Origin of the sequence: Amycolatopsis sp. NPDC001319, assembly GCF_042896185.1 — a bacterium.
GTDB lineage: Bacteria > Actinomycetota > Actinomycetes > Mycobacteriales > Pseudonocardiaceae > Amycolatopsis.
The window spans coordinates 1-54717 of the sequence record NZ_JBIAWY010000007.1 but is presented as its reverse complement, the minus strand read 5'-3'; the positions used below and the strand labels follow the sequence as shown (position 1 = coordinate 54717).

General features: G+C 70.7%; 59 protein-coding genes and 1 tRNA gene (1 of these 60 only partly in view). 32 read left to right on the top strand and 28 right to left on the bottom strand.

The annotated features are described in order from the left end of the window. Nucleotides 1-423 carry the 5' portion of an alpha/beta hydrolase gene (locus tag ACFY1H_RS26625; protein ID WP_386950653.1) on the bottom strand. Its footprint begins 183 nt before the window's first position, so 423 of the gene's 606 nt are visible here — the first part of the coding sequence; its start codon is at nt 421-423; its stop codon lies beyond the left edge, outside the window. After that, a complete protein-coding gene (locus ACFY1H_RS26620) occupies nt 420-1385 on the bottom strand; it encodes a ring-cleaving dioxygenase (protein WP_366582416.1) in 966 nt (321 codons plus the stop codon). The genes ACFY1H_RS26625 and ACFY1H_RS26620 overlap by 4 nt, the downstream gene beginning before the upstream one ends. A gap of 94 nt (nt 1386-1479) precedes the next feature. Here ACFY1H_RS26620 and ACFY1H_RS26615 point away from each other — a divergent pair, with 94 nt between their 5' ends. After that, the gene (locus ACFY1H_RS26615) at nt 1480-1932 is read left to right on the top strand and encodes a MarR family transcriptional regulator (RefSeq protein ID WP_366582415.1); all 453 of its coding nucleotides are present in this window, start codon (nt 1480-1482) and stop codon (nt 1930-1932) included. A gap of 47 nt (nt 1933-1979) precedes the next feature. Beyond that, nucleotides 1980-2360, top strand: a complete 381-nt coding sequence (locus ACFY1H_RS26610; protein ID WP_366582414.1) for a VOC family protein — start codon at nt 1980-1982, stop codon at nt 2358-2360. 14 nt (nt 2361-2374) lie between these two features. Here the strand turns inward: ACFY1H_RS26610 and ACFY1H_RS26605 are convergent, their stop codons facing one another. Continuing rightward, nucleotides 2375-2875 carry a sigma-70 family RNA polymerase sigma factor gene (locus ACFY1H_RS26605; RefSeq protein WP_366582413.1) on the bottom strand — a complete coding sequence of 167 codons (501 nt, stop codon included), beginning with the start codon at nt 2873-2875 and terminating at the stop codon, nt 2375-2377. Nucleotides 2876-3051: 176 nt separating this feature from the next. Here ACFY1H_RS26605 and ACFY1H_RS26600 point away from each other — a divergent pair, with 176 nt between their 5' ends. After that, a complete protein-coding gene (locus ACFY1H_RS26600) occupies nt 3052-4098 on the top strand; it encodes a hypothetical protein (RefSeq protein ID WP_386950647.1) in 1047 nt (348 codons plus the stop codon). After that, nucleotides 4088-4852, top strand: coding sequence for a hypothetical protein (locus ACFY1H_RS26595; RefSeq protein ID WP_386950644.1), 765 nt, complete (start codon nt 4088-4090; stop codon nt 4850-4852). Before ACFY1H_RS26600 ends, ACFY1H_RS26595 begins: the two co-directional genes overlap by 11 nt. 22 nt (nt 4853-4874) lie before the next feature. Here ACFY1H_RS26595 and ACFY1H_RS26590 read toward each other — a convergent pair whose 3' ends face one another. The 9 genes from ACFY1H_RS26590 to ACFY1H_RS26550 form a co-directional block, all read right to left on the bottom strand. Further along, the gene (locus ACFY1H_RS26590) at nt 4875-5729 is read right to left on the bottom strand and encodes an amidohydrolase family protein (protein WP_386950641.1); all 855 of its coding nucleotides are present in this window, start codon (nt 5727-5729) and stop codon (nt 4875-4877) included. Nucleotides 5730-5742: 13 nt separating this feature from the next. Beyond that, nucleotides 5743-7305 (bottom strand): benzoate-CoA ligase family protein, encoded by a 1563-nt coding sequence (locus tag ACFY1H_RS26585; protein WP_386950638.1) that lies wholly within the window; start codon nt 7303-7305, stop codon nt 5743-5745. Nucleotides 7306-7315: 10 nt separating this feature from the next. After that, entirely contained in the window at nt 7316-8737 is a 1422-nt protein-coding gene (gene boxB, locus ACFY1H_RS26580) for a benzoyl-CoA 2,3-epoxidase subunit BoxB (RefSeq protein WP_366582410.1), read from the bottom strand. Between the two features lie 4 nt (nt 8738-8741). Beyond that, complete coding sequence (boxC, locus tag ACFY1H_RS26575; protein ID WP_386950635.1) at nt 8742-10397, bottom strand: 2,3-epoxybenzoyl-CoA dihydrolase; 1656 nt, start codon at nt 10395-10397, stop codon at nt 8742-8744. 31 nt (nt 10398-10428) lie between these two features. Continuing rightward, a complete protein-coding gene (locus ACFY1H_RS26570; RefSeq protein ID WP_366582408.1) occupies nt 10429-10857 on the bottom strand; it encodes a hypothetical protein in 429 nt (142 codons plus the stop codon). 65 nt (nt 10858-10922) lie between these two features. Continuing rightward, entirely contained in the window at nt 10923-11825 is a 903-nt protein-coding gene (locus ACFY1H_RS26565; RefSeq protein ID WP_366582407.1) for a GNAT family N-acetyltransferase, read from the bottom strand. A 164-nt stretch (nt 11826-11989) separates the two neighbouring features. Continuing rightward, complete coding sequence (locus ACFY1H_RS26560; RefSeq protein ID WP_386950632.1) at nt 11990-12511, bottom strand: aminoglycoside phosphotransferase family protein; 522 nt, start codon at nt 12509-12511, stop codon at nt 11990-11992. Beyond that, entirely contained in the window at nt 12508-12873 is a 366-nt protein-coding gene (locus tag ACFY1H_RS26555) for an aminoglycoside phosphotransferase family protein (RefSeq protein WP_386950629.1), read from the bottom strand. The genes ACFY1H_RS26560 and ACFY1H_RS26555 overlap by 4 nt, the downstream gene beginning before the upstream one ends. Continuing rightward, complete coding sequence (locus tag ACFY1H_RS26550) at nt 12870-13307, bottom strand: MarR family winged helix-turn-helix transcriptional regulator (protein WP_386950626.1); 438 nt, start codon at nt 13305-13307, stop codon at nt 12870-12872. Before ACFY1H_RS26550 ends, ACFY1H_RS26555 begins: the two co-directional genes overlap by 4 nt. A gap of 46 nt (nt 13308-13353) precedes the next feature. On the opposite strand from ACFY1H_RS26550, the gene ACFY1H_RS26545 reads away from it, so the two are divergent. Both ACFY1H_RS26545 and ACFY1H_RS26540 read left to right on the top strand, forming a co-directional pair. Next, a complete protein-coding gene (locus tag ACFY1H_RS26545) occupies nt 13354-13818 on the top strand; it encodes a DUF1579 family protein (protein ID WP_386950624.1) in 465 nt (154 codons plus the stop codon). A gap of 112 nt (nt 13819-13930) precedes the next feature. Beyond that, the gene (locus ACFY1H_RS26540) at nt 13931-14791 is read left to right on the top strand and encodes an alpha/beta fold hydrolase (protein ID WP_386950622.1); all 861 of its coding nucleotides are present in this window, start codon (nt 13931-13933) and stop codon (nt 14789-14791) included. Here the strand turns inward: ACFY1H_RS26540 and ACFY1H_RS26535 are convergent. Both ACFY1H_RS26535 and ACFY1H_RS26530 read right to left on the bottom strand, forming a co-directional pair. Then, a complete protein-coding gene (locus ACFY1H_RS26535; RefSeq protein ID WP_386950619.1) occupies nt 14781-15197 on the bottom strand; it encodes a hypothetical protein in 417 nt (138 codons plus the stop codon). The two genes, ACFY1H_RS26540 and ACFY1H_RS26535, sit on opposite strands and share 11 nt — an antisense overlap. Then, nucleotides 15188-15943, bottom strand: coding sequence for a 2-keto-4-pentenoate hydratase (locus ACFY1H_RS26530; RefSeq protein ID WP_386951375.1), 756 nt, complete (start codon nt 15941-15943; stop codon nt 15188-15190). Before ACFY1H_RS26530 ends, ACFY1H_RS26535 begins: the two co-directional genes overlap by 10 nt. A 182-nt stretch (nt 15944-16125) precedes the next feature. Between ACFY1H_RS26530 and ACFY1H_RS26525 the strand changes: the two genes are divergently transcribed. The 3 genes from ACFY1H_RS26525 to ACFY1H_RS26515 all read left to right on the top strand — a co-directional run bounded on the left by ACFY1H_RS26525 (nt 16126) and on the right by ACFY1H_RS26515 (nt 17698). Then, the gene (locus tag ACFY1H_RS26525) at nt 16126-16629 is read left to right on the top strand and encodes a VOC family protein (RefSeq protein ID WP_366582401.1); all 504 of its coding nucleotides are present in this window, start codon (nt 16126-16128) and stop codon (nt 16627-16629) included. 37 nt (nt 16630-16666) lie between these two features. Then, entirely contained in the window at nt 16667-17068 is a 402-nt protein-coding gene (locus ACFY1H_RS26520) for a CoA-binding protein (protein WP_386950616.1), read from the top strand. A gap of 75 nt (nt 17069-17143) precedes the next feature. Next, nucleotides 17144-17698 carry an NUDIX domain-containing protein gene (locus ACFY1H_RS26515; protein ID WP_386950614.1) on the top strand — a complete coding sequence of 185 codons (555 nt, stop codon included), beginning with the start codon at nt 17144-17146 and terminating at the stop codon, nt 17696-17698. A 9-nt stretch (nt 17699-17707) separates the two neighbouring features. Here ACFY1H_RS26515 and ACFY1H_RS26510 read toward each other — a convergent pair whose 3' ends face one another. The 4 genes from ACFY1H_RS26510 to ACFY1H_RS26495 form a co-directional block, all read right to left on the bottom strand. Then, a complete protein-coding gene (locus ACFY1H_RS26510) occupies nt 17708-19108 on the bottom strand; it encodes a phosphocholine-specific phospholipase C (RefSeq protein ID WP_386950611.1) in 1401 nt (466 codons plus the stop codon). After that, a complete protein-coding gene (locus ACFY1H_RS26505; protein ID WP_386950609.1) occupies nt 19105-20247 on the bottom strand; it encodes an NHL repeat-containing protein in 1143 nt (380 codons plus the stop codon). The genes ACFY1H_RS26510 and ACFY1H_RS26505 overlap by 4 nt, the downstream gene beginning before the upstream one ends. A 68-nt stretch (nt 20248-20315) precedes the next feature. Continuing rightward, entirely contained in the window at nt 20316-20984 is a 669-nt protein-coding gene (locus ACFY1H_RS26500; protein ID WP_364049809.1) for a response regulator transcription factor, read from the bottom strand. Nucleotides 20985-20986: 2 nt separating this feature from the next. Next, entirely contained in the window at nt 20987-22366 is a 1380-nt protein-coding gene (locus tag ACFY1H_RS26495) for an ATP-binding protein (RefSeq protein ID WP_386950607.1), read from the bottom strand. 313 nt (nt 22367-22679) lie between these two features. Here ACFY1H_RS26495 and ACFY1H_RS26490 point away from each other — a divergent pair, with 313 nt between their 5' ends. From ACFY1H_RS26490 to ACFY1H_RS26480, 3 genes are all read left to right on the top strand, one after another. Continuing rightward, nucleotides 22680-23453 (top strand): IclR family transcriptional regulator, encoded by a 774-nt coding sequence (locus ACFY1H_RS26490; RefSeq protein ID WP_366582396.1) that lies wholly within the window; start codon nt 22680-22682, stop codon nt 23451-23453. Nucleotides 23454-23702: 249 nt separating this feature from the next. Then, entirely contained in the window at nt 23703-25388 is a 1686-nt protein-coding gene (locus ACFY1H_RS26485; RefSeq protein WP_386950602.1) for an L-lactate permease, read from the top strand. 110 nt (nt 25389-25498) lie between these two features. Then, nucleotides 25499-26368, top strand: coding sequence for a thermonuclease family protein (locus tag ACFY1H_RS26480; RefSeq protein ID WP_386950599.1), 870 nt, complete (start codon nt 25499-25501; stop codon nt 26366-26368). Between the two features lie 7 nt (nt 26369-26375). Here ACFY1H_RS26480 and ACFY1H_RS26475 read toward each other — a convergent pair whose 3' ends face one another. The 3 genes from ACFY1H_RS26475 to ACFY1H_RS26465 are packed head-to-tail and all read right to left on the bottom strand — an operon-like array spanning nt 26376 to nt 28460. After that, nucleotides 26376-27635 carry an RNA polymerase sigma factor gene (locus ACFY1H_RS26475; protein WP_366582393.1) on the bottom strand — a complete coding sequence of 420 codons (1260 nt, stop codon included), beginning with the start codon at nt 27633-27635 and terminating at the stop codon, nt 26376-26378. Between the two features lie 46 nt (nt 27636-27681). Further along, nucleotides 27682-28032 (bottom strand): YciI family protein, encoded by a 351-nt coding sequence (locus tag ACFY1H_RS26470; RefSeq protein WP_366582392.1) that lies wholly within the window; start codon nt 28030-28032, stop codon nt 27682-27684. Next, nucleotides 28032-28460: a YciI family protein gene (locus ACFY1H_RS26465; RefSeq protein WP_366582391.1), complete on the bottom strand. Its 429-nt coding sequence runs from the start codon at nt 28458-28460 to the stop codon at nt 28032-28034. Before ACFY1H_RS26465 ends, ACFY1H_RS26470 begins: the two co-directional genes overlap by 1 nt. Nucleotides 28461-28614: 154 nt before the next feature. Between ACFY1H_RS26465 and ACFY1H_RS26460 the strand changes: the two genes are divergently transcribed. From ACFY1H_RS26460 to ACFY1H_RS26435, 6 genes are all read left to right on the top strand, one after another. Continuing rightward, nucleotides 28615-29640, top strand: a complete 1026-nt coding sequence (locus tag ACFY1H_RS26460; protein WP_386950595.1) for a small ribosomal subunit Rsm22 family protein — start codon at nt 28615-28617, stop codon at nt 29638-29640. A gap of 4 nt (nt 29641-29644) precedes the next feature. Beyond that, nucleotides 29645-30217: a dihydrofolate reductase family protein gene (locus ACFY1H_RS26455; protein WP_366582389.1), complete on the top strand. Its 573-nt coding sequence runs from the start codon at nt 29645-29647 to the stop codon at nt 30215-30217. Between the two features lie 191 nt (nt 30218-30408). Continuing rightward, nucleotides 30409-31260, top strand: a complete 852-nt coding sequence (locus ACFY1H_RS26450; protein WP_386950591.1) for an SDR family NAD(P)-dependent oxidoreductase — start codon at nt 30409-30411, stop codon at nt 31258-31260. A 67-nt stretch (nt 31261-31327) separates the two neighbouring features. After that, nucleotides 31328-32086: a maleylpyruvate isomerase family mycothiol-dependent enzyme gene (locus tag ACFY1H_RS26445; protein WP_386950588.1), complete on the top strand. Its 759-nt coding sequence runs from the start codon at nt 31328-31330 to the stop codon at nt 32084-32086. 83 nt (nt 32087-32169) lie between these two features. Next, the gene (locus tag ACFY1H_RS26440; RefSeq protein ID WP_386950585.1) at nt 32170-33330 is read left to right on the top strand and encodes a sensor histidine kinase; all 1161 of its coding nucleotides are present in this window, start codon (nt 32170-32172) and stop codon (nt 33328-33330) included. 28 nt (nt 33331-33358) lie between these two features. Beyond that, entirely contained in the window at nt 33359-34009 is a 651-nt protein-coding gene (locus tag ACFY1H_RS26435; RefSeq protein WP_366582385.1) for a response regulator transcription factor, read from the top strand. Here the strand turns inward: ACFY1H_RS26435 and ACFY1H_RS26430 are convergent. Further along, a complete protein-coding gene (locus ACFY1H_RS26430) occupies nt 33890-34453 on the bottom strand; it encodes an RDD family protein (protein WP_366582384.1) in 564 nt (187 codons plus the stop codon). The two genes, ACFY1H_RS26435 and ACFY1H_RS26430, sit on opposite strands and share 120 nt — an antisense overlap. A 156-nt stretch (nt 34454-34609) precedes the next feature. On the opposite strand from ACFY1H_RS26430, the gene ACFY1H_RS26425 reads away from it, so the two are divergent. Next, nucleotides 34610-36289, top strand: a complete 1680-nt coding sequence (locus ACFY1H_RS26425; protein ID WP_386950581.1) for an alpha/beta fold hydrolase — start codon at nt 34610-34612, stop codon at nt 36287-36289. A 2-nt stretch (nt 36290-36291) separates the two neighbouring features. Beyond that, the gene (locus tag ACFY1H_RS26420; RefSeq protein WP_366582382.1) at nt 36292-36492 is read left to right on the top strand and encodes a hypothetical protein; all 201 of its coding nucleotides are present in this window, start codon (nt 36292-36294) and stop codon (nt 36490-36492) included. Nucleotides 36493-36504: 12 nt separating this feature from the next. On the opposite strand, the gene ACFY1H_RS26415 is transcribed toward ACFY1H_RS26420, so the two are convergent. Continuing rightward, nucleotides 36505-37776 (bottom strand): cytochrome P450, encoded by a 1272-nt coding sequence (locus ACFY1H_RS26415; RefSeq protein ID WP_386950578.1) that lies wholly within the window; start codon nt 37774-37776, stop codon nt 36505-36507. Nucleotides 37777-37824: 48 nt separating this feature from the next. On the opposite strand from ACFY1H_RS26415, the gene ACFY1H_RS26410 reads away from it, so the two are divergent. Both ACFY1H_RS26410 and ACFY1H_RS26405 read left to right on the top strand, forming a co-directional pair. Next, nucleotides 37825-38562: an alpha/beta fold hydrolase gene (locus tag ACFY1H_RS26410; protein WP_386950575.1), complete on the top strand. Its 738-nt coding sequence runs from the start codon at nt 37825-37827 to the stop codon at nt 38560-38562. A 20-nt stretch (nt 38563-38582) separates the two neighbouring features. Beyond that, a complete protein-coding gene (locus tag ACFY1H_RS26405) occupies nt 38583-39404 on the top strand; it encodes an acyl-CoA thioesterase II (RefSeq protein WP_366582379.1) in 822 nt (273 codons plus the stop codon). Here ACFY1H_RS26405 and ACFY1H_RS26400 read toward each other — a convergent pair. Next, nucleotides 39373-39924, bottom strand: a complete 552-nt coding sequence (locus tag ACFY1H_RS26400; RefSeq protein ID WP_386950572.1) for a hypothetical protein — start codon at nt 39922-39924, stop codon at nt 39373-39375. The genes ACFY1H_RS26405 and ACFY1H_RS26400 overlap by 32 nt on opposite strands. 128 nt (nt 39925-40052) lie before the next feature. On the opposite strand from ACFY1H_RS26400, the gene ACFY1H_RS26395 reads away from it, so the two are divergent. Beyond that, on the top strand, nt 40053-40304 hold the full coding sequence (locus tag ACFY1H_RS26395) for a hypothetical protein (RefSeq protein WP_366582377.1): 252 nt from the start codon (nt 40053-40055) through the stop codon (nt 40302-40304). A 665-nt stretch (nt 40305-40969) separates the two neighbouring features. Here ACFY1H_RS26395 and ACFY1H_RS26390 read toward each other — a convergent pair. Next, nucleotides 40970-41042 (bottom strand) — tRNA-Thr (locus ACFY1H_RS26390). A 121-nt stretch (nt 41043-41163) separates the two neighbouring features. Next, nucleotides 41164-41691, bottom strand: a complete 528-nt coding sequence (locus ACFY1H_RS26385; RefSeq protein ID WP_386950569.1) for an NlpC/P60 family protein — start codon at nt 41689-41691, stop codon at nt 41164-41166. Nucleotides 41692-42216: 525 nt separating this feature from the next. Between ACFY1H_RS26385 and ACFY1H_RS26380 the strand changes: the two genes are divergently transcribed. The 6 genes from ACFY1H_RS26380 to ACFY1H_RS26355 all read left to right on the top strand — a co-directional run bounded on the left by ACFY1H_RS26380 (nt 42217) and on the right by ACFY1H_RS26355 (nt 50331). Beyond that, nucleotides 42217-43722: a threonine/serine exporter family protein gene (locus tag ACFY1H_RS26380; RefSeq protein ID WP_366582541.1), complete on the top strand. Its 1506-nt coding sequence runs from the start codon at nt 42217-42219 to the stop codon at nt 43720-43722. 83 nt (nt 43723-43805) lie between these two features. Continuing rightward, nucleotides 43806-45248 carry a trehalose-6-phosphate synthase gene (locus ACFY1H_RS26375; protein ID WP_366582375.1) on the top strand — a complete coding sequence of 481 codons (1443 nt, stop codon included), beginning with the start codon at nt 43806-43808 and terminating at the stop codon, nt 45246-45248. Nucleotides 45249-45287: 39 nt separating this feature from the next. Beyond that, nucleotides 45288-47822 (top strand): trehalose-phosphatase, encoded by a 2535-nt coding sequence (gene otsB, locus ACFY1H_RS26370; RefSeq protein ID WP_366582374.1) that lies wholly within the window; start codon nt 45288-45290, stop codon nt 47820-47822. Between the two features lie 152 nt (nt 47823-47974). Beyond that, nucleotides 47975-48505 carry a hypothetical protein gene (locus tag ACFY1H_RS26365; protein ID WP_386950565.1) on the top strand — a complete coding sequence of 177 codons (531 nt, stop codon included), beginning with the start codon at nt 47975-47977 and terminating at the stop codon, nt 48503-48505. 60 nt (nt 48506-48565) lie between these two features. Then, nucleotides 48566-49186 (top strand): RNA polymerase sigma factor, encoded by a 621-nt coding sequence (locus ACFY1H_RS26360; RefSeq protein WP_386950562.1) that lies wholly within the window; start codon nt 48566-48568, stop codon nt 49184-49186. Next, nucleotides 49183-50331, top strand: a complete 1149-nt coding sequence (locus ACFY1H_RS26355; RefSeq protein WP_386950559.1) for a hypothetical protein — start codon at nt 49183-49185, stop codon at nt 50329-50331. Before ACFY1H_RS26360 ends, ACFY1H_RS26355 begins: the two co-directional genes overlap by 4 nt. On the opposite strand, the gene radA is transcribed toward ACFY1H_RS26355, so the two are convergent. Continuing rightward, the gene (radA, locus tag ACFY1H_RS26350) at nt 50332-51693 is read right to left on the bottom strand and encodes a DNA repair protein RadA (RefSeq protein ID WP_366582370.1); all 1362 of its coding nucleotides are present in this window, start codon (nt 51691-51693) and stop codon (nt 50332-50334) included. Between the two features lie 35 nt (nt 51694-51728). Continuing rightward, a complete protein-coding gene (locus tag ACFY1H_RS26345; protein ID WP_366582369.1) occupies nt 51729-52367 on the bottom strand; it encodes a hypothetical protein in 639 nt (212 codons plus the stop codon). Between the two features lie 286 nt (nt 52368-52653). Between ACFY1H_RS26345 and ACFY1H_RS26340 the strand changes: the two genes are divergently transcribed. The 3 genes from ACFY1H_RS26340 to ispF all read left to right on the top strand — a co-directional run bounded on the left by ACFY1H_RS26340 (nt 52654) and on the right by ispF (nt 54350). After that, nucleotides 52654-53145, top strand: a complete 492-nt coding sequence (locus ACFY1H_RS26340; RefSeq protein WP_033294400.1) for a CarD family transcriptional regulator — start codon at nt 52654-52656, stop codon at nt 53143-53145. Nucleotides 53146-53208: 63 nt separating this feature from the next. Beyond that, nucleotides 53209-53880: a 2-C-methyl-D-erythritol 4-phosphate cytidylyltransferase gene (locus tag ACFY1H_RS26335; protein WP_386950554.1), complete on the top strand. Its 672-nt coding sequence runs from the start codon at nt 53209-53211 to the stop codon at nt 53878-53880. A gap of 5 nt (nt 53881-53885) precedes the next feature. Beyond that, a complete protein-coding gene (gene ispF / locus ACFY1H_RS26330; protein WP_386951372.1) occupies nt 53886-54350 on the top strand; it encodes a 2-C-methyl-D-erythritol 2,4-cyclodiphosphate synthase in 465 nt (154 codons plus the stop codon). The last annotated feature ends 367 nt before the right edge of the window (nt 54351-54717 follow it).

Here is a 54717-nt window from a genome sequence, read left to right as displayed (position 1 = left end):
AAGGTCGTGGTCCGGCGGTTGCGGGACCGGCGACATTCCGGAGAACAGCGCGGCTTCGGTGAGAACTTCCGGACGCAGGAGCGTAACGGCGGCGGCGATGTTGGCGCCGTTGGAGAAGCCGACGGCGACGAGGCGGCGGTCGTTGAGGCCGTACTCGTTCTTGGCCGCCACGACGAAATCGGCGAGGTCATTGGCGCGCCGGACGACGTCCTCGTGGTCGAAGACGCCCTCGGCGAGCCGGCGGAACCACCGTGCGGCACCGAACTCCGACACCGGACCGGCCGGGGCGAGCGTGGCCGAGCCGGGGCTCAGCTCGCGGGCGAGGCCGAGCAGGTCGTCGGGGCCGCCGCCGGTGCCGTGCAGCAGGAGCAGCACGGGCTTGTCCTGCTCACCCTCGGTGTACTTGTGCTCGAACGCGCTCACTTCTGCTCCGGGTTGTTCTCGCTGGGAAGGTTCAGCTTGGGCAGCATGTGCTCGATCTCGTCGCGGCGCGGTTCCAGCCACGGCGGGAGCTTCAGCGCGCGGCCGAGCTCGAGCAGCGGCTCGTCGTAGGTGAAGCCGGGTGCGTCCGTGGCCACTTCGAGCAGCGTGCCGCCGGGCTCGCGGAAGTAGATGGAGCGGAAGTACTGCCGGTCCAAAATGGACGTGACGTTGACGCCCTTGTCCACGAGCTCCTCGCGCCAGGCCGCCTGGGTCGGCTCGTCGGGCGCGCGCCAGGCCACGTGGTGCACGGTGCCGGTGGCGACAAGGCCACGCGGGGTCTCCGGCGTCACGAGCACGTCGACGAGCGCGCCCGGGCCGCCTGCGCCCGCCTCGAAGCGGAAGCGGTTGCCTTCCTGGCTGTGGAAGGAAAGGCCGAGGCCGTCGGTGAACATGCCGGCCGTCGCGTCCTCTTTGGACACCGAAAGCGTGACGGAGTGCAGGCCGCGGATGGCGTTCTCCGCCGGGACGAGCTTCGTGTCCCACGGGTCACGCGGGTCGCCCTGCGGGTGCGCGACGAGGGCGAGCTGCAGGCCGTCGGGGTCGCGGAAGGTGAGGGTTTCCTCGTTGTCGGCGTTGCGGATCTGGCTCGTCTCCACGCCCTGCGTCTTCAGGTGCTGCTGCCACCACCCGAGCGAGGTCTCCGGCACGGAGAACGCCGTGGTCGTCGCCTGGCCGGTGCCCAGCCGGCCGGCGGGCGCGTCGGACCAGGGGAAGAAGGTGATCAACGAGCCCGGTTTGCCGGACTGGTCGCCGTAGTAGAGGTGGTAGGTGCCCGGGTCGTCGAAGTTGACGGTGGTTTTCACCAGCCGCAGCCCCAGGGTCCGGAGGTAGAAGTCGACGTTGCGCTGGGGGTTGCCGCCGATGGCGGTGACGTGGTGCAACCCGTTCGTTTTGATGGACATCAGGTCTCCTCGGGTGCTGGTGTCTCAAGCTAACCCCGAAAACCTCTCGCGCGCAAGATATATTCCGGTGAGACTGTGCGGTAGCGTGTGCGCCGTGACACCTGATCCGCGTACGGACGACGACGAGATCGTGACCTGGTGGGGCCTCGTGATCGAGGGCTACCTCGCCACGCAGGACAAGCTGATGGGCGAGATCGCCGATCGGTTCGGCCTGGCGCCCGCGTCGTTCGACATCCTGCTGAGACTCGTGCGCTCGCCCGACCACCGCATGCCGATGACCCGCCTGGCCACCGAGGCGGCGCTGTCCAGCGGCGGTTTCACCAAGGTGGCGGACCGTCTCGTCGCCGCGGACCTCATCTGCCGCATCCCCAGCCCGGACGACCGCCGCGTCACCTTCGCCTCCCTGACCGAGCACGGCCTGGACGTCGCCCTGAAAGCCCGCTCGGCCTGTGCCGAAATCCTGCGCCGCATCGTCCTGACCCCCCTCGGCGACGACGCGTCCGCCCTCGCCTCCGCCATGCGCACGCTGCGTTCGGCCAACGGCTGAAAAACGCGCCCTACCGACGTTTTGCCTGGTCGGCGCATGCTGCTGACATGCTTACCGACTCGACCATCACCACCATGCTCCCGGTGTCCGACGCCACCCGCGCCGCCCACTTCTACGCCGACTCCCTCGGCCTCGCCCCCGTCACCACCGGCGAAGACGGCACCCAGTACTTCGCCGCCGGCGCCGGCACCATCGGCCTGCGGCTCATGCCGGAGGGGACGCAGAGCCCGAACACCGCGTTGAGCTTCGAGGTCGTCGACCTGCCGGCGGAGATGACCCTGCTGGAACGGCGGGGGGTGCAGTTCCAGGACGTCGACGTGGAGGGCCTGAAGACCGTCGACCACGTGGCCCAGGTGGGACACGAGCGGGCTGCGTGGTTCTCGGATTCGGAAGGCAACGTTTTGTGTCTGCACGAGCTCCTGGATTGATGCCGGTTTCGTGCTCACGGATAGGTGTAGCCCTGCGCGGTGAGGCGGTACCTCAGCACCGCGAGACAGCGGCTGCGCACCTTGCCCACGCTGGTCGGCGAGATCCCCAGCTCGGCCGCGACCTCGCGGACCGACAGTTCGGGCCGGTGCGCGAGCAGCCAGACCAGGCGCCGGTGGCGGTCCGGCAGGGTGTCGACCGTGCGCCACAGCGCGGTGGCCACGTCGTGGTCCAGCGCGGCCGCTTCGGGTGACTGCGGGACGCCCGCCGGGGCGGCCGCTGCCTCGACCTGCGCGGACCGCGCCCGCCGGACGACGGCGCGGATGGCGTGCCGCCGGGCGACCGTGGTGAGCCAGGCGCCGGGGCGCGAGGGGTCGTGCACGGTGTGCGGCCGGCCGAGGAAGTCGGCCCATGCCGCCTGGCAGGCGTCCTCCGCGTCGCCGCGCAGGCCGGCGTCGGCGGCGACCACGCGTACGACCCGCTCCGAAATCCGGCGCAACTCCCCGTCCTCGGCCATGCCCACGTCCTTTCGTCCGCAAACGCAGACGACGTGACCACCCCCGCCGGCTCCCGATCACCGGAACGACCGCCGAATCGGGCGACTCCGCGTATCCGCAGGTCACCCCAGTGCACGAGGGCAAGTGTTCGGCGTTCGGTCTTTACCGAACACTGAACATACGGCACTCTTGACCTATGCCGTTAACGTACGACGCCTCAGTCGCCAGGCTCGTCGACGCCCTCGAGCAAGTCGGTCTCACGGCCCGCACGGAAACGTCGCTGACCAGGCAATCGACCGACCTCGTGATCGATGTGAACGGTGTACCGCTGTTCATCGACGTGAAGACCGTCTCGACCGCAATGCCCGACGGCCTTGACCGGCGAATCAGCGACTGGACCGTCGACAGCCAACCGGAACAGGCCCACCTGCTGGTCGCGGATCGCATCGTCGCCGCGGCCAGGGAGATACTCCGCGAACGCGGCTGGAGCTGGCTCGATCTGCGTGGCCACCTCCGACTGTCGGGGCCAGGGGTCTTGGTGGACGTACCGGTCCGGCCGGTTTCGGCGGGGACAGCTGCCCAGCGGGCGAAGACGTTCACGGGCAAGGTAGCGCTCGAAGTCGCGACCGCTCTGTTACTGGCTCCGCGGAAACCCCTCACCATCCGCGGGTTGGCGCGCGACCTGGGCCACTCTCCGAGCACGGTGTCCACAGTGATTACCGCATTTCGCGCTGCCCAGTTGATCGACGAACAGAACCTGCCCGTGCTCCCCGACCTGTTCTGGGAACTGGCCGGGGCATGGCGGCCCACATCCATCTCAGTCGCCCGGATACAACTGATCAGCGATCCGACGATCGCCGGCTCCCTGCATCCCGAGTTCGAGGATGTTCAAGAGAAAGCGGGCTGGGCGGTCTCGGACACCTTGGCGGCGGCTGCTTACGGCGCACCCGCCGCGGTCCGCGCCGGCTATCCCCCGGACTTCTACGTACCCGACGAGACCACGGCACAACGAGCCGCGACGATGCTGGGAGTACCGGTGTCCGAGGATGTCCGCGGGGCGACGCTACGGGTTGCCCCAGTACCTCAAGCTTGCACGCTCCGCCGACCGGCTCCGGCCAGCGGACTCCCGTGGCCGCTCGCGCATCCGCTCTTCGTCGCACTCGACCTGGCCACCGATCCTGGCCGTGGACGCGAGATCCTCGAGAACTGGGAGCCGCCAAAGGACGTGACGCGTGTCTGGTGAACTGCCACCCCGGGTTGAGCTCTTCGGCTCGGTCACGGTTTCCCTGGTACAGGCGATTCCCGAGGTCGAGCGGCGTGTCAGCAAACCGATCACGCTGGTCGGAGGACTCGCCGTCCTGTCTCGGCTCGGGTCAGCCGCGCACCGTGTGACCACGGACGTCGATACCGTTGACCTGCGAGGCAGAGGTGAACGCGGCCAGTTGAGGGTTCTCCTCGACAGTGGCGCTCGCGAGATCGACGGTGCCGGCGCGATCGTGGAGACACCGACCGGCGAAGTCCGTGTGGACGTTCTCGAAATCGGCGAGCAAGAACTCGCTGACCCACCGTCCGATCCGACAGACCGGTTGTACGTGCTAAGTCACGACTGGGCGATGCGCACTGCCACCCCGATCCTCGTTCGAGCGGTTTACACCGACGTCGCGGTCGAGCACGCCGTTCGCGTCGCCGAACCAGGACCGTTGATCGCCACGAAGCTGCAAGCGCTGCCGAACCGCGCGAGCGCGAAGGAATCGACGGACCTGCTCGACATCGTGCGGCTCACTCTCGACGAGGTGACCGGCGTCGCAGTCCGGGCGCAACTCGCCGAGGCTGGCGCGCAGCTCAAGGACGACGCCGCGCTCCACGTCCAAAAGTGGCTCGGCAAGGACGCTGCGCGGAGTCTGCGCAAGGTCAGGAACACACCGGCAGGCGCGGGGATGAACCTCGACACCCTGGTTCTCACTGGTGAGCTGCTTCTGGCGTCGCTCTCCCGCTGACCGAGCCGAACCGCACGAGGTGCTACTTCAACCCCGGCACCAGCCTCAGCGCGTTGCCCGCCAGCACGTCGGCCAGCGTTTCCTCCGGCAGGCCCAGCCCGGCGATCGACCGGACGTTCACGGCGGTGCCCGGGACGCCCGGCCAGTCCGTGCCGAAGATCCACTTGCGGGCCAGGCGGGGCAGGTCGAAGCGGGCGTAGTAGTCCGGCAGTTTCTTGGGTGGCAGGCCGGCGAGGTCGAGCCAGACGTTGGGGCGCGACTGGGCCATGAAGGCCGCCGTGTCGTACCACCAGCCGCGGCCGCCGTGGGCGAAGACGAAGTTCACGGTGGGGAAGTCTTCGACCACGTCGGACAGCAGAGCAGGGTCGCCGAAGGTCGCGCGGGAGCCGGGAAACACTGAGAGGCCCGAGTGCAGAACGACGGGCACGCCGAGGGACGCGCACAGCTCATACACGGGGTAGAGCTCCTTGTCCGCGGGCGAGAAACCGCCGTGGACGGGGTGGAGCTTCAGCGCGACCGCGCCCAGGTCGAGCTGGCGGGCGACCTCGTCGCGCAGCGGGTGGTGCAGGTGCGGGTTCACGTTGGCCACCAACCGGAACCGCGAAGGGTTGTGCGCCACCAGCGGCAGGTTGTCCTCGATCGGCTGGATGCCGGTGGCGCGCGGGCTGTACTCGCAGAACAGCAGCACGCGGTCGACGCCCTCGGCGTCCATCAGCTCGTCCATCGCGGCGGGGATCACGGAACCCGCGTCGTCGTAGACCGTGCGCCACGGGTGGGCGCCGGCGAAGTCGCGGGCCCACTCCATCCAGGCCGGCTTGAGCGTGGGCAGCCGGGGGGTGTGGACGTGGGCATCGACCACGAAGCGACCGTCGATCATGCCGGCCAGTCGATCACGGTTTCGCGGGAACCACGAGCAGCGACTCGCGCACCCGGTCGCGGATCACATTGCGGCGGATCTTGCCCGTCGCCGTCTTCGGCAGCTCCGGCAGCTCCACCACACCTCGGGGCCGTTTGAACGCCGCCAACCCCGCGCGGCAGAACTCGATCAGCTCATCCGGGTCCACGGCGAAACCCGGCGCCGCGACGACGCACGCCACCGGCTTGTCGAGGCCGTCCGCGTCCGGCGCGGCCACCACGGCCACCTCGGCGACGGACGGGTGCTGCAGCAGCCGGTCCTCCACTTCGGACGGTGACACCCAGATCCCGCCCGCCTTCAGCATGTCACCGAAACGGCCCAGGCAGGTCAACGTGCCGTCGTCATTGCGGACGTAACTGTCCCCCGTGCGCAGCCATTCGCCCTGGAACACGCGTTTCGTGGTCTCGTACCGCGCCCAGTAGCCCATCGCCGTCGACGGGCCCGACACGAACAGCTCACCCGGCTGACCGGGACCCTCGATGAGCCCGCCGTCCTCGTCGCGGATCTCCACGGCGTAGCCCGGCACGGCGGTCCCCGTGCTGCCCGGCCGGATCGAGCCCGGCCGGTTGGACAGGAAGATGTGCAACGCTTCCGTGGAGCCGATCCCGTCGAGGATCTCGACGCCGAAGCGGTCGCGGAACCGCGTGAAAATGGCGGCGGGCAACGGTTCCCCGGCCGACACGGCGTAGCGCACCGAGGCGAACGAGTCGTCCGGGACGTCGCTGGCCAGCACGCCGGCGAAGAACGTCGGCACGCCGAAGAACAACGTCGGCTTGTCGGCGCGAGCGCGGGCGGCGAACAACGCCGGCGTCGGCCGCGCGGGTTCCAGCAGCGTCGTGCCGCCGGCCGCGAGCGGGAAGAACGCCGAATTCCCCAAGCCGTAGGCGAAAAACAGCTTCGGCACGGACAGGAACCGGTCGGCCGGCGTCGTCGCCAGGATGGAGTGCGCGTAGGTCTCGCACACCGCGCGGATGCTCGCGTGCCGGTGCATCGCGCCCTTCGGCTGGCCCGTCGTGCCCGACGTGTACAGCCACAACGCGGGCGAATCCTCCCACGTGTGAGCGGGTTCCAGGTCCAGATCGTCCACAGTGGTCAGTTCGGCCCACGGGTGCGTGGCCACGCCCGCGGGGAACTCCGCCGCCTCCGCGCGGTCCAGCAGCACGTCGGTGACCTCGGGCGCGGCCGCCAGCGCACCGACGGCCTGCGCCGCGAACTCCCCGGACACGCACAGCACGCGCGCCCGCGAGTCGGCCAGGACTTTGCCCAGCTCGAGGCCCGTGACCATCGTGGACACCGGCACCGCGACGGCGCCGGCCAGCATCGTGCCGAGGATGCCCGTGAGCAGCTCGACGTCGTCGACCATGCAGAACATCACGCGCTCTTCCGGGCGCACGCCCAGGGAACGCAGGCCCGACGCGACCCGGTGGGCCTCGTCGGTCAGCTCGGCGTAGCTCAGGGTCCGCCGCGCGGAAACCACGGCGGGTGCGTCGGGACGCCCCTGGGACAACAGGTATTCGGCTGCGTTGAACCCGCCCATGGGGCCCCCTCTAGGTGAGGTGCACGTACTCGTAGTCGAACGGTTTGCCGTTGATGCCCTGCCTCGGCGGTGCGACCCAGCTGGCGATCTTCCCGCGCTCGTACACCGGGTGCATGAGCGAGCGGACGAACGTCAGGTCCTCGGCCGTCGGCAGCCAGCGGTGCCGGCTCGCCTCCCACGTGGCCTCGTCGACGATGTTGCCGTCGGGAGTGATGTGGTGGCCGGAGTTTATGCCGACCTCGCGGTTGAAACCAGGGTGCGGGAGCTTGAAGCGGAAGTCGATGTCCGCGTCCGCGAGGATCTTGTTCCAGCGGTTGACGCCGGTCTGGCAGTCGGCCGTGTACTCGCCGCGCAGGTCGAGGTTGAGCAGCAGGATGGCCTGCAGCTCGTCGGAGGTCCACGTGCCGTCGCCGTTGGGGCGGTCGAGGTCGCGGCTGTCGTCGGTGAGCTTGTGGTCGTCCTTGCGCCGCGTCTCCTGCCAGCGGCCCTTGAGGCCCGCGGTGTAGTAGTTCGCGGCGTTCGTGGAGGTCTCGCTGCCGAACAGGTCGAGCGAGACGGTGTAGTGGAAGTTCAGGTACCGCTGGATGATGTCGAGCGGGATGCCGCCGTGCGAGGCGATGTCGAGCGTGTCGTGCTCCCGGATGAGGTCGGCCGAGCGCTGGACCACACGGTCGACACCCGTGGTGCCGACGAACATGTGGTGCGCCTCTTCCTTCAGCATGAACTCGCACGTGCGCGACAGCGGGTCGAAGGAGGACTCCTTCAACGTCCCGAGCTGGTACTTCCCGTCGCGGTCGGTGAAGTAGGTGAACATGAAGAAGGCCAGCCAGTCGGCCGTTTCCTCGTTGAACGCGCCGAGGATGCGCGGCGCGTCGGGGCTGCCGGAGTTGCGCAGCAGCAGGCCTTCCGCCTCGTCCCGGCCTTCACGGCCGAAGTACGCGTGCAGCAGGTACACCATCGCCCACAGGTGCCGGCCCTCTTCGACGTTGACCTGGAACAGGTTGCGCAGGTCGTACAGGCTCGGCGCGGTCAGGCCCAGCAGCCGCTGCTGCTCGACCGACGCCGGCTCGGTGTCGCCCTGGATCACGATCAGGCGCTGCAGGTCGGCGCGGTACTCACCGGGCACCTGCTGCCACACGGGCTCTCCGGCGTGCTCCCCGAACGCGATGCGCCGGTCGGGGTCGCGTTCGGCGAGGAAGATGCCCCAGCGGTAGTCGGGCACGTTCACGTGGTCGAAGTGCGCCCAGCCCTCACGCCCGACGCTCACGGCTGTGCGCAGGTAGACGCCGTGCGTCTGCAGGGTGGGGCCCATCTCGCCCCACCAGTTCATGAACTTCGGCTGCCAGCCTTCCAGCGCCCGCTGCAACCTCCGGTCGTCGGCGAGGTTGACGTTGTTGGGGATCTTGGCGTCGTAGTCGATCCGCTCGGGCATCGCTTCAGACCCGCTTCCTGTCGAAGATCGCCTTCTGGCCCGTACCGTAGCGGCGCAGCGCGCCTTCCGGACCAGAAGCGTTAGGTCGGGTGAAGATCCAGTTCTGCCACGCGGTGAGGCGGCCGAAGATCTTCGTTTCGATCGTTTCCGGGCCGACGAACCGGTGGTTCGCCTCCATCCCGGTGAGCGCGTCGGGGCTCAGCGAGGCGCGGCCCTCCAGCGCGATGCGGATCTCGTCCTCCCAGTCGAGATCGTCCGGCGCGTCGGTGACCAGGCCCAGCTCCACGGTCTCGGCCGGCGTCAGCGCGTGGTCGCGCTCGCGGACCAGCCAGGAGAGGTGGTCGTCGTCGCCGTAGAAGCGCGACTGCAGGCGGGTCAGTCCGTTGCCCATGGGGAACGGGCCGAAGTTGGCTTCCGACAAGGTGATCGACGCGCGTTCTTCGGAATCCTCGTCGTCGATCGGCGGACCGTCCAGGATGTACTGACGGTCGGCGGCGAGCGCGAGCTCCAGCAGCACCCCGGCGAAGCAGCTGCCCGGTTCGATGAGCGCGACGAGCGTGCGGCTGGTGACGTCGAGGCGCTTCAGCGTGCGCTTGTAGTAGTGCAGGATTTCGTTGCTCAGCCAGTCTTTCGCGCCGAGCACCTGCTGCTCGTGAGCGAGGACCTTCGCCTGGTCGCCTTCGGTGCGCAGGACCCACGTGCCGAGCTCGGTTTCGTTGGCGCGCAAGCGGAGGATCGCGTCGTCGAGCTCGCGGGTGAGGCGCAGCAGCCAGCCGTCGGCGCCCTCGGCGTGCAAGTCACCGGGTTCGCCCTCGGGGCCGCGGACGGTGATCGTCGCGAGCGAGGCGGGACGGTCGTAGGTGATGTCGACAAAGCGGTACTTGATGCCGTCGTCGGTGACCTCGGGATCCAACGGCGTGAGCGGCACGCCCTTCTCGCCCGGCAGGCGCTCGGACTCGGCGGCCAGCTCCTGCGCCCGCGCCAGCACGGACTCGCGGAACCCCACGCGGGGCACGAGCTCGTCGACCAGCCGCCAGTCGACGGCCGTCTTGCCCTTCACACCGTCCGAGCGCGTGGCGAACACGTCGGCGAGGTCGCGGCGCACCCGGCGCTTGTCGACCACGCGCGTGAGGCCTCCAGTGCCGGGTAGCACGCCGAGCAGTGGCACCTCGGGCAGCGCGACCGTCGACGAGTTGTCGTCCACGAGCAGGATCTTCTCGCACGCGAGCGCGATCTCGTAGCCGCCACCCGCGCAGCTCCCGTTGACCGCCGCGACGTACCGCTGACCGGAGAACTCGGTGGCGTCCTCGATGCCGTTGCGGGTTTCGTTGGTGAACTTGCAGAAGTTCACCTTCCACTCGTGCGGCGACGACGCGAGCATCCGGATGTTGGCGCCCGCGCAGAACACCTTGTCCTTGGCGCTCGTCACGATCACGGCCTTGACCTCGGGGTGCTCGAACCGCAGGCGCTGCGTGGCGTCGTAGAACTCGATGTCCACGCCGAGGTCGTAGGAGTTCAGCTTCAGCTCGTAGCCGGGTACGAGGCCGCCTTGCTCGTCGACGTCCATCTCGAGCCAGGCGACCTCGCCGTCGACGCTGAGCTTCCAGTGCCGGTAGGTGTCCGGATGGCGCTCGAACGTCACAGTCGTGGTGGTGGTCACTCCCTGATTGTCTACATATTAGTGACTAGCGTCAATGTTGTGTAGACGCTTGATCTCCGACACTCACCCGGTTGAGCCGCGCCGCCGCCCAGGACACGAAGAGCCACAACGCTATCGCGGCCGCCGTGTCGGTGAAGATCGTCGCGAACCAGAACGCCGGGATCTGCGGCACGCCCACCAGGAAGTGGCCCGCGCCGACCAGGCCACCCAAGGAGCAGACCAGCAGGAATCCCAGCGCCCGCCAGTACCGGCCCTTCACATAGAGCCGATAGCCGGCCAACCCGAACGCCGTGAACAACACCCACCCGAACGCGACCACGATCTGCGCCGCGAGCACGGGGATCCCCGGGATCTGCGGGTAGTCCTGCGCGCGGATGACGTTGTGCGCGTAGTGGAAGGTGGTCGTGAGCAGCGTGAACGCCAGGATCACGCGGAGTGCGGCAAGACCTTTCTCCGGCATCGTCGTTCGCCCCCTTGTGCGATTTGATAGATCGCTCTAGCGAGAGAGTAACGCCTGGTCGGCACTCACACCAGGTCGATGCGGTGGTAGCTCACGGGATAACCGGCTTTCGCGAAAGCCGCCGCCATGGGTCCGTTCGTGACGTCCGTGGCGGCGACGATCTTCTCCGCGCCGTACCCGACGAGCTCGTGGGTGGCCTCGACGAGCAGGTCGTAGGCGTATCCGTGCCCACGGTGCTCCGGCACCACACCGACGTACGCGACGATCGGCGCGCTCGGGTTCCGCGCGGGGATGGTGAGGCCGACGAGGTCGCCGTGTGGGGTGTACGCGAGCCGCCACCAGTCGCGCGGGCTGGGGAGCCAGCGCAGGAGGTCGAGGTCTTCTCGCGCCGCCGCGTCGAGCCCGTGCTGCGCGGTGGTGCGGCGGACGTGCGCGTCGAGGCTGCTCTGGTGGACGCGTCGGAAGACTTCGAGGAGCTTGTCGTCGTCGGGTTCCGCGCGGAACTCGAGACGGCCGGGTTTCCCGGGGAGCCCGTTCGCGGTGGTCCAGGTGTAGCGGTACCGCTCGACGAGCACCTCCATCCCGGCGGCGGTGGCGGCTTGGATGCGGTTTTCGACCTCGGGTTTTACGGCCGGGTCTTCGCGCCAGCCCGGCGGGACGGTGAGGGAGTACTCGGTGCGGAACGGCGCTCGGCGGAGGACTTCGATGCCGGCTTCGAGGTCGGTGAAATCGAACCAGTCGAGGGCCAGGGGTGCTTCGTCTTTTTCGCTCGCCCACCAGGCCGCGCGGGCCACGGGCTCGCCGTTTCGCGTCGCGACCCAGGTCCACTCGGGACGGTATTCGCGGCGTTTCGCCATTTTTTCGTAGTCCCGCCCGAGCAGGGCACTGCCGATGCCCTGGGTGGCGGGCAGGTCGGTGAACAGACGCTCCTCACCCGCGACGAGCGGGCGCACGACCAGGTCGGTCATGTGTTTCCTTCCGGGAGTTCCGCGCTCCCGTCAGGCCCTCGGCACCCTCAGCCGGAGGTGGGAACGCGCGACCGAGTAGCCGAACATGGCGTCCACCTCCTGTCCTGTGTGGTGAGGGTGCTGGGCGGTACTCAACCTGGTTGCCGCGGGGGCGGTCAACTGGTTTAGACGAGCAGGGCGGCCAGGGTGTCGACGACGGCGGTGACGGCGGCCGGTTCGCGCAGGTGCCTTGACCACAGGGCCGACTCGGCCGCGCGGGCCTGCGTCCAACGACGCACCCGTTCACGGTCGACCTCGGCTGCCGCGGCGAACTCCGCGATCCGCCGGTTTACGGCCTGGCGCAAGCTGACTTCCGCCGTGACCGCGGGCCAGTCGCCGCGTAATACGGGGAGCAGCTCGAACTCCGGGTCGCCGGCCAGCCCGTCGGGATCGATGACCCGCGGTTCGTCGTGGCTGCGCATGATGTTGCCGAAGTGCAGGTCACCGTGGAGCAGCGTCGTCTGGCGCTCGGCCGCGAGGTCGCGGACGCCGGCCACCGCGGCGTCGATGATTCGTGCCGGCAACGGAGATCCGAGCCGCTTGGCGTGCCCGGGCAAGTTCCAGCCGAGCGCTTTGTCCGCCAACGACGGCAGGCCGGGCGGCGCGGGGATGGCCAACCGCCGGGCAAGGCGGCCGACCGTGGTCAACGGGCCGGGTCCGGCTTTGCCAGGGGCTGCAGCCGTTCGAGCAGCATCGCGAATCGGCTGTCGTCGCGTTCCAGGAGGCGAGCCGCGCCGTTGCCCTGCCACGCGGCCAGTGCCACTGGCTCGGCGGTGTTCGCCGGTGACGGGAACCCCAGCTTGAGCGCGACCTCGGTGCCATCCGCGCGGACGGCAGGGACCACCAGGCCGACAAAGCCGTGCAACACCGGCCCCGACACGGGGCACGACCAGCGCTCCAGGAACTCCGCCGCCAAGTCCGGCAGCGACTTCACCCAGCGCCTGCCCGCGTCGCCCTCGCGGGCGGCCGTTGCCGTGGCGAAGGGCGGCGGCACGGTCAGGCGGGTCACGTCGGCTCGGTGAGGCGGGCCCGCAACGCCGCCAGCGTCCGAAGCGTCACCTCCACGTCCGCGGGTGACAGCCCCGAAGCCACGTCGTCCGCCCACCGCGCCTGGCGGGCGCCGAGGTCGCGGAGGGCCGACCGAGCCACCGGCGTCAGCTCCAGAAGCGGCGCACGCGCATCGGCGGGGTTCGGGGCGCGCGTGAGCATTCCGTTGCGCAGCAGGCGGTTCACCGTCTCCTGGACGCTCTGGCGACGTAGGCCGCGGCGGCGGGCCAGGTCGGCGGCCGTGGTGGGGCCGTCTTCGAGGAAGCCGAGGACCAGCCACTGGGCGGCGGTGAGGCCGGCCGGCGCGGTGAGGGCGTCGCCCGTCGCAAGGAGGGTGCCGTTGGTGAGGAAGACGTCGTTGACGAGCTGGGTGAGGCGCTCGGCGCGGCGGGTCATCGTGCTAGCGTGCCATATTGACAGGTACCTGTCGAAGGGAGAAGTCATGGAGATGCCCGAAATCACCCCAGCGCACGAGGAGCTCAAGGCTCTGATCGGGGACTGGGCCGGGGTGGAGGAGCTCGCGGCCTCGGCCTGGGCGCCGGCGGCCACCGCGAAGGCGACCGCCACCTACCGAGGCGCGCTGGACGGGTTCGCGGTGGTGCAGGAGTACGTCCAGACGCGCGAGGACGGCAGCACCTTCCTGGGCCACAACGTTTTCACCGTCGACCCGGCCACCCAGGAGACGCTCTGGTACGGCTTCGACAGCTACGGCTTCCCGCCCGGCGAGCCCGGGCGCGGCGAGTGGCGCGAGGGAACCCTGCACCTCGAAAAGCGCACCCCGCGTGGCGTAGCGCGGCACCGGCTGACCCCGGACAACGACGTCCTCACCCACGAGATCGACGTGAAGATGGGCGACGCCGCGGAGTTCGGCCCGTTCCTGCGCGCCCGGTACACGCGCACGCACTGAACTGTGCCGTTGCTTACCAACCCGACCACAGTCACGGCGGGAATGGTTGCCAGGCGCGGTAACGTGCGGCCGGGCGCCCGCCTACTTCTGGTCGGATTGGTAAGAAGAGACCATGACCGAGTCGACCACCCAGGCCAACGGCATCACCCTCTGCCACGAGGAGTTCGGCGCCGCGACGGCACCGCCGCTGGTGCTGATCATGGGGCTCGCCGCGCCGATGACCTGGTGGGACGACGATTTCTGCGAGCAGCTCGCCGCGCGCGGGTTTCGCGTGGTGCGCTTCGACAACCGCGACGCCGGGCGCTCGCAGCGCATGTCCGGGCGCGCCGACGTCGTGCGGGCCTACCTGCTGCGCGCGGCGCCGTACTCGGTGGCCGACATGGCCGACGACACCGCCGGCCTGCTCGACGCCCTCGGCATCGAGCGCGCCCACGTCGTCGGCGCGTCGATGGGCGGCATGATCGCGCAGACGCTCGCCATCCGGCACCCGGGGCGCGTCCGGTCGCTGACGTCGATCATGTCCACCACCGGCAACCGCCTGATCGGCCACCCGAGCCCGCGCGCGGCCGCGTCGATGCTGGCGCCGCAGCCGCGCAACCGGGCGGAGTACGTCGAGCTGCTGGTCAAGACCTTTCGCCTCATCGGCTCCCCCGGCTACCCCTTCGACGAGCAGCGCATGCGCGAACGCGCCGAACGCACCTTCGACCGCGGCGTCAACCCGGGCGGCGCCGCGCGCCAGCTCGCCGCGATCCTCTCGACCCGCGACCGCACCGCCGCCCTGCGCCGCCTCACGCTTCCGTCGCTCGTCGTCCACGGCGCGCGCGACCCGCTCGTCCACGTCTCCGGCGGCCGCGCCACGGCCCGCGCCCTGCGCGCCGACCTCGACGTCGTCCCGGGCATGGGCCACGACCTGCCGGAACCCATCTGGTCCCGGGTGCTCGACGGCATCGCGCGGGTGGCGGCTAAAGCGTGACGACACCGAGGTGCGTGAAGTGCGCCGCCACGCGGGAACCCACGGCGACGGGCCCGGTCAAGCCTTCCGTGGCCACGAGAAGGCCCTCCTCGGCGGCAACGCCCTCGATCGCCTGATATCCCACCGCCGCGCCCGTGGCCGTGTCGACGATCTGCCCGTCGACTTCGAGCAGCACCGCTTCCATCGTGAGGTCGAACCCCTCGGGCGAAACCCCCACCGGACCGAGCCGGACGGCCACCAGGACATCGTCCTCAAGCAGCGCGATACCGCCGTACACGCGCGAAACAGCCTCAAGCGCAACCACGCCTGGCCCTGCCAAGCCCCGACGCAGGCGGAAAACCAGCACCGGCCGCGCCCGCATCCCGGCGGCGACGGGAGCCGTGAGCATCTCGTCCGTCACGAACACGGGTCCTCCTCCGCCGCGAACACCGCGGTCACGCTGCCCAGCCCCGCCATCGTCGCGACGACCGTGTCGCCCGGCGCCACCGGAAACGCGCGGGTCATGGACCCCGGCAGCACCACGTGGCCCGGCTCCAGCGTCACGCCGAGCGGGCCGACGGTGTTGGCCAGCCACACCAGCGCGTTCACCGGCGAGCCCAGCACGGCCCCGCCGGCGCCGGTCGCGGCGAGCGTGCCGTTCAGGTGCAGGGTGCAGCCGGTGAGCCGCAGGTCCACGTCACCCAGGGCGGTCGGGCGGCTGCCGAGCAGGACACCACCGGAAGACGCGTTGTCGGCGATCGTGTCGAACAGCGAGATGCGCCAGTCGCGGATGCGCGAGTCGACGATCTCCAGCGCCGGCAGCACGAAGTCGACAGCGCGCACGGCGTCGGCCACCGTCACGCCCGGTCCACGCAGGGGCGCGCCGAGCACGAACGCGATCTCCGGCTCGATCCGCGGCTGCAGGAACAAGCCTGCCGGGATGGGCTGGTGTTCGAGGTGGAACATCGACGCGGTGAGGTGGCCGTAGTCGGGCTGGTCCACGCCCATCTGCCGCTGCATCGCGGCCGACGCGAGCCCCACCTTGTGGCCGCGCACGACGTCGCCGGCCTCGACCCAGCGCCGCACGAGCGCGAGCTGGACCCGGTAGGCGTCCTCGGCCGTGCCACCCGCGAACGGCTCGACGGGCTCCCGCCGTTCGTGGGCCCGGGCCAGGCTGTCGACGACTTCGTGCAGGTGCTCCACGCCGACGGACTCTCCCGGACGAGCCGGCCCCGGCCAAGGCGTTCGTTCCGCTGGACGGCACGACGCAATCTCTCGCGGAGAAACTTCTTGCACGCGAGACATATGAGGAGTAGCTTTTGAAGCACCAACCCCCTGAGAGGACGTGACCGGAGATGGCACCCACCGAGACCGAAGTCGCGAAGCTCGCCGAAGCCCGTGACCAGCTGCGGGACAAGCACCTCCACCCGGCCGCCGTCCGGCCCACGACCGCGGGCCGCGGCATCCACCACACCGCCCTGCTCTCCAGCGACGTCGAGCGGACGATCAGGTTCTACCAGGACGTGCTCGGCTTCCCGCTCACCGAACTGATCGAGAACCGGGACTACCCGGGTTCCAGCCACTTCTTCTTCGACGTCGGCAACGGCAACGCGGTCGCGTTCTTCGACCTGCCGGGCCTCGACCTCGGCCCGTACGCGGAGGTCCTCGGCGGCCTGCACCACCTCGCGCTGTCGCTGACGCCGGAGAACTGGGCCGCCGCGCGCACCCGTCTCGACAAGGCCGGCGTGAAGTACCTCGAAGAGAGCGGCACGTCCATCTACCTCACCGACCCGGACGGCGCGCGCATCGAGCTCATCGCCGACGACCTGGGTGAGATGTACGGCTCGAAGATCGGCTGACGCGGAATCCCTTGTTCGCCAACAACGTTCCCCCATCATGCAACCTGAAGAAATCCTCGCGAACGCCACGACGATCGCGGTGGTCGGCCTGAGCCGCGACCCGGCGAAGGCCGCGCACGGGGTGCCCGCCACGCTGCAGGCGCACGGTTTCCGCATCATCCCCGTGCACCCGTCGGCCACGGAGCTGCTCGGCGAGAAGGTCTACCGGGCCCTCAAGGACATCCCGGAGCCGGTGGACCTCGTCGACGTCTTCCGCCCGGCCGCCGAGGCCCCGGGCATCGCTGCCGACGCCGTCGCCATCGGTGCGAAGGCGCTGTGGCTGCAGCAGGGCATCGTCTCCGCCGAGGCGAAGCGCATCGCGGAGGAGGGCGGGCTCGAGTACGTGGAGAACCGCTGCACCGCGGTGGTCCGCGCGGTCGCCGCGATCTCGAAGAACTGACCGCGGCGGGCTAGGGCATCATCGACGCGTAGCAGCGTCCGCCGGCCGAGGCGCGCTCCTGGCCGGCGAGGCACCGTGACCGAAGAGCCCCACCACCGCGGCGACCCCGCCGTTTTCGCTGCCGACCTGCAGGCCGACGGCGAGCCGGAGGCCGAGTTCAACCCCGGTATCGCCGGGCGGCTGCCCCGCAAGAACGTCGCCGCCGGCGCGCTCGTGCGCGACGGGGAGGGTCGGCTGCTGTTCGTCGACCCGACGTACAAGCCGTTCCTGGAGATCCCCGGCGGCATGGTCGAGGACGACGAGTCCCCGCTCGCGGCCTGCCACCGCGAGGTCCGCGAGGAGCTCGGCCTCGACCTCGCGCTGGGGCGGCTGCTGCTCGTCGACTGGATGCCGACCCACGGCGTCTGGCGCGACAGCCTGCAGCTGATCTTCGACGGCGGCACCCTCAGCCCCGCGCAGGTGCACGCGATCGAACCGGCCGGCGACGAGCTCGGCGGCTTCGAGTTCCTGGACCTCGCCGCGGCGGAACCACGGCTTCGGCCGTCCAAAGCCAGGCGCGTGGCGCTCGCGTACCAAGCCCTGCTCGCGGGCGAGACTTTCTACGGCGAGTTCGGCCGCTCAGCGCAGTAGCAGCCGAACTCAGCTCGGCATCGACTGCGGCCCGGTCGGCACCGACGGCGCCGGGTTGTCCCGAACCTGCACCTGCGCCTGCAGCAGATCCGCCGTCGTCGCCGGGTAGTGCAACGCGCGGTTGTCCCGCGGGTACCGCGCCGGCTGCCGATCGAACCGGAACGCCGACGTCAGGTCACCGACGGTCCGGCGGCGCCAGGCACTGATGTGCGGCTCCCGCACCCCGAACCGCGCCTCCAGCAGCCGGATCAACGACGTGTGGTCGAACGTCTCCGAGCTCACGTACCCACCGGCCGTCCACGGCGACACCACCACGGTCGGCACGCGGAAACCGAGGCCGATCGGCACGCCGCCGACGAACTCGTCCGGGGTGCCGGCGGGCGGGGTCGGCGGGGCGACGTGGTCGAAGTACCCGTCGTTCTCGTCGTAGGTGAGGATGAACGCCGTCTTGGCCCACACGTCGGGGTTGGCGGCGATCGCGTCGAGCTTCGACGCGATGTACTGCGCACCGGCGGCGGGCATCCAGTTCGGGTGCTCGGTCTGCGCCGAGGGCGCCACCAGCCACGAAACGGCGGGCAGGTTGTCGTTGCGGGCGTCGTGCTCGAACCAGCCCGCCGACTTCTTCACCATCGCGTTCTTGTACAGCGGCGACGACTTCGGCGCGTCCGCGAACTGGCGGAACCAGGCCAGCGCGTTGTCGTCGTAGTTGTCCTCCTCCTGGTAGATCCGCCACGAGACGCCGGCCTCGGTGAGCCGCTCCGGGTAGGTCTTCCAGGACAGCGCCGGGTTGTCCGACGACATGAAGTTGGTGTTCGCGGGTCCGCCGGCCGTGCCGTGCGGGTCGATCCACCCGGTCCACAGGTAGAGCCGGTTGGGGTTCGTCGGGCCGATCACCGAGCAGTGGTAGTGGTCGCAGACCGTGAACGCCTCGGCGAGCGCGAAGTGGAACGGGATGTCGTCGCGGTCGTAGTAGGCCATGGTCTTCGCGCCCTTGGCCTCGATCCAGCGGTCCAGCTTCCCGTTGTTCCACGCGGTGTGCTGGTCGGTCCAGTCGTGCGGGAGACCCGGCGTGGCCTGCGCGCTCGTCGTGCGCGTGTTGTAGCGGAACGGCAGCAGGTAACCGTCGGGGTGGCCGCTGTAGGGCTGCTGGAAGACGGAGTTCCCGCTCGGCAGCTTCATCGCGTGCGGGTCGGCGAAGCCGCGGACGCCGTCCATGGTGCCGAAGTAGTGGTCGAACGAGCGGTTCTCCTGCATGAGGATCACGAAGTGCTCGATGTCCTCGAGCCGTCCCTTCCGGCGCGCGGGCTCGGCCAGCGCCTTGCGGACGTTCTCCGGCAGCGCGAGCGATCCGGCCGCGGCCGCGGCCGCCGCGGCGGCACCGAGGACCCGGCGCCGGGTGAACTCGCTCACGCTCTCGCTCCAAAGTGGACGATACGATCGTTTCCGGTGTCCGCCACGAAGATGCGGCCCTGCGCGTCGACGGCCACGCCGAGCGGGAAGCTCAAGGCGCCGGGCCCGTCGGTGCCGAACTCCGCGCGGTACGGGCCGGTGGTGCGGAACTGCGCGACCCAGCCGTAGTCGGGGACGGTCACGTACGCGTCGCCCTGGGTGTTGAGCGCGACGCCCGCGGGGTTGGACAGACCGCCGAACTCGCTGTTCTGGCCGCCGCCGATGGAGCCGATCGCCTTGCCGTCGCCCGAGTAGTGCACCACGGCGACGCTGCCGCTGGCGGCGCGGCCGTTCTGCACGATCCACGCGCCGCCGGCGCCGTCGCTGACGATGCCCTGCGGCGAGCTGACCTTCTCGGTGATGTCAGTGAGCGCCTTGCCGGTGAGGGTGTCGAAGCGGGCCACGCGCTGGTGGCCGGTGTCCGAGACCAGCAGCCGGCCCGCGGTGTCGATGGCGACGCCACGCGGGTTGTCCAGCTGCCCGGCGCCGTACTCGCGCGCGAAGCCGCCCCACCAGGAGTACTGGACCACGCGGTTGTTGCCGGTGTCGGCGACGTAGACGTTGCCGGCGTGGTCCACGGCCACGGCCTGCGGCGCCTTGAACCGGCCGGCGAGGACCCGCACCAGGCGGCCGTCGCGGGTGAAGGCCTGCACGCGGTCGTTGCCGGTGTCGGCGACCCAGATCTGGCCCCGCGGGTCGACGGTGAGGCCGGCCGGGCTGCTGAACTGCGCCGGCCCGCGCCCGCTGCGGCCGAACGCGCCCTGGTACACGGGCGGTGGTGTCTGTGGCGTCGGGCGCACGACGAAGCGCACGGGTTCGGCGAGCCAGGCGTAGCCGTCGTTCGCGAGGTAGAACGCGACGTAGTTCCCGGGGCCGAGCGAGCCGGTGGAGAACGAGACGGTGCCGCTCGCCGGCGGGGTGTACTCCCACAGCGTCGACGGGCCGACGTAGGACTGGTCGACGGGGCCGTCGCCCGGGTCGGAGTAGAGCCCGACCCAGTTCTTCGGGGTCACCGACGACTGGGGCGTCGTGTACGTGAAGGTGATCAGCTCGCCCTGCTCCACGGAGGGCGCACTGCTGACCAGGGTGCCGGTAGCCACGGGCACAGCATCCACTGGCACGCCCGTACCAGGAAAGCCGGGGTGGTGGGTGTTCAGGAAGAGTTCGCTCAGGTGACGAGCCGGTAGCCGACCCCGCGGACGGTCTCGATGGTGTGGGTGCCGAACGGCGCGTCGATCTTGCGGCGGAGGTACCCCACGTAGACCTCGACGACGTTCTCGTCGCCCTCGTAGTGCGCGTCCCAGACGTGGCCGAGAATCTCGTTCTTCGTGAGCGCCGCGCCCTGGCGGCGGAGCAGGAACTCGAGCAGGCCGAACTCGCGCGCGGTCAGGTCGATGCGCTGCTCTCCCCTGTGGACGGTGCGCGCGGCGGGGTCGAGTTTGAGGTCGCCGGCCGCGAGCACGGCGGGGCGGGCGGGGGCGCCTCTCCTGAGCAATGCCCGCAGCCGCGCGACGAGGACAACGAAGGAGAACGGCTTGGACAGGTAGTCGTCGGCGCCGAGGTCGAACGCGTCGGCCTCGTCGTACTCGCCGTCCTTGGCGGTCAGCATGAGAACCGGGGTCCAGTTCTCCTTGGCGCGCAGGCGTTTGAGCACTTCGTATCCGGAGAGCTCGGGGAGCATGATGTCGAGCACGACGGTGTCGTAGTCGTGCTCGGTGGCCGACCACAGGCCGTCGGGTCCGGTGTGGACGACGTCGACGGTGAAGCCCTCCGCGACGAGTCCCCGCCGCAGGGTTTCGGCGAGCTCGCGCTCGTCCTCGACGATCAGCAGCCGCACGGTCAGTCCTCCTCGAGGCGGGGCAGTTCGATCCGGAAGTGGGCACCCGGGTAGCTGGGGTCGGTGACGTCCACGTAGGACGCCTGGCCGCCGTGGCGCGCGGCGATGCCCGCGACGATCGGGAGGCCGAGACCGGTGCCGCCGTGGCCGCGCTGGCGCGAAGCGTCGAGCCGGACGAACCGTTCGAAGACGCGCTCGCGGTCCTCCGGGGCGACACCGGGGCCGTCGTCGCTGACCTCCACCACGGCGGTGGTTTCGTGGACCCAGCTGGCGATGCGGACGCGTTCGCGGGCATGACCGCGGGCGTTGTCGACGAGGTTGCGCACGGCCCGTCTCAGCTGAGCTTCGCTGCCGCGGACCTTGGCCGGCCCGGCGCGGACCTCGATCTTGATGGGACCTTCGGCGCGGATGCGGTGGGCCTCGGCGCGGACGATGTCGTCGAGGTCCACTTCGGTCGTCGCGGGGCGCTCGGTGGTGTCGTCGGTGCGGGCGAGCATGAGGAGGTCGTCGACGAGTTCGCGCAGGCGCGCGGTTTCCCGGGTGATGACGGGGACGAGCTCGCCGGTCGTCTCGGGGTGGCGGCCGGAGACGTCGAGAGCGGTGCTGATCGTCGAGAGTGGACTGCGCAGCTCGTGGCTGGCGTCGGCCACGAACCGGCGTTGCGCGGCTTGGGCGGAGTGCAGGCGGTTGAGCATCTCGTTGAGGGTCACGGCGAGGCGGTGGACCTCGTCGTTGCCGGGCGGCAACGGAACTCTCGCGGTGAGGTCTCTTGTGGACACTTCGGCGACGGTGCGGCGCATGCGTTCCACCGGCCGCAGGGCCGCGCCGACGGAGCGGTAGACGGCGAACCCGGCGATGGCGAGCAGCGGCAGGGAAATCAGGGCCAGGAGGAGAGTGAGCCGGGTCGACGCTTCGGTGACGGGTTCGAGGGATCTCGCCGAGATGACGGTGTAGGGCCCGCCCGGCCCCCGGACGCCTTGGGAGACGACGCGGTAGTCGGCGCCGTCGCCGTTCAGGTCCAGTGGCAGGGTCTCGACGGTTTCCTGGCCGGGGGCGGGTCGGTCGCCGGTCAGCGGCGGGTGACCGGTGATGGCGGGGTCGCCCGCGATGGGCCGGCCGGTCCTGTCGAGCACCTGCGTGACGGCCTCGGTGTCGCCGGTGCTGGCGACGTCGCTCGCGGAAAGGTCGCGCGAGCCTTCGCGGACGAGCTGGATGGCGACCTGGCGGCCGGTGCTGCGCGCACTCTCCGTCACGCTGCGGTCGAGCGACTCTTCGAGCAGCACGACGACGACCACGCACGCCACCGCGATGGCCAGCGCCAGCACCACCACCGCGACGGCCGTGGTCCGCATCCGGACACCGATCACCGCTCGCACCCTCACGTACGCAGGGTAACGATTTCCGGTTCGGGTCCGGTGTTCGCTCCTCGTTTCGCTCACCCCGGATCGTCTGTCCTGTTCGGACTGTTTACCCGGGCGGCGCTGTGGTTTTGCTGAGAAGGCGATTGTTGTTGCGTGGAATGCTTTGTTAGTCGTCCTAACGATCGGAGGTTGAACCATTCAGGGCAACCTTGACCTGCCACAATACGAAAGTAGGTCAAGATCTTCCGTCCATACATCGGAGCTGTTAGCGTCCAACCCCGCTTAGCGGAAATACGTGCCGGTGAGCGGGAATTTGGGCGAAGGGGCGATCGACGTGACGGAACGAGGGCTGGACCAGAGCGGCACGCTGGAGCGCGGGCTCGCGGTGCTGGAGCACGTGGGGCAGCACCAGGAGATTTCCACCAACGCGATCGCGAGGCAACTGGGGCTCTCGCGCAGCGCGGCGTACCGCATCGTGGGCACCCTCAAGCGGCTCGAATACCTCGAAGCGGACACCGTGACCGGTCGCGTGCGCCTCGGCACCCGCCTCGTCGAGCTCGGCGCCCGCGCGATGGCCGCGACCGACCTGCACCGCTGCGCGCCGCGCTACCTGGCGTCGCTGGCCGAACGCTCGGGCGAGACGACGTACCTCGCCGTGCCCGACAACGACACCATGGTCTACGTCGCCACCGAACGCAGCGCCAGCGCCGTCACGCTCGCCTGCCGCCTCGGCACGCGCCGCCCGCAGCACGCGACGTCGCTGGGCAAGGCCTGGCTCGCGGCGTTGCCCGAGATCGACCGGGTTGAGCGCGTCCGCCGGATGAAGCTCGACAGCCTCACGCTCAAGACCATCATCGACCCCGGCCGCCTCCTCGACGACCTCGCCCGCACCAGCCGCCGCGGCTGGGCCATCGACGACGTCGAGAACGAGCCCGACGTCGGCTGCGTCGCCGCCGCCGTCCGCGACCACTCGGGCCGCCCCATCGCGGCCATCAGCGTGGCCGGCCCGGCCCCGCGCGTGCTGCGCCGCGTGGAGGAACTGGGCGCGACCGTGGCGGGGACTGCCGCGGCGCTGTCGCTCCGGCTGGGGTACGTCCGGAGCCGGTAGGCCATCGGCCGGACATCCGACGAAGCGCACAACCCAAAGCATCGAGCCCGCTGTCACCGCACCCGGCTCGACCCCTCAGCTGGCACGCGCCGCGGTCGACTCCGCACCGCAGCCCGCAACGACCTGACACCCGCCGCCAGCGTAGGCCGGCTCGGCGTCCGCCGTGGCCGGGAAGGAAACGAAAGACCCTGGGTCTCCCGGAACCGCCGCCGTCGGGAGGGCCGGGCGGATCGGCGAAGGGGCTGACGCGTGACCTGGATCCAGGATTACCAACCGGCGGGCGGGCTGTGGGTGTCCGCGCTGCTCGCCGCGCTGCCGATCATCGTGTTGCTGGTGGCGTTGGGTGTCGTGAAGCTGTCGGCGCACCTGTCGGCGGCGTTGGCGCTCGTCACGGCGCTCGGGGTGGCGCTGCTGCTCTACCGGATGCCGGTGGGGCTCGCGCTCGACTCCGCCGTGATGGGCGTGGTCTTCGGGGTGTGGTCGGTGGCGTGGATCGCGTTCCACGCCGTGTACTTCCACAACGTCACGGTGACCACGGGCCGCTTCGACAGCATCAAGCGCGTGCTCGCCGGGTTCAGTGAGGACCGTCGGCTGCAAGCGTTGCTGATCGCGTTCAGCTTCGGGGCGTTGCTGGAGGGCGTCGCGGGTGGTGGGTCGCCGATCGCGATCACGGCGGCGATGATGGCGGCGCTCGGGTTCCCGCCGGTGAAGGCCGTGGTGCTGGCTCTGCTGGCGAACACGGCGCCGGTGGCGTTCGGCGGGCTCGGGAACCCGTTGATCGTGCTCGGCCGCCTCACCGGGCCGATCATGCACCTCAAGCCGGAAGACGCGACGGCGGCGTTCTCGTCGATGGTCGGGCGGCAGGTGCCGTTCCTGGCCGTGATCATCCCGGCGTTCCTGATCGTCGTGCTGGCCGGCTGGAAGAAGATGCTGGAGGTCTGGCCCGCCGTCGTCACGGCCGGGCTGGCGTTCGCGCTCACGCAGTTCGCGGCGTCGAACTACATCAGCGCGAGCCTCGTCGACGTGCTCGCCGCCCTCGCCGCGATGGCCGCGCTCTACGTGCTCACGCGGTTCTGGCAGCCGAAGACCGTGTGGCGCTTCGCGGGCGAAGAGCCGGTGAAAACGTCGGCGAGCCTGGGCGCGGCGAAGGCCGAACGCGGAGCGCTCTACGCGTGGACTCCGTACGTGATCCTGATCCTCGCGATCTTCCTGTCGCGCATCGGCACGATCTTCGCGCACCTGCCCGTGTGGTTGGACCTCACGAAGCTGCTGCACAAGGCCGACTGGGTGTTCGCGTGGCCGGGGCTGCACAACCACGTGATCCAGCACGCGCCCATCACGCCGAAGGACACGCCGTACGCGGCGACGTTCACCGTCGACTTCCTCTTCTCCCCCGGCACGGTCGCCCTCATCGCCGCGGTGATCGCCGGCTTCGCGATGGGCGCACGGCCGAAGCAACTGGTGCGGACGTACCGCGCCACGTTGCACCAGATGCGCTGGGCGCTCGCGACGATCTTCATGATCCTCGCCATCGCGTTCGTGATGAACTACTCCGGCGCCACGCAGACGCTGGGCCTCGCGCTGGCCACGACCGGCGTGCTGTTCCCGATCTTCTCCGCCTACATCGGCTGGCTCGGCGTGTTCCTGACCGGCTCCGACGCGTCGACCAACAGCCTTTTCGGTCCCATGCAAGTGATCTCCGCCCAGCAGCTGCACCTCAACCCCGTGCTGGCCGGCGCGACGAACACGTCCGGCGGCGTGATGGGCAAGATGATCTCGCCGCAGAACCTGTCGATCGGCGCGACGGCGATCGGGCAGAGCGGCAAGGAAGGATCACTGCTGCGCCAGACGTTCCTGTGGTCACTCGCGCTCACCGCCGTGGTCGGCGTGATCTCACTGCTGCAGGCGACCGTGCTCGGTTTCATGATCCCCTGACGGGAATTGCTCTTTTCGGGGCAACCAGTCACCGTCCACTGTGGGCGGTGACTGGGCTGTCCGGATGAAAACCGGACACACCCGGCTCCGCGCGACCTACCGTGGTGCACATGCCACTGACGCTGATCAAAGGCACGTTCCAGCTCCTCGGTGCCGCACCGGACGGCGACTCCGTGCGGTTCTACCCCGACGACCCGGCCGCGACGAAGAAGGCCGGCCTGCGCGTCCGCCTCAACTCCCGCGGCGGCATGCAGCTGCGCCTCGACGCCATCGACGCGCTCGAAACCCACTACCGGCCGCGCGGCGGCGAGATGCTGCACCAGCCGGCTTCCCTCGGCGCCGCCGCGGCCGACCGGCTCGTGTCGCTGCTCGGCTTCACCTCCGTCACGCGCGGCGAAGACGGCATCGTCACGGCCGCGAAGCCGGAGAAGGTCTCGGGCCACATCCTCACGCGCTTCGCCGACAAGTACGGGCGGGCGGTCGCGTTCGCCTTCCCGGGCCAGCGGCCCGGCCGTTCCGTGGACGGCAGTGAGGTGTTCCTCGACACGAAGACGTTGAAGAACTCGGTGAACTTCCAGCTCGTCTCCGAGGGTCTCACGTATCCGACGTTCTATTCGCTGTTGTACGTGGATCTGCGCCAGACTCTCGCGGACGCTGCGGTGTCGGCCCGCGCGTCGGGCAGCGGCGTGTGGGCTTCGGACGTGACCACTTCGGGTTTCCGGCTCCGTTCTCGGGCCCAGTTGCAGGATGAGCTCGTACTGCTGCCCAAGCTGTTCCGCCGGCTGGCGGATTACCTCGCCCTGGACGAGACGGGCGGGGTCTCGCTCGCCGGCTTCGCCCACTTCCTCGACACACGCGACGACCGGCTGTTCACCGTCCCGGATGGACAGTCGACGGAGCTCGCCACGCTGGTGGAGGTGAAGCGGCAGACGGTGAAACTTCTCGTGCCGCCGGAGCGGATCGTGTTCGTGGAGGCTTGACGAACGTTCAGCAAGCCGCCGCTCGGTCCAACAACAGCGTGCGTTCGCGGGCATTCCCCGTCATGTCCGCCGCCCGCTCGAACTCCGCCTTCGCTTCGGCCAGCCGGCCCAGCTTCACCAGGAAATCCCCCCGAACGCTCGGCAGGAGGTGGTAGTTCTTCAACGCCGGCTCGTCCTTCAGCTTGTCCACGAGCTCAAGACCGGCTTCCGGCCCCTCGGCCATCGACACCGCGACCGCCCGGTTCAGCTCGATCACCGGCGAAGGTGTCAGCTGGGCGAGCCCGGTGTACAGCGCGGCGATCCGCGTCCAGTCCGTCTCCTCCGGCACGCGCGCCCGCGCGTGACACGCCGCGATCGCCGCCTGCGCCGAATAAGGCCCGTACGCGCCCTCGGCCAGTTCCTCCGAACGCGCCAGCGCCGCGAGCCCACGCCGGATCAGCAACTGGTCCCACCGGCCCCGGTCCTGTTCCAGCAGCAACACCGGCTCCCCGGACGGACCCGTCCGCGCGGCCGAGCGCGAAGCCTGGATCTCCAGCAGCGCCGCCAAGCCGTGGACCTCGGGCTCCGTCGGCATGAGTCCCGTGAGCACGCGGGCCAGCCGTAGGGCGTCCTCGCACAGGCCGGGGCGCAGCCAGTCGTCGCCGCGGGTGGCGGAGTAGCCCTCGTTGAAGATCAGGTAGATGACCTCCAGCACGGACGACAGGCGGGCCATGCGCTCTTCGCCGACGGGGACCTCGAAGGGCACCTTCGCGTCGGCCAGCGCCTTCTTCGCGCGCACGATCCGTTGCGCCACAGTGGATTCCTTGACGAGGAACGCGCGGGCGATCTCGTCGGTGGTGAGCCCGCCGAGCATGCGCAGCGTGAGGGCGACGCGCGCCTGGGTGGGCAGCACCGGGTGGCAGGCGGTGAAGACCAGCCGGAGGATGTCGTCCTCGATGTGTTCCTCGTCGAGGACCGCGTCGAAGTCGGCGAGGTCCGGCTCGAAGGCCTGCTGCTCGCGGCCGAGTTCGTCGAGCTTGCGGCCGAACGTCTCGTTGCGGCGGAACTGGTCGATCGCGCGGCGCTTGGCCGTGGTCATCAGCCACGCGCCGGGGTTGCGCGGCACGCCGGTCTCCGGCCACTGCTCCAGCGCCGCGACCAGCGCGTCCTGCGCGAGCTCCTCCGCGAGCCCGACGTCGCGCACCATCCGCGCGAGTCCCGCGATCACCCGCGACGACTCGATCCGCCAGACCGCCTCCACGGCACCGTGCGTCTCCACGGAGCCCATCAGACAGGCTGGCCCGCCCGAGGGCAAGCCTCGGGCGGGCGCGGCGTCACGGAACGAGCGGCCTGATCTCCACGACCCCCGCCTGCAGGTCGGGGTTCGGCGCGCGCTTGAGCAGCTCGACGATCTCCGCCACCGACTCCCCCTGCAGGATCCACAGCCCGGCCACGAGCTCCTTCGTCTCCGCGAACGGCCCGTCGACCACCCGCGGCTGCGGCTCGCCGTCGAAGTAGACCAGCCGCGCGCCCTGCGAACTCGGCGCGAGGCCCTCGGCCTGCACGAGGTGCCCCGACGCCGCCAGCTCGTCGTTGAACTTCGACATCTGCGCCATCAGTTCGGCGCTCGGCATGACGCCGGCCTCGGAGTCGGCGTTGGCCTTGACCATCACGAGGAAGCGCATCAGGCGTTCTTCGCCGCTTCCGCGCGCAGCTTCTCCTCGGCCTCACGCAGCTCAGGCGTCAGGTTGTCGCCGAAGTCCTCGGCCTCGGCGATGCGCCGGATCTCGATCTCGTGGTGCGCGCCGTCCGTGTTGGGCACGCGCTTCACCCACTCGATGACCTCTTCCTTCGACTTCACCTGCAGGATCCAGAAGCCCGCCACGAGCTCCTTGCTCTCGGCGAACGGGCCGTCGATCACGGTCGGCTCGGCGTTGCCCGCGAAGCGCACGCGCGCCCCTTCGGCGCTCGACGTGAGGCCCTCACCGGCGAGCATCACGCCCGCCCGCACGAGCTCCTCGTTGAACTTCCCCATCTCGGCGAGCATCTCGGTGGTCGGCAGCTGGTTGGCCTCGGACTCTTCGCTCGCCTTCATGATCACCATGAACCGCATTTGGGAGATCCTCTCTCTTCGGTTTTGCCGTCACCCCTGCGTCGAACGGGCGGCCGCTGGATCGACAAGGCGCCCGAACTTTTTTCCCGCGGCCGAAACTAGCAGGTCAGGCAGCTGCTTGGGGGACAAATCGGGCGTGGGAGAATTCTCGGTCGTGGCGCACCTCCCCGAAGACCTGCGAACCGCCCTCGACGACGAGCTCGGCCGCTTCCCCGAATCCCGGCTCGCCCAGGCGGTCGACAAGCTCAGCTCGCGCTACCGCTCCGGCGAAGCCGCGACGGCGCCGATCCTCACCTCGGAGCTCGACGTCGCCGCCTACGCGGGCTACCGCATGCCGGCGACGTACGCGGCCGTCAGCTCCGCGCTCGGCGAAGTGGCCGCGGCCGCCCCCGGGTTCGCGCCGCGCACACAGCTCGACATCGGCGGCGGCACGGGCGCAGCCATCTGGGCCGCGGCCCGCGCGTGGCCGACGCTGGAGAAGTGCACCGTCGTCGAGCAGGTCGCCGGCGCGCTCACCCTGGGCCGCAAGCTCGCGGCGAGCGCCGAAGACGCGGCGGTCCGCGGGGCGACGTGGCAGCGCGGGCTGATCGACCCGGCGTCACCGCTGCCGGCGGCCGACCTGGTGACTCTGTCGTACGTCCTGGGCGAGCTGCCGGAACGCACGCGCGACGAGGTGGTGCGCTGGCTCGCCGCGTCGGGTGGCGCGGTGGCGCTGGTCGAACCCGGCACGCCCGCCGGGTTCGACCGCATCCGCGCGGCTCGCGACGTGCTGCGCGGCCTCGGCCACACGGTGCTCGCGCCCTGCCCGCACGACGGCGAGTGCCCCATCAAACCCGGCGAGGACTGGTGCCACTTCGCCGCGCGCCTGCCGCGAAGTGGCGTGCACCGGCGCATCAAAGCGGGCACGCTGGGGTTCGAGGACGAGAAGTTCTCCTACGTCGTCGCGGCGCCGGCGGGCGTCACAGCCGACCGCGCCGACGCGCGGATCCTGCGGCACCCGCGCAAGCACAAAGGCTTCGTGCAGCTCGACCTGTGTACGGTGGATGGCCTCGCTTCCGGCGTCACCGTGTCCAAACGCCACGGTCCCCGCTACCGCGCCGCGCGCGATGCGGAATGGGGCGACGCTTGGATTACCGCTGCGAATACCGGAGCCACGAACACCGGGACCACAAAGGAGTAGTCCGATGGGGAAGGTCGTCGCGGAGATCAGCATGTCGCTCGACGGGGTCGTCGCCGGCCCGGGCACGGACACCGACAACCGCCTCGGCCGCGACGGCGAGCTGCTGCACACGTGGATGGCGCACGGCAACGAGACCGACCACGACGTGATGGCCGAGTTTTTCACCGACACCGGCGCGTTCGTGCTCGGGCGCACCACGTTCGACATGGGCATCGACGTCTGGGGCCCGGACGGCGCCTTCGAGCGACCGGCGTTCGTCCTCACCCACCGCGCGGCCGAACCGCTGGAGCGCGGGAAGACCACGTTCACCTTCGTCACCGACGGCCCGGAAGCCGCGCTGGCCCAAGCGCGCGAGGCCGCGGGCGACCGCGACGTCGTGGTCATGAGCGGCTCGGCGATCGACCAGTACCTGCGCCTCGGACTCGTCGACGAGCTGCGCCTGCACCTCGTGCCCCTGCTGTTCGGCGAGGGCGTGCGCCTGTTCGACGACCTCGCCGACCACCGCGTGACGCTGGAGCGCACCGACGTCGTCACCACCCCGACGATGACGCACCTGACCTACCGGGTCACTTCCTGAGACCGCACGGCGTAGCTGTCGAAGTGAGTAGCACAGTCGCGCACTTCCGGGGCCCGCGAAGGAAACGCGGTGGCCCGACGGACACAACGTGTTCCCGAAAGCCTCGGTCACCACACCGCCGGTGCCACCGCGGACCAGCTCCTCCTAGCCTCGCGCTCGACTTCCCCCACCGCGCGAGTTACTGGAGGCAGATGAGTGCTGTCCGTCGCTGGTTCGTCACCGGCGCCTCCCGAGGCTTGGGCCGGGCGCTGACCGAGGTCGTGCTGGATCGCGGTGACCGGGTCGTCGCCGCGGTCCGGCGGCGCGAGAGCATGGCCGACCTCGCGCAGAAGTACGGCTCGCAGATCGAGGTCGAGCAGCTCGACGTCGGCAACCTCGCGGCGATCGACGACGTCGTCGGCCGGGTGCTGGCCCGCGGACCGCTCGACGTGGTCGTGAACAACGCCGGCTTCGGCGTGATCGGCGCACTCGAGGACCAGAGCCCCGAGCTCGTACAGAGCCAGCTCACCACAATGCTGCACGCACCGATCGCGATCACGCGCGCCGTGCTGCCCGCGCTGCGCGAGCACGGCGGCGGGCACATCTTCCAGATCTCCAGCATGGGCGGCCAGATGGCCTTCCCGGTCAACACCGTCTACAACGCGGTCAAGTGGGGCCTGGAGGGCTTCAGCGAGTCGCTCGCCCAGGACGTGGCCCAGTTCGGCATCCGCGTCACCATCGTCGAGCCGGGCGCCATCCGCACCGACTTCCACCACTCGGCGAGCTTCCCCGAGGGCAACCCGGCCTACCAGGAGGGCGCGGTCGCGGCCGTGCGCGGCTACTTCCGCACCGCGGGCCTGGACCTCTACCAGGGCGACCCCGGCAAGGTCGCCGGCGCGATCCACGACCTGTCCACCCAGGAGAACCCGCCGCTGCGCGTCCCGCTGTGCAGCGACGCCTTCGACGCGTTGACCGCCACGCTGCAAGGCCGCCTCGACGCCCTCGCGCCACTGGAGTCGCTCGCGCGGTCCGTCGCGATCGATCCGGCCCCGGAAGAAGCCTGACCCACCGTGTCCGGTCGGCGGCCCCGGCTCCGACTCCATGGTGAACCGAACCGGAAGGACGACCACCATGGACTTCGAACGCCGGGCCGCCGAGATCGTGGCGCAGACCGAGCTGCTGCGGACCACCGCAACCGGCGCTGACCTCGCAACACGGATCGCCGCGTGCCCGGACTGGAGCCTGGGCCAGCTGCTCAACCACGTCGGGGCGGGGCACCGGTACGCCGAGGGAATCGTGCGCACGCGCGCGTCGGAGGCCCCCGCCGATGACTACCTGCGCAATCCGGGCCACGAAGTCCGGCCGGGCAGCTGGCTCACCGACGGCGCCGAGGCCCTGGCGACGACCTTGCGCGAAGCCGGGCCCGACGCCGAGGTCTGGACCCCCGTCCCCGCCCGAGCGCCGCGGGCCGCGTTCTACGCCCGCCGCTTCCTGCACGAGACGGCCATGCACCGCGCCGACGTGACGCTCGCCCTCGGGCAGCCCTTCGAGCTCGACGGCGACCTCGCCCACGACACCCTCGACGAGTGGCTCGAACTCGGCTCCCTGCCGGTGATGTTCGACTACTTCCCCGAGCGCCGCGCGCTGCAGGGACCCGGCCACACCGTCCACCTCGCGCCGACGGACCACGCGGCGTCGTGGACCGTCGACCTCACCGGCGACCTGCCCGCGTGGCACCGCGGCGCCGTCGAGAACCCGGCCGTGACGGTCGAGGCGCCGCTGACCGACCTGCTGCTGATCGTCTACGGCCGCGTGCCGGCCACCACCGCGAAGCGCACGGGCGACACGGCGTTCCTCGACACCTGGCTCTCTCTGGTGAGTTTCGGCTGAATCCCCCGGCTCAGCCTCACGGCTGAGGCACTTCGCACCCGCGCAGGGGGCGAAGCGCGCCCCGGCACGAGACGATCAGGACCATGACCACCCAGCGCGTGGGCCCGCGCATCGCCCTGGTCGCCGAGATCGTGGCGCTCGTGGTGCTCGTGGTGCTCGACGCCGTGGTGTTCACGCGCTCCGGCTCGGCGCAGGGCACGCTCGCGCTGATCGCCGTGGACTTCGCGCCCGGGCTCGGGCCGGTGGTGGCCGTGCTCGCCGTGCTGCGCCGCCGGTTCCCGGACCACGTCGCGCTCGTGGCGACGGCGGTGTCGTGCCTGTCGCTGCTCGGAACGGCCGTCACGGCGGGCGTCGCGGCGCTCGGGCAGCGGCTACCGGTGCAGCCCAGCGGTGCCGAGTCACTCGCGATCGCGCTGGTTGTCGGCGCGTGCTGCCACCGGCTGCAACGGCCGCCCGCGGCGACGTTGTCCGTCCTCGGCGGGATCGCGGCCGTGGCGGCGCCGGTGTTCCGCTACGGCATCGGCTCGCCCGCGGCGCTGCTCTCGGCCGCCGCGGCCGTCGCGTGGGGTGCGGCGCTCGCGATCGGCCTGCTGTTGCGCGACGCCGACGCGCGGGCCCGGGCCGAAGCCGTCGAGGTTCGCGCGGCGGAGCGGCTGAACCTCGCGCGCGAGCTGCACGACCTGGTCGCGCACCAGATCACCGGCATCGTCGTGCGGGTGCAGGCCGCGCACCGCGTGACCGAACGCCAAGGCGGTGACACCAGTGCGTTCGCCGAGATCGAGCAGGCGGGCGCGGAGGCGCTGGCGTCGATGCGCCGGCTCGTCGGCACGCTGCGCACCGACGGCGAGAACTTGTTCAGCCCACCGTCCGGGCTCGCTGCGGCCGTGGACCGCGCGGTGCCCGACGACGGCACCGTCACCCTCGACGTGCCCGGCGACCTCGGCGGTCTCAACGCGACGCCGGAGGTCGTGACCACTGTCCACCGGCTGATCACCGAGGCCCTCACCAATGTCCGCCGCCACGCGCCGCGCGCCACCGACGTGCGGGTGAGCGTGCGCCGCGACCAGCGCGACCTCGTGGTGGAGGTCGGCAACGACGGTGCGGCCAAGCCCGCGCGGCCCGGCGGCTACGGCTTGATCGGCATGACCGAACGCGTCACCGCCGTCGGCGGTACGGTTTCCGCGGGCCCGGCGGCCGGGCACCGCTGGCTGGTGGCCGCGCGGCTGCCGCTCGAAACAGCCTGAGCAGAACAGCCTGAGCAGGAGGATCCCCGTGCCGGTGACCGTGTTGATCGCCGACGACCAGGCGATGGTCCGGACCGGCTTCCGGCTGATCCTCGAAGGCGAGCCGGACATCGAGGTGGTCGGCGAGGCCGCCGACGGTCAGGACGCCGTGCGCCTCGCGCGGCAGCTGCGCCCGGACGTCACGCTGATGGACATCCGCATGCCCGGTATCGACGGGCTGCAGGCCACGAAACTCCTGGCCGGCCCGGACGTCGCCGATCCGCTGCACGTCGTGATGGTCACGACCTTCGGGCTCGACGAGAACGTCCACGCGGCCCTGCGCGCCGGCGCGTGCGGCTTCCTGTTGAAGGACGCGGGCGCGACGCTGCTGATCGAGGCCGTGCACGCGGCCGCGCACGGCGAGGCGCTCGTCTCCCCGGCCATCACCACGCGTTTGCTCGCCCACTTCGTCGGCAGTGCGAGCAAGGAACGGTCCGAACCGGACAGTCCGCTCACCAACCGCGAGCTCGACGTGGTGAAAGCCGTGGCGGGCGGCCAGACCAACGCCGAGATCTGCGAGTCACTCGTCCTGTCGCTCTCCACCGTGAAGACTCACCTCGCGGCCGCCCAGCGCAAGCTGCGGGCTCGCAACCGCACCGAGATCGCCATCTGGGCCTGGGAGACCGGGCTCGTCCGCTGAAGCTGCGACGCGCACGACCATGGTCCCCGCGACCAGGTCACCGAGGCGTTGCCGGCGGGGGCTGACCAGCATGATCACCACCCCTGCGAGGCCCCAGCAGAACCCGTCGACCACCATCAGCACCGCGCGGATCACGTAGGCGCGCAACGGAGGCCGGCCGCCGTCGGGCAGCACCACGCGGATCCGCAGCCAGCGCATCGCCGGCGTCTGGCCGCGGTGGCGGTGCGGCCACCAGATCTCGAGGTACAGACTCGCGAGCACCCAGATCCCGAACGTCGTGAACGCCACGACCTCGATGAACGTGAGCAGCGAGCCGGGCGGGGGCACGTAGAGCACGACGAGCACCGCGACCACCGCCACGGGCACGGTGGCGAGCAGCTGGTCGAGCACGCGCTGCACGACCCGTCGGCCCACCACGCCGGGGCCGGGCGCGGGAATGGTCATGTCCTCAGTTTCCCCGCTGTGGCAGCCTCGCGCGCGTTGGCCCGCCTCGTTCGCACGGCCGAGGCGGCACCGGAAGTTCGTCCGCAAGGCTGATCGCCGGCGTCCGCGCGCGCACGAGACTCGACGGCAAGCGGATCACGGACGAAAGGACTCCCGGTGCGAACTCCCAGAGCAGTACTGGTCTCGGCGGTGGTCGCGGCCGCCACCGCGGCCTTGGTCCCGGCGACGGCGAGCGCGGCCGAAGACCCTTACACGAGCCAGAAAATCACGTGGGGCGACTGCGCGTTCAAACCGGCCACCGGGGCGAAACCAGCACAATGCGCCGAAATCACCGTGCCGCGCGACTGGGCGAACCCGGCCGCCGGCGTCGACCTCAAGGTGTCGATCAGCCGCGTCGCCGCGACCGGCGACCGCGCCGGCGCGATCCTCGTGAACCCCGGCGGCCCGGGCGGGCAGGGCACCTCGCTGGCCGGCTCGCTCGCGGGACTGGAGCCGTCCGTGAGCGCGAGCTACGACTTCATCGGCATGGACCCGCGCGGCACCGGCCAGGAAGGCAGCAGCGACAAGGGTTTGCAGTGCGAGGTGCCCACCGGCCGGCTGCCCACCACGGCCCTCGACGCCCGGGACCGCTCCGCTGCCAGCATCGCGGCGCACCAGGCGACGCCGCGGGCCATCGCCGAGGCCTGCCAGAGCGACGCGCTCACGCCGTACATCACGACGTGGCAGACCACGCACGACATGGACCTGATCCGCACGCTGCTGGGCGACCAGCAGCTCAACTACCTCGGGTATTCCTACGGCACCTGGCTCGGCGCGAAGTACGCGTCGATGTTCCCCGGCCACGCGGGCAAGATCGTGCTCGACTCCAGTGTGAACTTCGAGGGCCGGCTGCAGGCCGACTTCGAGGCGTTCCCCGAGGTCGACCAGCGGCAGTTCGACGACGTGTACGTGCCGTGGCTTTCGCGCCAGTTCCCTGACCAGCTGGGGAAAACGCCCGAGGCCGTGAAGCAGGAGTACGAGCAAGTGCGCGCGTACTACGCGTCTAAGGGCATGTCGCCCGACAACTTCGACCACCTCTCCGTCGGCAACGGCAGCAAACTGCAGTGGCTGCTGGGCGCGCTGGTCTTCACCCAGGGTGCGGCCGCGCTGGACGGCACCGCACCGGCGCCGCCGAAGAACCTCGCGGCCGACCTCGACGCCGAGTCGCGCAGCGCGTTCGGCGTGCCGGCCGCGAACCTCACCGTGGCGAAGGTCGTCGCCGCGACGCCCGACTACACACCGGTGGCCGGCACCCGCTACGCCGTGGCCTGCGGTGACCAGCCGACGCGGTCGGCGGCCTGGTACAAGAACCTCAGCGACCGGCAGGGTCCCGTCGACCCGCTCTACGGCTGGTCCTACGGGCTCAGCGAGCCGTGCGGCTACTGGTCGGAAGCGCCGCAGCACGAGCTGCCGAACCTGCCGGCGTCCGTGAAGAGCCACGTTCTCGTGGTGCAGGGCGAGTTCGACCCGCAGACCGGCTACGAACAGGGCCGCGCCGGTGCTCGCGCGGCCGGCGTGCCGCTGATCTCGGTGGACGACGCGCCCTTCCACGGCGAGTACGCGATCAACGGCAACCCGTGCGTCGACGGGCTCGTGAACACCTTCCTCACCAAGAACTCGCGGCCCGCCTCGACCACGTGCCCCGGGGTGCCGCTGCCCGGCGAGGACGAGGTGCACCCGGTGACCGGGCCGGTCGACCACCACGCCGGCGGCGTCGCGACCGAGGTGCGCGACACGCTGTCACACCTGCGCCAGACCGTGCAGGACCTGATCCGCAACCTCAACTCCGGGAGGTAGACATGGGACTTCGGTGGCTGCCCCGCACACGGGCCACGGCTTGGGCGTACCTCGTGATCGGTTTGCTGATGCTGGGGCTGCTGATCGCGGAGCTGTCCACGGGATTCGCCGGGGATTCCCTGGTGCAGTACGGAATCCTGGCGTTCATCTTCCTCGGGTTCACCTCGACCGGCGTCGCCAAGCTCATCGTGACGCGGGACTAGCAGTCTTGACGATCAGCCCCACTGGATGGGCAGGCTCTTGAGGCCGTTCTGGAAGTTCGAGCGCAGCCGCCGCGGTTCGCCCGCGAGGCGGACTTCGCCGAGCTGGTCCAGGACGGCCTCGAAGAGCGCCCGCATCTGCACGCGCGCCAGGTGCGAGCCGAGGCAGAAGTGCGGGCCGTGGCCGAAGGTCAAGTGCTCGCTGGGCGCGCGCGTGACGTCGAACGCGTCGGGGTCGGCGAACACGGTCTCGTCGCGGTTGGCCGAGGAGAACCAGACCACGACCTTGTCGCCGGCCTTGATGTCCACATCGGACAGCCGGGTGTCCTCGGTGGCCGTGCGGCGGAAGTGCATGACCGGCGTCCACCAGCGCAGCATCTCCTCGACGGCACCGGGCAGCAGCGACCGGTCGTCGAGGAGCTTGCGGTACTGCTCCGGGTGCTGCAACAGCGCGGCGAGCCCGCCGGGCAGGCCGTTGCGCAGGGTTTCGTTGCCCGCCACGGAAAACAGCCAGAACAGGTTCTCGAACTCCGCGATCGAGACGCGCCCGCCCTCGTCGTCGACGTGCTGCATGAGGTTGCTCATCACGTCGTCGCCCGGGTGGCTGCGCTTGTATTCGCCCAGCGCGTCGGCGTACGCGTAGAGGTCCGGCATCCCGGCGCGTGTGCGCGGGTCGGGCATCGAGCCGTCCGGCCCTGGCTCGGGCCGCACGGCGAGCGCGGCGCGGGCGAGGTCCGTGACGTCGTCCGGCCGGACGGTGGCGCTCACCGCGTACTCGGCGTCCTGGAAGCCGATCACGCGGTTGCTCCAGTCGAACATCAGCCGCCGGTCCTGCTCCGGCACGCCGAACACCTCGGCGAGCGTGAGCAGCGGCAGGTCCGCGGCGACGTCCTTGGCGAAATCGCACTCGCCCCGGTCCGCGTCGGCCGCGACCAGGTCGTGGGCCCAGCCCTCGATGCGCTCGGTGAGCCGGCCGATCGCCCGCGGCGTGAACGCCTTGGTCAGCAGCCCGCGCAGCCGGCCGTGCTCGGGCGGATCCATGTTCAGCATCATGCGCCGGACGTAGCCGAGGTCCTCGGGCGTCGCGGGGTCGCGGATCTGCGTGCCGCCGAGCTGAGACGAGAACGTGGCGGGGTTGCGCAGCACGTCGCGTACGTCGGAGTGGCGCAGCACGGCCCAGAAGTCGCCGACGCGCGTCACCGGCGTTTCGCGGCGCAGCTTCGCGAGGACGTCGTAGGGCACGCCTTCGACGTAGGTGTCCGGGTCGGCGATCAGGGCACTCGACACGGTCCCGACCCTAGCCCCGGAACCCCGGCCTGGGGAAAGATCCGAGTGGTGGAAACGCTGAAGCTGCGCACCGACGGGTCCGGCGAGCCGGCCGTGCTGCTGCTCCACGGACTGGGCGCGACCGGCGCGGTGTGGGACGGGCTGACCGAGCTGCTGGACCGGCGGGTGCTCGTGCCCGACCTGCCCGGGCACGGTGGTTCGGCGCCGTTGCCGGCCTACTCGTTCCCCGCGCTGGCGGCTGAGGTGGCCGCGGGCCTCGACGAGGCCGGGCCGGTGGTCGTCGTGGGCCATTCCCTGGGTGGGGTGGTGGCGCTGGAGCTGGCTTCCGGGCGGCACGGCCTGGAGGTCGCCGGGGTGCTGGCGCTGGGCGTCAAAGTGGAGTGGAGCGCCGAGGACCTGGAGCGCGCCGCCGCGATGGCCGCGCGTCCACCGCGGTTGTTCGCCTCGCGGGAAGACGCCGCGGTCGCGTACCTGAAGGTCGCCGGGCTCACCGGCTTGGCGCCCGCGGATCCCGGTGGTGTGGTGGCGACCGCCGACGGCTGGCGCCTGGCTCTGGACTCCGCCGCGTTCGGCGTGGGTGCGCCGGACATGCCGCGGCTGCTGGCCGAAGCGACGTGCCCCGTCGTGCTCGCGGCCGGCGCCGACGACCCGATGTCGCGGCCCGAGCAGCTGCGGGCGCTGGCGGCCGGCTCCGTCACGCTGGCGGGCCTCGGGCACAACGCCCACGTGGAGGACCCGGCCGCGCTGCTGCCGTTGTTGACGCAGCTCACCCCGCGTGAGGAGTGAGCGGTCCTTAGGATGACGGGGTGATCACCGACCCCGTGCACCCCGGCATCGACCAGCTCCTCAAGCTGGAACCGCTCGAGCGCAACCTCTTCCGCGGCACCAGCCACGAGGGTTCACCGCAACGGGCGTTCGGCGGCCAGGTGGCGGCACAGGCGCTCACGGCGGCGGGCGCGACCGTGCCCGAGGACCGGCACGTGCACTCGCTGCACGGCTACTTCATCCGCGGCGGGCGCACGGACCTGCCGATCGTCTACGAGGTGGAGCGCACGCGCGACGGCGGCTCGTTCACCACCCGGCGCGTGGCGGCGATCCAGAACGGCGAGACGATCTTCAGCCTCTCGGCGTCGTTCCAGAAACCCGCCACCAGCAGCGAACACCAGGCGCGCATGCCCGAGGTGCCGGCGCCGGACGACGTCGAGGTCCGCGACGAGGACGAGCTGCCGATCATGCTTTCGGTGATCGAAGCGCGGTTCATCAGCGACCCGGCGGCGGGACTGCCGGACGTCGGCAGCGGGCCGCGCCAGCGCATCTGGGTGCGCGCGAAGGGCCGCCTGCCGGACAACCCGCTGGCGCACGTGTGCGCGCTCACCTACATCTCCGACATCCGCCTGGCCGGGACGGCCGCGCTGCCCCACCGCGACGAGCCGGGCCGCGCGCAGCTGACCTCACTCGACCACGCCGTGTGGTTCCACCGCCCGTTCCGCGCCGACGAGTGGCTGCTGTTCGACATGGAGAGCCGCAGCTTCACCAACGAGCGCGGCCTCACCCACGGCGAGTTCTACACCACCGACGGCCGGCTGGTGGCCTCCGTCACGCAGGAAGTCCTGCTGCGGCGGCGGTGAGCTCACCGTCCTTGGTGGACACTCCATTGAGGACCTTGGTCAGGCTTCGCGCTTCGAGCCCCGCGAGCACCGTGTTGGCCACGGCCAGCACGAGGTACACGCCCGCCTGCATCGAGAGCGTGAACGGGTGCAGCCCCGACGCGCCCGCCAGCAGCACGAAGTGACACACCGCGACCACGACCAGCGACGCGGCGGAGAGCACACCCAGCGCGAACAGCAGGCCGCGCAGCACGCGCGTACGGCGCCAGCGCAGCCGGCCGGTCTTCACGAGGTCGGGCGTGCTCACCATCACGAGGCCGCAGCCGTAGCCGCAGAAGCCCCCGAGCACGCCGCCGCCGGCGACCAGGGCCGTGGTGGTGTGGTACGACACAGGCACGCGATACGCGGCCAGGATCGCGGCAACGCAGACCAGCAGGCCGAGCGGCAGGTGCGGCCACCCGAACCAGGGCAGCCTCCGCTCCATGCGGACGATCGTCGGCAGGTCGACATCACGGTACGACCCGGAGTCAAGCAGGGGCATCTCGCCAGTCCTGTTCTTCCGGTGATCGGCGCAGCCTAGGCCAGCGCGCGCCCGGCCGCAAAAACGCGGGTCAGGCGCTCGTCCACGGTGGACGGTTTTTTGTCGGTGGTCGTCGCTAGGGTTCCCCTATGAGTTCAGAGGAAAACTCCGCTCTGGAAACCGCCACTTGGGGGAACGCCGTGGACGAGGTCGCCGCCGAAGATCTGACGCAGGGCCAGTGGTTCTGGCACGTCCCCGTCCCGGGCCTGACGGGCTGGCCCCTGCAGGTCGCCACTGCCGAACTCCTGGACGACGCCGTGCGCATCATCACGACCGACGAGGTGCGCGAACTGGTCTCCTACGCCCGCGACCGCCGCGTCCGCCTGGCCACCGCTTCCTGACGCTCGCGGATCGAACGGGTTCGAACCGGCTCGAAAGCCTTTCCTGCCAGCCGGTTCGATCAAGCCCAGCCCGCTCCGGCCCACCGCGATGCGGCACACCGTCACCCGGGCAAGTACGAGCCCGACGCCGGCCGCACCAGCTCAGGGCGGCAGTGCCCGTCGCGCCGTCGCACCATCGGCGCGACGCGGGTGCTTCACCGCGTGCGGGACTGATGTGCGGGTGCTCGCCGATCTCATGACGGCTCCCGCCCGGCCTCTCCCGGGCACGATCTCCCGGCCACTGAACGCAGGCGGCCCAACGTGAGCCACGCGCCCGGCCTTGCGGCAGCTCACTCGCGATCCGAGGTTCGCACCAGCTGCCGGTCGCGGGCGCTCTCACGCAGAATGCCGGGCACGCGCCCGGCTGGTGTCTTGTTCGTCGGGCAACCGCCGCGATGGCCTTCGTGAACAGCATCGCGTTCGCGAAGGCCGATCGAGGATGGCGACGGCCCGACCGCACTTGCTCGCCGCCGGTGGTCGCGGTGGTCAGGGGCCACACCGAACCGCACCACCACTTCATCGCGGCGACCGCAGCCGTTCCCCGCTGGGACCCGGACCGTTCCTCGCGGGGACACCCGCCGTCAGTCCACTGAGGACGGGGGCGGGCCCGGAGACGAGAGGATCGGAGCCGGCAAGGGGGCTCGAACCCCTGACCTTCTGTTTACAAGACAGATGCTCTACCAGCTGAGCTATACCGGCCGACGCCCCGCGCAGCAGGCCAGGGCGAGAGAAGTATATCGGCCTGCCGCCGCTCGGCGGCACCCGGAAGGTGGCTGCGGGGGAACAGCCGCGCGACCGGGTGCCGACGCCGGGGGACGCGTCAGATGCGGCGCGCGTTGTGGAACGGCATCGAGGACAGCGGCGACAGCTTCACCGGGACTCCGGGTCGGCTGGCGTGCAGGACCATGCCGCCGCCGGCGTAGATGCCGACGTGGCTCACGGGCGTGTAGAAGAACACCAGGTCACCGGGCTGAAGCGCGGCCTTGGAGACGGCCACGCCCGCCGTGGACTGCAGGCGCGAGCTGTGCGGCAGGGCCACGCCGACCTGCTTGAACGCCCACACGACGAGGCCGGAGCAGTCGTAGGCGTTCGGGCCGGCCGCGCCCCAGACGTAGGGCTTGCCCTGCTGGGTCAGGGCGCGGCTGAGCGCCGAGGCGCCAACGCGAGCGGTGGCCGACGCGGAGGCGGCGGGGGCCGCGGTCGTGGCGGACGCGGTGCTCGCGAGGACCGGGCCGGCCGTGGCCGACATCGCGGCGGCCAGGGCGGTCGCCGTCAGGGCGGCGCGAACGAAGCGCCGCTTGCGTGACGGCGCAGCATCGGATCGGGGTTCGAATCGGTGGAGTGCCATTTCGGGGTAGAGCTCCTTCGGGGGGAGGAGAGCGAATCGCGGGTAACCGCGAGAACACGGGCACATTACGAAACGAAATACGAGAACGCACTAAAGAGTGATAAGCGGCACAGATCAACAATTCCAAGCCCCCTGGTCAGCGCAAATACCAAGTGGTACCAACCACAATTTACCGACGGTCAAAACTGTCCTCACCTGCACTGATGTCTCCGGAAACCACCTCAGAACATTCACTCAGCGGAATTCCGGAAAACAGTTTTCGAAACCGGTTTCACCAGGGAATTCCGTACCCGGGAACGCACCGACCCGATACCGCCGGACCCACCCGGCCCACCCTGCCCAGACCACTTCGAACCCCCGGTTCAACCCTCGAACCGAGCGCCCCGCACGACCCTGCGAGACGATCTACCGCGGACGTGGTGCACACCACTTCCGGATCAGTGCAACGGTCGGGACGCGTCGGCCGATGGTCCCCGGGAACGTCGAGGAGAACGACGCCGGATGGACGAGGAGGTGGGATCGATCATGAAGATCAACGAACGCGCCGACCAGGGGATTCACCGCAGACGGTGGCCGATCCTGGAGCCTCCCCGGCCGCGTTCGAACCAGCGGCACCGGCCGAACCTCCTGCGGCGCCGCGCGTGGCACATCCTCGAGGCGCCGACGGCGGAACAGCCGGCCGTCGAAAGCGAAGAGGTGCTGGGCCCGCAGCCGCCCGACGACGCGACCGTCAACTTCGTCCTCGACCTGACGCTGCGCATCGGCGAGGTGCAGATGGCCAGCGGCGCCGGCGCGTCCGACGTCACCGCCACGATCCTCGCGCTCACCGCCGCGCTCGGGCTGCCCCACTGCGAGGTCGACGTGATCTTCACGTCGATCACCGTCACCTGCCACCGCGGCACGGACCTCGCGCCGGTCACCGCGTTGCGAGTGGTCCGGTCGCGCAGCCTCGACTACACGCGGCTCACGCAGGCCGAGATCCTCGTGCGCAAGATCGTCCGCGGCAACATGGGGGCCGAGGAGGCGCACACCGAGCTGGAGCGCATCACGGCGGCACCGCACCCCTACCCGCGCTGGGTCGCCACCATCGCGTGGGGCGGGCTGGCCGCGTTCATCACCCTGCTGCTCAACGGCGGTCCCGACGTGGCCGTGGTGGCGTTCGTGATCTCCTCGGTGGTCGACCGGCTCGGCCGGCTGCTCAACCGCTACCACCTGCCGTTCTTCTTCCAGCAGGTCGTCGGCGGGCTCGTCGCGACGCTGTCGGCGATCGTGATCGTGAACAGCAACATCCTCACCACCGACCAGCCGACGCTCGTGGTCGCCGCGGCCGTCACGGTGCTGCTGTCCGGGCTGTCCACCGTCTCGGCGGTGCAGGACGCGATCACCGGCTACAACGTCACCGCGGCCGGCCGGACGATGGAGACGGCGCTCATGTCGGCCGGCCTGATCACCGGTGTGGTGCTGGCGCTGAAGGTCGCCCTGATGCTCCGCCTGCCGAGCCGGCCGTTGCCGGACGTCATCAACTCCACCCCGCAGCAGCTGCCCATCGTGGTCATCACGGGCGCCGGCGCGGCCGCGTGCTTCGCTCTGGCCTCCTACTCGACGCTGCGCGCGCTGCTCGTCGCCGCGGCGGCGGGGGCCATCGGCGCGCTCGTGTACGGCTCGCTGATGCTCACGCAGTTCGACGCGGTGAGCTCGTCGGCCATCGCGGCCACGCTCGTCGGCTTCTGCGGCGGCCTGCTGGCCCGCCGGCTGCGCGTCACGCCGCTCGTGGTGGCCGTGTCCGGGATCACTCCCCTGCTTCCCGGTCTCTCCACGTATCGTGGTCTATACCAATTAGCGGTGGAGCCCGGCGGCGACATCCGGACGCTGATGACCGCCGTCGCCATCGGGCTCGCGCTCGCGGCGGGCGTTGTCCTGGGTGAATACCTCGCGCAACCCGTCCGGATGCGGCTCGGGCGGCTCGAACGCAAGCTCGCCGGACCGCGCATGGCGGGACCGCTGGAGCCGCCGGAGCGCCGGCTGGAGTAAGCGGTTGATCACCGGCTGGCCACCTGGCGCGCGCTAGGGTTTCACTGGGGCCGCGACCCGCGGATGACGAGGGAGCAGCTGTAGTGACTGACGAGCACAAGACCGCACCGTCCGCCGATTTCGTCGTGGTGGCCAACCGGCTGCCCGTCGACCTGGAGCGCACTTCGGACGGCGGCCAGCGCTGGACGGCGAGCCCCGGCGGGCTCGTCTCGGCGCTCGAACCGTTCCTGCGCTCGCGCAAGGGGGCCTGGGTCGGCTGGCCCGGCGTCCCCGACGTCGACGTCGAGGAGTTCGACGACGACGGCCTGGTCCTGCACCCCGTCACCCTCACCTCCGCCGAGGTCCGCGACTACTACGAGGGCTTCTCCAACGCCACGCTGTGGCCGCTCTACCACGACGTCGTCGCGCCGCCGGTGTTCGACCGCGCGTGGTGGGACAGCTACGTGAAGGTCAACCGCCGCTTCGCCGAGGCCAGTGCCCAGGTCGCGGCCCACGGCGCCACGGTGTGGATCCAGGACTACCAGCTGCAGCTCGTGCCCACGATGCTGCGCGAGCTGCGCCCCGACCTGCGCATCGGCTTCTTCCTGCACATCCCGTTCCCGCCGGTCGAGCTGTTCATGCAGCTGCCGTGGCGGGCCGAGATCGTGCGCGGCCTCATCGGCGCCGACCTCATCGGCTTCCACCGCCCCGGCGGAGCGCAGAACTTCCTGTGGCTGGCCCGCCAGCTCGTCGGCCTCGAGCCGACACGCGGCGCCGTCGGCGTGCGGTCGCGGCCCGGCATGGTGCAGGTCGGCGACCGCACCGTGCGCGTCGGCGCGTTCCCGATCTCGATCGACGCCGCCGGCCTCGACACCCTCGCGCGCAGCAAGGGCGTGATCGAGCGCGCCAAGCAGATCCGCCGTGACCTCGGCAACCCGAAGGCGGTGATGCTCGGCGTCGACCGCCTCGACTACACCAAGGGCATCGACCTGCGGCTGCAGGCGCTGCACGAGCTGCTGCACGAGGAGCGCATGCAGCCCGAGGACGTCGCCTTCGTGCAGCTCGCCACGCCGAGCCGCGAACGCGTGGAGCACTACCAGCGCATGCGCGGCGAGATCGAGCAGATGGTCGGGCGCATCAACGGCGAGTTCGCGCGAGTCGGTCACCCGGTCGTGCACTACCTGCACCAGTCCGTGAACCGCACCGAGCTGGCCGCTTTCTTCTCCGCCGCCGACGTGATGGTGGTGACACCGCTGCGCGACGGGATGAACCTCGTGTGCAAGGAGTACGTCGCTTGCCGCCACGATCTCGGTGGCGCGCTCGTGCTCAGCGAGTTCGCCGGCGCGGCCTCCGAACTGACCAGCGCATTCCTGGTCAACCCGCATGATCTGGACGGGGTGAAGAACGCGTTGGTGGCTGCTATTACGCTCGACCCCGCCGAGGGCCGACGCAGGATGCGCGCCATGCGTCGACAGGTCCTCACCCACGACGTCGACCGGTGGGCGCGCTCGTTCCTGCAGGCGCTGGGTGCGGAGCCGGTCGACTGACCTCCCCCCGTACCGCGCTGGACCTCCTGAGGAGGAGTGTTGACCGCCGAGGCGTTGCCTGCGGAGCTACGGCGCGCGATCGTGCAGATCGCCCGTACCCCGCGCCTGCTGGTCGCCTGCGACTACGACGGCACGTTGGCCCCCATCACCGCCAACCCCGACGAGGCCCGGCCGCTGCCGGAGTCCGTCGGCGCACTCAGATCTCTGGCCGGCCTGCACGAGACCACCACAGCCGTCATCTCGGGCCGCGCGCTGCGTGACCTGGCGACGCTGTCGCGCCTGCCCGCCGAGGTGAACCTGGTGGGCAGCCATGGCTCCGAGTTCGACATCGGGTTCATCCACGCCCTCGACGACAAGGCGCGTGCGCTGCACCGCCGGCTCGAGGCGGAGCTGGAGAACCTGGTGCTCGACGTGCCGGGCGTGTCGCTCGAGGTCAAGCCCGCGAGCATCGCGGTGCACGTGCGCCGGGCCGAGCACGAGGCCGGTCGCCGCGTGCTCGCCGACGTGCACGAAGGCCCGTCGACCTGGGAAGGCGTGTCGACCACCGACGGCAAGGAGGTGGTGGAGCTCGCGGTCGTCCAGACGGACAAGGGCCGCGCGCTCGACACCCTGCGCCACCAGGTGGGCGCCACCGCCGCCATCTTCCTGGGCGACGACGTGACCGACGAGAAGGCGTTCGCCCGCCTGTCGGGCCCGGACCTGGGCATCAAGGTCGGCGAGGGCGAGACGCTCGCGACCTTCCGCGTGCCGGACACCGTCGACGTCGCGCTGGTTCTCGGGTTCCTCCTCGAGGAACGGCGGAACTGGCTCTACGGCGAGTCGGCCCCGCCCATCGAGCGGCTGTCGATGCTGGCCAACGAGCGCTCCGTCGCGCTCGTGACGCCGGACGCGAAGCTCACGTGGCTGTGCCACCCGGGCCCCGACGCGCCGGCCGTGTTCGCCGACCTGCTCGGCGGGCCGGGCGCGGGCGCCTTCTCGATCAAGCCGCACCGCAACGGCCTGCCGCTGGGCCAGCGGTACCTGCCGAACACGATGACGGTCGAGACGCGCTGGTCGCGACTGCTCGTGACCGACTACCTCGAGCCGGAAAGCCCTTCGCACCGCACGGACATCGTGCGCGTGATCTCGGGCGAGGCGGCGGCGGACGTGCTGTTCGCGCCGCGGCCGGAGTTCGGCGGCGTGCCCGTGAAGCTGGTCGCCGAGGGCGACGGGCTGCGGGTGCTGGGCACGTCGGAGCCGTTCGTGCTCCGCTCGCCGGGCGTGGAGTGGACCATCACGTCCGACGGCCTGCACGACACCGCCACCGCACTCGTGCAGCCGACGCCGGAGAACCCGGTGGTGCTCGAACTCCGTTGCGGCACCACGGATCTCGGCGCCCACGAACTGTCCGAAATAGACCGTCGCGACCGCGCGGGCCGCTACTGGAGCGACTGGGCGGCCAAGCTCAAGCTGCCGACGGTGCAGGCCGAGCTGGTGCGCCGCTCCGCGCTCACGCTGCGCGGGCTGGTCAACACCGACACCGGCGGCGTGCTGGCGGCGGCGACGTCGTCGCTGCCCGAGGAGATCGGCGGCGTCCGCAACTGGGACTACCGCTACTGCTGGATCCGCGACGCTTCCATGACCGTGCGCGAGCTGGTGCACCTCGGGTCCAACGAGGAGGCCGAGGGCTACCTGCAGTGGCTCCACGGCGTGCTGTCCACTTTGGCCGGTCCGGAGCGGCTGCACCCGCTGTACACGCTGGCCGGCAGCGTGATCGGCGCCGAGGCCGTGATCGAGTCGCTGCCCGGGTACGCCGGTTCGCGGCCCGTGCGCGTCGGCAACCTGGCCAACCACCAGGTGCAGCTCGACGTGTTCGGCCCGGTCGTGGAGCTCGTGGTCACCCTGGCCGAGGCGCGCGGCGAGCTGCGCGACGAGGACTGGCAGATGGTGCGCGCGATGGCCGAGGCCGTCACGAGGCGCTGGAACGAGCCGGACCACGGCATCTGGGAAGAGCGGCACGTGCCGCGCCACCGGGTGTACTCACGGGTGATGTGCTGGGTCACGATCGACCGCGCGGTGAAGCTCGGCCACGAGTACGGCCGCGACGTGCCGGGGGCCTGGCCGGAGCTGCGCGAGCGCATCAAGGCCGACGTGCTGGAGCACGGCTGGAACGACGAGGTCCAGGCGTTCACCACGGCCTACGACGGCACCGACCTCGACGCCGCGTCGCTGTTCGTGGGCCTCACCGGCCTCATCGACCCGGCCGACGAGCGCTTCCAGCGCACGGTGACCGCGATCGAGGCCGAGCTGCGCAGCGGTTCCACGGTGTACCGCTACCGCCGCGACGACGGCCTGCCCGGCGGCGAAGGCGGGTTCCACATCTGCGCCGCGTGGCTGATCGAGGCGTACCTCATCACCGGCCGCCGCAACGAGGCCGAGGAGCTGTTCACGCAGATCGTCGCCTCGGCGGGCCCCACGGGCCTGCTGCCGGAGCAGTACGACCCGATCGCCGAGCGTTCGCTGGGCAACCACCCGCAGGCGTACTCGCACATCGGCCTCATCCGGTGCGCGAACCTGCTCGCCGAGAAGCTGTGAACACCTGTCACCGGCCTAACCGCGTTAGCACAGGTCGGTGACAAGTGCCGTGAAGGTCACCTTGAGAGACCTACCGTCCCTTAAGGTGACCTTCACGAGCATTTGCACGTTCATTCGGCGCTCGGACGCAGGTCGGTGCAGGAGGTGACGGGATGAAGCAGTACTACGGCGAAGCCACGGACTACGCCCCGCTGCCCCCGCTCTTCGCCCGCCGCGTGCGCAGCGGCTCCGTGGTCACCGGCACCGCCCTGCTGGTCGGCACGGCATTCGTGTTCGGCCTCACCGCGTTCGTGAACCGCCCGCTGCACGGGCACAGCCTCCCCGACGCGCCCGTCGGCGTCATCGGCCTGCTGCTGCCGACGCTCGCGGTGGTGATGACGGCCCTCGTCGTCTTCGCCTGCCGCAGCTGCCTGCAGGGCGATTACCTCGTGGTCGCCCGCGCCCGAGCGGCGCGCACAGCGCTGGTCGCCTGTTTCACCGCCACGGTCGTCACCTGCCTGCTGGCCCTCACCGCGTCGGCGCTGGTCGACCTGTGGAGCGACCACGACCGCTTCGGCGCGACGGACCTGCTGGCCACGTTCGCCAACTTCGCCCTCGGTGTGCTCGGCTACGCGGCCGGCCTGTTCTACGTCCGCCCGTCCGTCACGACGCTGGAGAAGTTCAGCGACCACCCGATCTGGTGAGTCCGGTCACTCCGTGAGCGCTGCCGTGAACGCTGCGGAGAGCTGCGGGCAACACGGGGCATGCAGGTGATCCACGACGGTCCGGAGGCGGCGTTGCCGGACTCGTTCGACCGTCCCGACCTGGGCGTTCCCGATCCGGCGCCCGTGTTCGGGCGGCTCTTCGACGCACACTCGCGCCAGTTGCACCGCTACCTCGCGCGCCGCGTCGGCGACGACGCCGCCCACGACCTCGTGGCCGAGACGTTCCTTGTCGCGCTGCGGCGGCGCGAGTCGTACCGGCCGGACCTGGGCACGGCGCGCTCGTGGCTGTACGGGATCGCGACCAACCTGCTGCGCCACCACATCCGCAGCGAGACGCGGGCCCTGCGGGCCACCGCGCGGCTCGCGGCGGCCGGCGAGCACACCACGGCGGGACACGACGGCCGCGTCGCCGAGCAGGTGGACGCGCAGACCCGCGCGGCCCAGCTCGCCGGCGCGCTGGCGAAGCTCAACGCCGCCGACCGCGACACGCTGCTGCTGGTGTCGTGGGCCGGGCTCGAGCCGACCGAGGTCGCCGAAGCGCTGGGCGTGCCGCCTGGCACGATCCGCTCGCGGCTGCACCGCATCCGGCGCTGGCTCCGGGCCAACGCGGCGACCGTCGGGAGCACCATCGAGACCGCCGAGGAGGCGAAGGAACTGTGAACGACGACAACGTGCGCCACCTGTGGTCCGACGCCGAGCTCGACGAAGCCCTCGACGCCCTCCACCCCCACGTCCGCACCGACCCCGCCGAGCTGGACCGCGCCCGCGCGACGCTGCTGCGGGCCGCGGCCGCCGAAACCGGCCACGCCCCGACGGCGCCGCCACGGAAAAGGCGGCCGGGGGCCTGGCGCTGGATCGCCGTGGCCGCCGCGGTGGCCGTGGTGACGGGCGGGGTGGTCGTGGCCCGCGAGATCGTCGAGCGGCCCGCCACGGTGGCGCCGGCGGCCACGGCGACCGCCGACGTGCAGCCCGGTCCCGGTCAGTACACCCACGTGACCAACGCCTACACGGACATCGAGTGGGTGGCCGACCGCAGTGCGTTCGCCGTGCAGCAGAAGGTCGAGTTCTGGATCCCGGCGGACCGGTCGGACCTGTGGATGCGCAGGTGGACCCGCGAGGGCGACCCGGTGGTCATCACGGGCCACAAGTACGACCAGTCGAGCCTGCCCGGCCCGGACTCCGTCACGCAGATCGCCACGGGCGGCGACTTCAAAGAGCAGTTCCCCCACCCCGGTGGCTGGAACGCGGACGTGGCCCCCGGCTGGTACCGGCCGACTCCCGAGTTCGTCGCGAACCTGCCGACGGACCGCTCGGCGCTGCTGACCCAGGCCGGGTCCGCGGCCTCGCCCACGCTGCCCCGGAGGGCCTCGGACGAGTACACGGAGATCCTCCCGGGGATGCAGTCCTTCCCCGGCCTCTTCCAGGCGCCGACCGGCGAGACGACCACGGAGAAGGTGCCACTGCCGCCCACCGCCGGGTCCGCGGCCGCGGCCTACGCGGGACCCGGCGAAGTGCAGATGCGCCTGCTGACCGTGCTCGCGTCCGGGCTCGCGCCGCGCCCGGTACGCGCGGCGATCATCGACGTGCTGCGCGACCAGGCCACCACGTGGAAAGAGGACGGCGAGACCGAGACCTACGCGGTCAGCTACGGCAACCACCAGCTGGTGGTCCACGTCAACACCGCGACTTCCGAGCTGCTCAGCGCGAAGAACGTCACGAACCAGAACTTCTACGGGATCCAACCGGGCGAGACGCTCAGCGCCGCGAGCTTCAGCTACGAGGTCACCAGCCAGTTCGGGTCGTGATCACTTCGCGTGGTTGGCGGCGTTGAGCGCACTGGCGACGTCGCCGACCTCGAGGGCGCGGATGCCGTCGGGCAGCTTGCCGGAGTCGGGTGGCACGAGGGCGTGGGTGTAGCCGAGGCGCGCGGCCTCGGCGAGGCGGCGTGCGACGTTGGGCACCCGGCGCACCTCGCCGGCCAGCCCGACCTCGCCGACGGCGACCAGGCGCTGGGACAACGCCACGTCGTGCATCGACGACGTCAGTGCCAGGACCAGTGCCAGGTCGATCGAAGGTTCGGTGATCTTCATCCCACCGACCGTGGCGACGTAGACGTCCTTGTCGCCCAGCTTCAGCCGGCCGCGTTTCTCCAGCACCGCGAGGACCATCGCCACGCGCGAGGAGTCGAGGCCGCTCACCGCCCGCCTGGGCTGCGGCATGCTCGTGCTCGACACCAGCGCCTGCACCTCGCCCAGCAGCGGCCGTTTGCCCTCCATGGCGACCGTGATGGCCGTGCCCGGCACCGGTTCGGCGGTGCGGCTCATGAACAGCCCGGACGGGTCCGGCACGCCGACGATGCCGCCCTCGGTGAGCTCGAAGCAGCCGATCTCGTCGGCCGCGCCGAAGCGGTTCTTGATGCCCCGTACCATGCGCAGCGTCGAGTGTTTGTCGCCCTCGAACTGCAGCACGACGTCGACGAGGTGCTCCAGCACGCGCGGGCCGGCGACCGAGCCGTCCTTCGTCACGTGGCCCACCAGCACCACGGGCAACCCGCGCTCCTTGGCGAGCGCCACGAGCCCCGCCGCGACGGCGCGCACCTGGGTGACCCCGCCCGGCGAGCCTTCCACCAGCGGTGATGCCATCGTCTGCACCGAGTCGACGATCAGCACACCCGGCTTCACGGCGTCGACGTGACCCAGGACCGCCGACAGGTCGCTCTCGGCCGCGAGGAACATCTCGCCGTGGACGTTGCCGGTGCGCTCGGCGCGCAGCCGGACCTGCCCGGCCGACTCCTCACCCGTGACGTACAGGGAGCGCCCGGCCGTCTTGGCCCACTGGAACGCGACTTCGAGCAGCAGGGTCGACTTGCCGACACCGGGTTCGCCGGCCAGCAGCACCACGGCGCCGGGCACGAGCCCGCCGCCGAGCACGCGGTCGAGTTCGGAGACGCCGGTCGCCTTGGCTCGGGCCGTCTCGACGTCGACCTCGCCGATGGGCCGCGCGGGCGCACTCGGCGCACCCGCGGCCACCCGCGTGATCGCCGGATTGGCCCCGCCCCGCTCTTCGAGGGAGCCCCAGGCCTGGCATTCCGGGCAGCGGCCGACCCACTTCGCGGCTTCGTACCCGCACTCCGCGCACCGGTAAACGGTGCTGGTTTTCTTCACCACGCGCCGAGGTTATCGGCGCGCACCGACAAAAACCGTCAGGGCTCGACGTGTGCCGGCGCGGCGACCGGCATCGCGACGGTGATCGGGCCCGCGTTGCGGAAGGTGAACGTGACGTTGATCGTCATGCCCGGCCACAGCGGCTGCGTGAGGTCCTGCAGCACGACCGTGCCCTGGCCCAGCTTCGTGGCCGCGCCGCCGTCGCCCGGGGACGCGCTGCTCGTGGCGGTCGGAGCGCCCGAGGAGGTGCTGCTGGGCGGCGTGGAAGCCGAGCTCGACGTGGTGGGCGCGGCCTGCTCGTTGGTCGACTCGACGGCGTCGTCCGGGCCGATGACCAGCGTGTGCCCGGCGACGATGTCGGTGGCGCCGCTGATCTGCGCCGGCGACTTCGTGCCCTCCGAGCTGACCGAGACGAGCTGGTCGTCCTGGGGGCCCTGGTTGACGATCGTGAGCGTGAGCGGCGCGGGCTGGCCGGCCGAGTAGGCGGCGCCCTGCGCGGGGTACTGGACGGCGGCGTCGCGCAGCACCAGCGTCTTCACCTGCGCGTACGTACCGTTGACCGCCGGCTGCTGAGTGTCGGTCTGGGTGATCTGACCGGCCCCGCACCCGGCGAGCACCAGCGCGGCACCGAGCGCCGACACACCTGCGCCGAGCACACGACGTTTCTGCAGCCTCACGTCGGAGTCCTTCCATCTCACGGCCTCGTCACGACGAAGACTAGCCGGGCGCCGTCGCGCGCGCGGAACCGGTGGGCCCCAACGGGTGTACCGGGACCCAAGATCAACCGTCCAATTAGGATTTCGGACCTGCTGATCAACGCCTTCCCCATCACCTGCATGAGCACGGGCGATTCAGGTTTGTCAACCCCCGCCAAGCCGCTGACCTGCGACGACGATCCCGGGCCGCTAGGTGGCCATCTGAAGACCGTGCTAAGATGGAATCAGCGAAAGGGGCAGAGGACACATGGTTTTCAAGGTCGGAGAGACCGTCGTCTACCCGCACCACGGTGCCGCACTCATCGAAGCCATCGAGACCCGCGTGATCAAGGGCGAGGAGAAGAAGTACCTCGTCCTCAAAGTCGCGCAAGGGGATCTTACGGTTCGCGTGCCTGCTGACAACGCCGAGATCGTCGGTGTGCGTGATGTCGTCGGGCAAGAAGGACTGGACAAGGTTTTCGACGTACTGCGTGCTCCCCACACCGAAGAGCCCACGAACTGGTCTCGTCGGTACAAGGCCAACCTGGAGAAGCTCGCCTCCGGCGATGTGAACAAGGTGGCCGAAGTGGTGCGCGACCTCTGGCGGCGAGAGAAGGACCGCGGACTTTCAGCCGGCGAGAAGCGCATGCTGGCGAAGGCGCGGCAAATTCTGGTCAGCGAGCTCGCGCTCGCGGAAGGCACCGACGAGGACAAGGCGGAAACACTCCTCGACGAAGTTCTGGAAACCGCGACGGTCTGACCCCCGGGTCATCCGGCTCCCGGCGGAGGCACCGGGCAGCCACTTCTCTACGATCACGACCCGATGAACCAGCAGGTGCAGAGCGTCGCGTTCGTGACTGTCGCACACCACACCGCCGATGAAGAGCGTGCTCTCACGGCGGTGAACGGTGAAGTTCTTCTCAAGCACACCGTGCGGGGGCTGCTCGGCACACCGGAGCTCGATCTGGTGGTCGTGTCAGCCCCTTCTCGGTGTGCTGAGTCGTTTTCGGACGCTCTCGCGGACCTCGTTTCCGAGCTGTCCGATCGCTGCCGGTTCGTCCCCGGCGCGTCGCTCCGGCAGGTTTTCCCCGCCGTCGAGCCTTCGCTTTCGCCTGATGCAGTGGTTCTCGTCCACGACGCGCTGCGCGCCTTCACTCCACAACGGACTGTCCGTGATGTACTGAACACGGTCCGTGCAGGTGCGTCCGTCGTAGTCCCGGTGCTCCCGATGGCGGACACCGTGAAGGCGACCGACGCCGGCCTCATCACCGCCACCGTCGACCGCGACGGCCTGCGCACCGCCCAGACCCCCGTCGGCTTCTCGCTCGACGCGTTCCGCGCGGCGCTGGCTTTGAGCCCCGACCCCGGCCTCGACTCCGTGGCCGGCGCCACCACCGTCCCCGGCGATCCCGACGCCATGCGCGTCGCGAGCGCCTTCGAACTCAGCCTCGCCGAAGCCCTCGTGGCCGGCGGCGACCAGGAGGCCCCACTGTGACCGACCTGCGCGTGGGCAACGGCGTCGACGTCCACCCCATCGAACCCGGCCGCGACTGCTGGATGGCCGGCCTGCTCTGGCCCGGCGTCGACGGCTGCGCCGGCCACTCCGACGGCGACGTCGCCTCCCACGCCCTCTGCGACGCCCTGCTGTCCGCCGCCGGCCTCGGCGACCTCGGCGCCGTCTTCGGCACGGGCGACCCCCGCATGGACGGCGCGCACGGCACCCACATGCTCGCCGAAGTCCGCACCCTGCTCGAAGCCGAAGGCTGGCGCGTCGCCAACGCCACCGTCCAGGTCATCGGCAACCACCCCCGCATCGGCAAACGCCGCACCGAAGCCCAAGCCGCCCTCGGCTCGGCCCTCGGCGCCCCCGTCAGCGTCGCCGGCACCACCACCGACGGCCTGGGCCTCACTGGCCGCGGCGAAGGCATCGCCGCCATCGCCACCGCCCTGCTGACCCGCAACTGACCTCGCCCCTTCGCCCCCCGCCCCCAACGCGGCATCGGGCGCACCCACCGCACCCACCGCCACATTCGCCCCACCCGGCGCCCCAATGCGTCATTCGCTCCACCCAACGCACCCAACGCGGCATTGGTTGCGCTCAACGCACCGAACGCCACATTGGGGCGCTCCGGCCACCACCCAACCGCCACCCGCCCACCCAACCCACGCCCCACCCAGGCCGCGCAAACCCCACCAACCGCCGCCCACCCACGCGACGAAACCTGCACCCAGCCCCGCCCCGGCACCCCGATCCGAAGCCTCCTTGCGGCCGGCGAGCCGTTGTCAAGGCACGCTTTCCCGCCTTGACAACGGCTCACCGGCCGTCAACACA

Bases quoted from the DNA above. Each gene is read 5' to 3' on its own strand.
- ACFY1H_RS26430 (WP_366582384.1), bottom strand. From the start codon at position 34,453: ATGACCATTCCCGCGCCCGGCCCCGGCGTGGTGGGCCGACGGGTCGTG.
- ACFY1H_RS26400 (WP_386950572.1), bottom strand. From the start codon at position 39,924: ATGCCCCTGCTTGACTCCGGGTCGTACCGTGATGTCGACCTGCCGACG.
- ACFY1H_RS26365 (WP_386950565.1), top strand. From the start codon at position 47,975: ATGAAGCAGTACTACGGCGAAGCCACGGACTACGCCCCGCTGCCCCCG.
- ACFY1H_RS26590 (WP_386950641.1), bottom strand. From the start codon at position 5,729: ATGATCGACGGTCGCTTCGTGGTCGATGCCCACGTCCACACCCCCCGG.
- ACFY1H_RS26565 (WP_366582407.1), bottom strand. From the start codon at position 11,825: ATGACCGACCTGGTCGTGCGCCCGCTCGTCGCGGGTGAGGAGCGTCTG.
- ACFY1H_RS26335 (WP_386950554.1), top strand. From the start codon at position 53,209: ATGAACCAGCAGGTGCAGAGCGTCGCGTTCGTGACTGTCGCACACCAC.
- ACFY1H_RS26525 (WP_366582401.1), top strand. From the start codon at position 16,126: ATGGCACCCACCGAGACCGAAGTCGCGAAGCTCGCCGAAGCCCGTGAC.
- ACFY1H_RS26545 (WP_386950624.1), top strand. From the start codon at position 13,354: ATGGAGATGCCCGAAATCACCCCAGCGCACGAGGAGCTCAAGGCTCTG.
- ACFY1H_RS26610 (WP_366582414.1), top strand. From the start codon at position 1,980: ATGCTTACCGACTCGACCATCACCACCATGCTCCCGGTGTCCGACGCC.
- ACFY1H_RS26420 (WP_366582382.1), top strand. From the start codon at position 36,292: ATGGGACTTCGGTGGCTGCCCCGCACACGGGCCACGGCTTGGGCGTAC.
- ACFY1H_RS26395 (WP_366582377.1), top strand. From the start codon at position 40,053: ATGAGTTCAGAGGAAAACTCCGCTCTGGAAACCGCCACTTGGGGGAAC.
- ACFY1H_RS26360 (WP_386950562.1), top strand. From the start codon at position 48,566: ATGCAGGTGATCCACGACGGTCCGGAGGCGGCGTTGCCGGACTCGTTC.
- boxB (WP_366582410.1), bottom strand. From the start codon at position 8,737: ATGCCCGAGCGGATCGACTACGACGCCAAGATCCCCAACAACGTCAAC.
- ACFY1H_RS26380 (WP_366582541.1), top strand. From the start codon at position 42,217: ATGAAGATCAACGAACGCGCCGACCAGGGGATTCACCGCAGACGGTGG.
- ACFY1H_RS26455 (WP_366582389.1), top strand. From the start codon at position 29,645: ATGGGGAAGGTCGTCGCGGAGATCAGCATGTCGCTCGACGGGGTCGTC.
- ACFY1H_RS26440 (WP_386950585.1), top strand. From the start codon at position 32,170: ATGACCACCCAGCGCGTGGGCCCGCGCATCGCCCTGGTCGCCGAGATC.
- ACFY1H_RS26470 (WP_366582392.1), bottom strand. From the start codon at position 28,032: ATGCGCTTCCTCGTGATGGTCAAGGCCAACGCCGACTCCGAGGCCGGC.
- ACFY1H_RS26540 (WP_386950622.1), top strand. From the start codon at position 13,931: ATGACCGAGTCGACCACCCAGGCCAACGGCATCACCCTCTGCCACGAG.
- ACFY1H_RS26465 (WP_366582391.1), bottom strand. From the start codon at position 28,460: ATGCGGTTCATGGTGATCATGAAGGCGAGCGAAGAGTCCGAGGCCAAC.
- ACFY1H_RS26450 (WP_386950591.1), top strand. From the start codon at position 30,409: ATGAGTGCTGTCCGTCGCTGGTTCGTCACCGGCGCCTCCCGAGGCTTG.
- ACFY1H_RS26605 (WP_366582413.1), bottom strand. From the start codon at position 2,875: ATGGCCGAGGACGGGGAGTTGCGCCGGATTTCGGAGCGGGTCGTACGC.
- ACFY1H_RS26620 (WP_366582416.1), bottom strand. From the start codon at position 1,385: ATGTCCATCAAAACGAACGGGTTGCACCACGTCACCGCCATCGGCGGC.
- ACFY1H_RS26600 (WP_386950647.1), top strand. From the start codon at position 3,052: ATGCCGTTAACGTACGACGCCTCAGTCGCCAGGCTCGTCGACGCCCTC.
- ACFY1H_RS26520 (WP_386950616.1), top strand. From the start codon at position 16,667: ATGCAACCTGAAGAAATCCTCGCGAACGCCACGACGATCGCGGTGGTC.
- ACFY1H_RS26445 (WP_386950588.1), top strand. From the start codon at position 31,328: ATGGACTTCGAACGCCGGGCCGCCGAGATCGTGGCGCAGACCGAGCTG.
- ACFY1H_RS26385 (WP_386950569.1), bottom strand. From the start codon at position 41,691: ATGGCACTCCACCGATTCGAACCCCGATCCGATGCTGCGCCGTCACGC.
- ACFY1H_RS26475 (WP_366582393.1), bottom strand. From the start codon at position 27,635: ATGGGCTCCGTGGAGACGCACGGTGCCGTGGAGGCGGTCTGGCGGATC.
- ACFY1H_RS26480 (WP_386950599.1), top strand. From the start codon at position 25,499: ATGCCACTGACGCTGATCAAAGGCACGTTCCAGCTCCTCGGTGCCGCA.
- ACFY1H_RS26585 (WP_386950638.1), bottom strand. From the start codon at position 7,305: ATGGGCGGGTTCAACGCAGCCGAATACCTGTTGTCCCAGGGGCGTCCC.
- ACFY1H_RS26550 (WP_386950626.1), bottom strand. From the start codon at position 13,307: ATGACCCGCCGCGCCGAGCGCCTCACCCAGCTCGTCAACGACGTCTTC.
- ACFY1H_RS26570 (WP_366582408.1), bottom strand. From the start codon at position 10,857: ATGCCGGAGAAAGGTCTTGCCGCACTCCGCGTGATCCTGGCGTTCACG.
- ACFY1H_RS26340 (WP_033294400.1), top strand. From the start codon at position 52,654: ATGGTTTTCAAGGTCGGAGAGACCGTCGTCTACCCGCACCACGGTGCC.